This is a genomic window from Gilliamella sp. B3817 (assembly GCF_026536705.1).
GTDB classification, from domain to species: domain Bacteria; phylum Pseudomonadota; class Gammaproteobacteria; order Enterobacterales; family Orbaceae; genus Gilliamella; species Gilliamella apicola_I.
This window is the reverse complement of record NZ_JAFNNV010000003.1, coordinates 57,672-115,342: the sequence shown is the minus strand read 5'-3', so window position 1 is coordinate 115,342 and position 57,671 is coordinate 57,672. Positions and strand designations below refer to the sequence as shown.

Annotated in this window: 52 protein-coding genes and 1 tRNA gene (2 of these 53 cut by a window edge); 35 read left to right on the top strand and 18 right to left on the bottom strand. The window is 36.6% G+C overall.

What is annotated here, in order from left to right:
• Both xseA and xthA read right to left on the bottom strand, forming a co-directional pair.
• Positions 1 to 1,134 carry the 5' portion of an exodeoxyribonuclease VII large subunit gene (xseA, locus tag J3U36_RS05450; RefSeq protein ID WP_267379607.1) on the bottom strand. The gene continues 198 nt to the left of window position 1, outside the view, so the window shows 1,134 of its 1,332 coding nt (coding positions 1-1,134); it begins with the start codon at positions 1,132 to 1,134; its stop codon lies off the left edge, out of view.
• A gap of 30 nt (positions 1,135 to 1,164) precedes the next feature.
• The gene (gene xthA / locus J3U36_RS05445) at positions 1,165 to 1,971 is read right to left on the bottom strand and encodes an exodeoxyribonuclease III (protein WP_267379604.1); all 807 of its coding nucleotides are present in this window, start codon (positions 1,969 to 1,971) and stop codon (positions 1,165 to 1,167) included.
• Positions 1,972 to 2,086: 115 nt separating this feature from the next.
• Here xthA and tyrA point away from each other — a divergent pair, with 115 nt between their 5' ends.
• The 21 genes from tyrA to lysS all read left to right on the top strand — a co-directional run bounded on the left by tyrA (position 2,087) and on the right by lysS (position 24,339).
• Positions 2,087 to 3,208, top strand: a complete 1,122-nt coding sequence (gene tyrA / locus J3U36_RS05440) for a bifunctional chorismate mutase/prephenate dehydrogenase (RefSeq protein WP_267379602.1) — start codon at positions 2,087 to 2,089, stop codon at positions 3,206 to 3,208.
• A gap of 118 nt (positions 3,209 to 3,326) precedes the next feature.
• Positions 3,327 to 4,658 carry a phosphoglucosamine mutase gene (glmM, locus tag J3U36_RS05435; protein WP_267358943.1) on the top strand — a complete coding sequence of 444 codons (1,332 nt, stop codon included), beginning with the start codon at positions 3,327 to 3,329 and terminating at the stop codon, positions 4,656 to 4,658.
• A gap of 258 nt (positions 4,659 to 4,916) precedes the next feature.
• Entirely contained in the window at positions 4,917 to 5,699 is a 783-nt protein-coding gene (gene atpB / locus J3U36_RS05430) for a F0F1 ATP synthase subunit A (RefSeq protein ID WP_065558537.1), read from the top strand.
• 34 nt (positions 5,700 to 5,733) lie between these two features.
• Positions 5,734 to 5,961 carry a F0F1 ATP synthase subunit C gene (gene atpE, locus J3U36_RS05425; RefSeq protein WP_370632135.1) on the top strand — a complete coding sequence of 76 codons (228 nt, stop codon included), beginning with the start codon at positions 5,734 to 5,736 and terminating at the stop codon, positions 5,959 to 5,961.
• 24 nt (positions 5,962 to 5,985) lie between these two features.
• Positions 5,986 to 6,456: a F0F1 ATP synthase subunit B gene (atpF, locus tag J3U36_RS05420; protein WP_065558535.1), complete on the top strand. Its 471-nt coding sequence runs from the start codon at positions 5,986 to 5,988 to the stop codon at positions 6,454 to 6,456.
• 13 nt (positions 6,457 to 6,469) lie between these two features.
• Positions 6,470 to 7,003 (top strand): F0F1 ATP synthase subunit delta, encoded by a 534-nt coding sequence (gene atpH / locus J3U36_RS05415; RefSeq protein ID WP_267379598.1) that lies wholly within the window; start codon positions 6,470 to 6,472, stop codon positions 7,001 to 7,003.
• A gap of 11 nt (positions 7,004 to 7,014) precedes the next feature.
• Positions 7,015 to 8,556: a F0F1 ATP synthase subunit alpha gene (atpA, locus tag J3U36_RS05410; protein WP_220216303.1), complete on the top strand. Its 1,542-nt coding sequence runs from the start codon at positions 7,015 to 7,017 to the stop codon at positions 8,554 to 8,556.
• 14 nt (positions 8,557 to 8,570) lie between these two features.
• Positions 8,571 to 9,440: a F0F1 ATP synthase subunit gamma gene (gene atpG, locus J3U36_RS05405; protein ID WP_065558532.1), complete on the top strand. Its 870-nt coding sequence runs from the start codon at positions 8,571 to 8,573 to the stop codon at positions 9,438 to 9,440.
• Positions 9,441 to 9,489: 49 nt separating this feature from the next.
• The gene (gene atpD, locus J3U36_RS05400; protein ID WP_065558531.1) at positions 9,490 to 10,872 is read left to right on the top strand and encodes a F0F1 ATP synthase subunit beta; all 1,383 of its coding nucleotides are present in this window, start codon (positions 9,490 to 9,492) and stop codon (positions 10,870 to 10,872) included.
• Between the two features lie 26 nt (positions 10,873 to 10,898).
• Entirely contained in the window at positions 10,899 to 11,324 is a 426-nt protein-coding gene (locus J3U36_RS05395) for a F0F1 ATP synthase subunit epsilon (protein WP_220216301.1), read from the top strand.
• Positions 11,325 to 11,736: 412 nt separating this feature from the next.
• Entirely contained in the window at positions 11,737 to 14,931 is a 3,195-nt protein-coding gene (gene recC, locus J3U36_RS05390; RefSeq protein WP_267379594.1) for an exodeoxyribonuclease V subunit gamma, read from the top strand.
• Positions 14,932 to 14,939: 8 nt separating this feature from the next.
• Positions 14,940 to 15,725 carry a TatD family hydrolase gene (locus J3U36_RS05385; RefSeq protein ID WP_267379590.1) on the top strand — a complete coding sequence of 262 codons (786 nt, stop codon included), beginning with the start codon at positions 14,940 to 14,942 and terminating at the stop codon, positions 15,723 to 15,725.
• Between the two features lie 371 nt (positions 15,726 to 16,096).
• On the top strand, positions 16,097 to 17,500 hold the full coding sequence (locus J3U36_RS05380; protein WP_065558527.1) for an MFS transporter: 1,404 nt from the start codon (positions 16,097 to 16,099) through the stop codon (positions 17,498 to 17,500).
• Positions 17,501 to 17,504: 4 nt separating this feature from the next.
• Positions 17,505 to 18,137 carry an MBL fold metallo-hydrolase gene (locus tag J3U36_RS05375; protein ID WP_267358950.1) on the top strand — a complete coding sequence of 211 codons (633 nt, stop codon included), beginning with the start codon at positions 17,505 to 17,507 and terminating at the stop codon, positions 18,135 to 18,137.
• Between the two features lie 151 nt (positions 18,138 to 18,288).
• Positions 18,289 to 18,876: a biotin transporter BioY gene (locus J3U36_RS05370; protein ID WP_267358952.1), complete on the top strand. Its 588-nt coding sequence runs from the start codon at positions 18,289 to 18,291 to the stop codon at positions 18,874 to 18,876.
• Positions 18,860 to 19,435: a YiiX/YebB-like N1pC/P60 family cysteine hydrolase gene (locus J3U36_RS05365; protein ID WP_267379586.1), complete on the top strand. Its 576-nt coding sequence runs from the start codon at positions 18,860 to 18,862 to the stop codon at positions 19,433 to 19,435. Before J3U36_RS05370 ends, J3U36_RS05365 begins: the two co-directional genes overlap by 17 nt.
• Before the next feature lie 95 nt (positions 19,436 to 19,530).
• Positions 19,531 to 19,606: transfer RNA gene (locus J3U36_RS05360), tRNA-Asn, on the top strand.
• Between the two features lie 210 nt (positions 19,607 to 19,816).
• Positions 19,817 to 20,545, top strand: a complete 729-nt coding sequence (locus J3U36_RS05355) for a type 1 glutamine amidotransferase (protein ID WP_267379583.1) — start codon at positions 19,817 to 19,819, stop codon at positions 20,543 to 20,545.
• A gap of 355 nt (positions 20,546 to 20,900) precedes the next feature.
• Complete coding sequence (locus J3U36_RS05350) at positions 20,901 to 21,527, top strand: Fe-Mn family superoxide dismutase (RefSeq protein ID WP_220216282.1); 627 nt, start codon at positions 20,901 to 20,903, stop codon at positions 21,525 to 21,527.
• 168 nt (positions 21,528 to 21,695) lie between these two features.
• Positions 21,696 to 22,794, top strand: a protein-coding gene (gene prfB / locus J3U36_RS05345; RefSeq protein WP_324101002.1) for a peptide chain release factor 2 whose coding sequence is annotated in 2 segments (ribosomal slippage) — positions 21,696 to 21,770 and positions 21,772 to 22,794 — 1,098 coding nt in all. Because the reading frame shifts where the segments join, the coding sequence is not laid out codon by codon here.
• Between the two features lie 30 nt (positions 22,795 to 22,824).
• The gene (gene lysS, locus J3U36_RS05340) at positions 22,825 to 24,339 is read left to right on the top strand and encodes a lysine--tRNA ligase (RefSeq protein WP_267379579.1); all 1,515 of its coding nucleotides are present in this window, start codon (positions 22,825 to 22,827) and stop codon (positions 24,337 to 24,339) included.
• Between the two features lie 617 nt (positions 24,340 to 24,956).
• On the opposite strand, the gene J3U36_RS05335 is transcribed toward lysS, so the two are convergent.
• A complete protein-coding gene (locus tag J3U36_RS05335) occupies positions 24,957 to 26,225 on the bottom strand; it encodes a uracil-xanthine permease family protein (protein ID WP_220216281.1) in 1,269 nt (422 codons plus the stop codon).
• A gap of 87 nt (positions 26,226 to 26,312) precedes the next feature.
• Positions 26,313 to 26,939, bottom strand: a complete 627-nt coding sequence (gene upp / locus J3U36_RS05330) for a uracil phosphoribosyltransferase (protein WP_065558519.1) — start codon at positions 26,937 to 26,939, stop codon at positions 26,313 to 26,315.
• A gap of 260 nt (positions 26,940 to 27,199) precedes the next feature.
• Between upp and J3U36_RS05325 the strand changes: the two genes are divergently transcribed.
• Positions 27,200 to 27,547: a DUF805 domain-containing protein gene (locus tag J3U36_RS05325; RefSeq protein ID WP_267379573.1), complete on the top strand. Its 348-nt coding sequence runs from the start codon at positions 27,200 to 27,202 to the stop codon at positions 27,545 to 27,547.
• A 130-nt stretch (positions 27,548 to 27,677) separates the two neighbouring features.
• On the opposite strand, the gene ung is transcribed toward J3U36_RS05325, so the two are convergent.
• Positions 27,678 to 28,355 (bottom strand): uracil-DNA glycosylase, encoded by a 678-nt coding sequence (gene ung / locus J3U36_RS05320; RefSeq protein ID WP_267350237.1) that lies wholly within the window; start codon positions 28,353 to 28,355, stop codon positions 27,678 to 27,680.
• A gap of 202 nt (positions 28,356 to 28,557) precedes the next feature.
• Between ung and grcA the strand changes: the two genes are divergently transcribed.
• Positions 28,558 to 28,941 carry an autonomous glycyl radical cofactor GrcA gene (gene grcA, locus J3U36_RS05315; RefSeq protein WP_267379570.1) on the top strand — a complete coding sequence of 128 codons (384 nt, stop codon included), beginning with the start codon at positions 28,558 to 28,560 and terminating at the stop codon, positions 28,939 to 28,941.
• 529 nt (positions 28,942 to 29,470) lie between these two features.
• Here grcA and dnaJ read toward each other — a convergent pair.
• Together dnaJ and dnaK are read right to left on the bottom strand one after the other, a co-directional pair.
• The gene (gene dnaJ / locus J3U36_RS05310) at positions 29,471 to 30,607 is read right to left on the bottom strand and encodes a molecular chaperone DnaJ (protein ID WP_220216276.1); all 1,137 of its coding nucleotides are present in this window, start codon (positions 30,605 to 30,607) and stop codon (positions 29,471 to 29,473) included.
• 123 nt (positions 30,608 to 30,730) lie between these two features.
• Positions 30,731 to 32,650: a molecular chaperone DnaK gene (gene dnaK / locus J3U36_RS05305; protein WP_267358961.1), complete on the bottom strand. Its 1,920-nt coding sequence runs from the start codon at positions 32,648 to 32,650 to the stop codon at positions 30,731 to 30,733.
• A 233-nt stretch (positions 32,651 to 32,883) separates the two neighbouring features.
• Between dnaK and satP the strand changes: the two genes are divergently transcribed.
• Entirely contained in the window at positions 32,884 to 33,462 is a 579-nt protein-coding gene (gene satP / locus J3U36_RS05300; protein WP_065558513.1) for an acetate uptake transporter, read from the top strand.
• Between the two features lie 91 nt (positions 33,463 to 33,553).
• Here the strand turns inward: satP and asnB are convergent, their stop codons facing one another.
• The 6 genes from asnB to polA all read right to left on the bottom strand — a co-directional run bounded on the left by asnB (position 33,554) and on the right by polA (position 42,261).
• Positions 33,554 to 35,227, bottom strand: coding sequence for an asparagine synthase B (gene asnB / locus J3U36_RS05295; RefSeq protein WP_220216275.1), 1,674 nt, complete (start codon positions 35,225 to 35,227; stop codon positions 33,554 to 33,556).
• Between the two features lie 232 nt (positions 35,228 to 35,459).
• Positions 35,460 to 35,804: a YdbL family protein gene (locus J3U36_RS05290; RefSeq protein WP_220216274.1), complete on the bottom strand. Its 345-nt coding sequence runs from the start codon at positions 35,802 to 35,804 to the stop codon at positions 35,460 to 35,462.
• A 112-nt stretch (positions 35,805 to 35,916) separates the two neighbouring features.
• Positions 35,917 to 36,102 carry a YnbE family lipoprotein gene (locus J3U36_RS05285; protein ID WP_065558684.1) on the bottom strand — a complete coding sequence of 62 codons (186 nt, stop codon included), beginning with the start codon at positions 36,100 to 36,102 and terminating at the stop codon, positions 35,917 to 35,919.
• Between the two features lie 14 nt (positions 36,103 to 36,116).
• Positions 36,117 to 37,727: an intermembrane phospholipid transport protein YdbH family protein gene (locus J3U36_RS05280; RefSeq protein ID WP_267379566.1), complete on the bottom strand. Its 1,611-nt coding sequence runs from the start codon at positions 37,725 to 37,727 to the stop codon at positions 36,117 to 36,119.
• A 59-nt stretch (positions 37,728 to 37,786) separates the two neighbouring features.
• Complete coding sequence (gene gltX / locus J3U36_RS05275) at positions 37,787 to 39,217, bottom strand: glutamate--tRNA ligase (protein WP_267379564.1); 1,431 nt, start codon at positions 39,215 to 39,217, stop codon at positions 37,787 to 37,789.
• 269 nt (positions 39,218 to 39,486) lie between these two features.
• Positions 39,487 to 42,261: a DNA polymerase I gene (polA, locus tag J3U36_RS05270; protein WP_267379562.1), complete on the bottom strand. Its 2,775-nt coding sequence runs from the start codon at positions 42,259 to 42,261 to the stop codon at positions 39,487 to 39,489.
• 203 nt (positions 42,262 to 42,464) lie between these two features.
• Between polA and folE the strand changes: the two genes are divergently transcribed.
• From folE to ispH, 6 genes are all read left to right on the top strand, one after another.
• Complete coding sequence (folE, locus tag J3U36_RS05265) at positions 42,465 to 43,124, top strand: GTP cyclohydrolase I FolE (protein WP_220216270.1); 660 nt, start codon at positions 42,465 to 42,467, stop codon at positions 43,122 to 43,124.
• A 14-nt stretch (positions 43,125 to 43,138) separates the two neighbouring features.
• The gene (locus J3U36_RS05260) at positions 43,139 to 43,651 is read left to right on the top strand and encodes a hypothetical protein (protein WP_267379560.1); all 513 of its coding nucleotides are present in this window, start codon (positions 43,139 to 43,141) and stop codon (positions 43,649 to 43,651) included.
• A 199-nt stretch (positions 43,652 to 43,850) separates the two neighbouring features.
• Positions 43,851 to 44,789, top strand: coding sequence for a bifunctional riboflavin kinase/FAD synthetase (ribF, locus tag J3U36_RS05255; protein ID WP_267350226.1), 939 nt, complete (start codon positions 43,851 to 43,853; stop codon positions 44,787 to 44,789).
• A 38-nt stretch (positions 44,790 to 44,827) separates the two neighbouring features.
• A complete protein-coding gene (ileS, locus tag J3U36_RS05250) occupies positions 44,828 to 47,635 on the top strand; it encodes an isoleucine--tRNA ligase (RefSeq protein WP_267379558.1) in 2,808 nt (935 codons plus the stop codon).
• A gap of 105 nt (positions 47,636 to 47,740) precedes the next feature.
• Positions 47,741 to 48,211, top strand: a complete 471-nt coding sequence (lspA, locus tag J3U36_RS05245; protein WP_267379555.1) for a signal peptidase II — start codon at positions 47,741 to 47,743, stop codon at positions 48,209 to 48,211.
• A 1-nt stretch (position 48,212) separates the two neighbouring features.
• A complete protein-coding gene (ispH, locus tag J3U36_RS05240) occupies positions 48,213 to 49,160 on the top strand; it encodes a 4-hydroxy-3-methylbut-2-enyl diphosphate reductase (protein ID WP_065558502.1) in 948 nt (315 codons plus the stop codon).
• A 4-nt stretch (positions 49,161 to 49,164) separates the two neighbouring features.
• Here the strand turns inward: ispH and J3U36_RS05235 are convergent, their stop codons facing one another.
• A complete protein-coding gene (locus J3U36_RS05235; protein WP_220216264.1) occupies positions 49,165 to 49,419 on the bottom strand; it encodes a YfhL family 4Fe-4S dicluster ferredoxin in 255 nt (84 codons plus the stop codon).
• A 265-nt stretch (positions 49,420 to 49,684) separates the two neighbouring features.
• Between J3U36_RS05235 and J3U36_RS05230 the strand changes: the two genes are divergently transcribed.
• Both J3U36_RS05230 and J3U36_RS05225 read left to right on the top strand, forming a co-directional pair.
• The gene (locus tag J3U36_RS05230; RefSeq protein WP_220216263.1) at positions 49,685 to 50,881 is read left to right on the top strand and encodes an efflux RND transporter periplasmic adaptor subunit; all 1,197 of its coding nucleotides are present in this window, start codon (positions 49,685 to 49,687) and stop codon (positions 50,879 to 50,881) included.
• A gap of 1 nt (position 50,882) precedes the next feature.
• Positions 50,883 to 52,853 carry a MacB family efflux pump subunit gene (locus J3U36_RS05225; RefSeq protein ID WP_267379551.1) on the top strand — a complete coding sequence of 657 codons (1,971 nt, stop codon included), beginning with the start codon at positions 50,883 to 50,885 and terminating at the stop codon, positions 52,851 to 52,853.
• Positions 52,854 to 53,009: 156 nt separating this feature from the next.
• On the opposite strand, the gene J3U36_RS05220 is transcribed toward J3U36_RS05225, so the two are convergent.
• Positions 53,010 to 53,711, bottom strand: a complete 702-nt coding sequence (locus J3U36_RS05220) for a DsbA family protein (protein WP_267379548.1) — start codon at positions 53,709 to 53,711, stop codon at positions 53,010 to 53,012.
• 16 nt (positions 53,712 to 53,727) lie between these two features.
• The gene (locus J3U36_RS05215) at positions 53,728 to 53,994 is read right to left on the bottom strand and encodes a YihD family protein (RefSeq protein ID WP_065558498.1); all 267 of its coding nucleotides are present in this window, start codon (positions 53,992 to 53,994) and stop codon (positions 53,728 to 53,730) included.
• 286 nt (positions 53,995 to 54,280) lie between these two features.
• On the opposite strand from J3U36_RS05215, the gene mobA reads away from it, so the two are divergent.
• The gene (gene mobA, locus J3U36_RS05210) at positions 54,281 to 54,865 is read left to right on the top strand and encodes a molybdenum cofactor guanylyltransferase MobA (protein WP_267379545.1); all 585 of its coding nucleotides are present in this window, start codon (positions 54,281 to 54,283) and stop codon (positions 54,863 to 54,865) included.
• 24 nt (positions 54,866 to 54,889) lie between these two features.
• Here the strand turns inward: mobA and J3U36_RS05205 are convergent, their stop codons facing one another.
• The gene (locus J3U36_RS05205; RefSeq protein WP_220216259.1) at positions 54,890 to 55,918 is read right to left on the bottom strand and encodes a threonine aldolase family protein; all 1,029 of its coding nucleotides are present in this window, start codon (positions 55,916 to 55,918) and stop codon (positions 54,890 to 54,892) included.
• An 85-nt stretch (positions 55,919 to 56,003) separates the two neighbouring features.
• Between J3U36_RS05205 and mobB the strand changes: the two genes are divergently transcribed.
• Positions 56,004 to 56,498 carry a molybdopterin-guanine dinucleotide biosynthesis protein B gene (gene mobB / locus J3U36_RS05200; RefSeq protein WP_267379542.1) on the top strand — a complete coding sequence of 165 codons (495 nt, stop codon included), beginning with the start codon at positions 56,004 to 56,006 and terminating at the stop codon, positions 56,496 to 56,498.
• Positions 56,499 to 56,602: 104 nt separating this feature from the next.
• On the opposite strand, the gene grpE is transcribed toward mobB, so the two are convergent.
• A complete protein-coding gene (grpE, locus tag J3U36_RS05195; RefSeq protein WP_065558494.1) occupies positions 56,603 to 57,187 on the bottom strand; it encodes a nucleotide exchange factor GrpE in 585 nt (194 codons plus the stop codon).
• A gap of 157 nt (positions 57,188 to 57,344) precedes the next feature.
• Here grpE and nadK point away from each other — a divergent pair, with 157 nt between their 5' ends.
• Positions 57,345 to 57,671 carry the start of an NAD(+) kinase gene (nadK, locus tag J3U36_RS05190; protein ID WP_220216258.1) on the top strand. It continues 552 nt past the right edge of the window, so only the first 327 of its 879 coding nucleotides appear in the window; the start codon lies at positions 57,345 to 57,347; its stop codon lies off the right edge, out of view.

The following is a 57,671-nucleotide window of genomic DNA, read 5'->3' as shown; positions in this document are numbered from 1 at the left end:
CATTGCTAGTTTTTGTTTAATCATATTAATCAGTTGCTGTTGCTTTTGATATAATGTCTGACCATAAAACGTGATGTGATATTCTGGCGAAACACTCAATAACTTTCTATCTAATCGATTATATTGATTAGTAAGTTTAAGCAAATATTGTTGAATATTTTCATATAACGCATGTCGATAAGTAATGAGTCGATTTAATTGTTGAGATAGCTTTGCTTGGGGATGTTCCGCTTGAAGTCGATGAAACCATGTATTCAATATTTCGCGTTGTCTTGTTAAGTAATAATCCATCGCCATCGATAAATGTTGTTCTTGTATCAAAATTCGCCGAATCTGTTCTTTATTATCATGACTAACAAGCTCTGCGGCAGCGGAAGGCGTTGCTGCTCTCACATCAGCAACAAAATCAGCTATTGTGAAGTCAATTTCATGTCCAACTGCACTTACAATAGGTAGTTGACTAGCAAATATCGCTCTTGCAACCACTTCTTCATTGAATGACCAAAGATCTTCAAGCGATCCACCACCCCGCCCAACTATCAATACATCACACTCTTGACGTACATTTGCTATTTGGATCATCTTGGCAATTTGACCAGCAGCTTCTGTACCTTGAACTTGGGTCGGATAAATAATTACCTGTAAACTGGGATCTCGGCGTTTTAAAATCTGACAAATATCATGTAATGCTGCCCCAGTTGCTGAGGTGATGATACCGACAGTACGAATATTTTCCGGTAAACTTTTTTTATAGATAGGATCAAAGAGTCCTTCATCAGATAGTTTTTGTTTTAATTGCTCAAATTTTTGTTGCAGTAATCCTGCACCAGCCGGTTGCATTTTATCAATGACTAATTGGTATTCTCCACGAGCTTCGTACAATGTCACCATCGCTCTAACTAAAACTTGTTGCCCATTTTGTGGTGTAAACCCCGTTCGAAAATTACTATTTCGAAACATCGCACAACGCACTTGGGCAGCATCATCTTTAAGCGTAAAATACCAATGCCCTGAAGATGGACGAGAAAAATTCGAAATTTCGCCAACTAACCAAATTTGACCAATCGCATCAGAAAGTAGATCTTTGACCATTTGATTAAGATCTTTTACCGATAAAATCGAATTATTCAACATGTACTCATCCTTCTTAATGACACTAAAAATTTACGTTAAATCGAATTCTGCCCAAATTGGCGCATGATCAGATGGTTTGTCCATGGCTCGAATATCATAATCAATGCCAGTTTGTTGACAATAGGATAACAATTTTTGACTAGCTAAAATTAAATCGATGCGCAGTCCAGTAAAGGTATCAAAACCTTTAGATCGATAATCAAACCATGAATAGTCTTGTTCAGTTGGATGTGCATGACGGTAAGTATCGATAAAGCCTAGTGACATTAAATTATCCATCCATTCCCGCTCTTCGGGTAAAAATGAACATTTACCAGTTCGTAACCAACGTTTACGACTATCATCAGAAATACCAATATCTAAATCGGTTGGGCAAATATTCATATCTCCCATTATCAAGGATAACTGATTTCTCAATTGATGTTGCCGTAAATAATCAATCAAATCATGATAAAACTTACGTTTGGCAGGATATTTAACTTCATGATGCATACTTTCACCCTGCGGAAAATAGCCATTTATCACGGTTAAATTTCCTTGGTTGGTCGGTAACTCTGCCATAATTAAACGGCACTGAGCATCATCACTATCGGTTGGAAAGCCACACTGCACTGATATTGGTTTTTGTTTGGTTAATAACGCAACACCATAATGTCCTTTTTGACCATGATAATGTAAGTGATAACCAAATTGCGCTAACTCTTCGACAGGAAATTGATCATTATGAACTTTGGTTTCTTGTAAACCAATTATGTCGGGCTGATGTTTATCGATAATTGCGGCTAACTGATGAATGCGTGCACGCAGACTATTAATATTAAATGAGATAACTTTCATGATAAATTTATTATATTCGATTTGATGTTTAGATTTAACCATGCTATCAAAAATACGATATACTGTTAAGCTATTACAGTAAAAGCTACCATTTGTGATAAAGGAATCACCGAATATGTCCACGGAATTACTTGAACTACGCAATAAAATTGATGAGGTCGATAAATCAATTTTATCACTCATTACTCAGCGATTAGCCTTAGTCGCCGAAGTTGGCGAAGTAAAAAGCAAATATGGTATTCCAATTTATGATCCTAAGCGTGAAGCTGAGATGTTAGCGAAAAGACGGCAAGAAGCAGAAAATTTAGGTATTTCTCCAGCGCTAATCGAAGATATATTACGACGACTAATGCGAGAGTCTTATATTAGTGAAAACGACAAAGGTTTTAAAAAAGTTTACACAGGTAAAGGATCAATTGTCATTATCGGTGGTAATGGTCAAATGGGGCGGTTGTTTGCACAATTATTCACCCTATCTGGCTATGAAGTTAAAACATTAGGTTCCAAAACTATGCACCAAGCTTCGCAGGTAGTTGCCGATGCCGCTGCAGTCATTGTGACCGTACCAATTAATAAAACCTGTGAAATCATTCGACAATTACCGACTCTACCTAAAAATTGTATATTAACCGATTTCACTTCTATCAAAGTAAAACCGCTTCAAGCCATGTTAGAAAAACATCCTGGCCCTGTCGTTGGCTTACACCCTATGTTTGGTCCTGATGTACCTAATTTAGCAAAACAAATTATAGTGTATTGTGAAGGACGAGAGCCTGAAAAATACCAATGGCTTATTGATCAAATGCGCATTTGGGGTGCAAATTTATGTGCTATCAATGCCAAAGAGCATGACAAATGCATGTCATTTATTCAAGCATTACGCCATTTCACCTCTTTTTCTTATGGTGTTAATTTACAGCAAGAACATGTTGATTTAGAAAAACTAATCGCCCTTTCTTCTCCTATATATCGCCTTGAACTGATGATGGTTGGCAGATTATTTGCTCAAGATCCTGAACTTTATGCCGATATCATTATGGCATCAGATGATAATATCGAATTAATTAAACGCTATTATCAGCGCTTTGGACAGATGGTTGAATTGATTGAGCAACGCGATAAGGCAAAATTTGTTGAGAATTTTAATGAAGTCACCAAATGGTTTGGTAGCTATGCACAACGTTTTATCAAAGAAAGCCAAGTTTTATTAAAATTCGCTAATGATAATAGAGAATAATTTTATTATGCATAAATATAACATCCGACATCATTAATTATAATTAGCACAAAAATCTTATGTAATTATTTATCAATAAAATTATTATTAGAAATAAAATTTAGTATGAGGAAATAAAATGTCTAATCGAAAATATTTTGGTACTGATGGGATACGAGGTAAAGTTGGACAATATCCTATCACTCCCGATTTTGCTCTTAAATTAGGTTGGGCAGCTGGACGCATATTAGCTAAAGATGGTGTGAAAAAAGTCTTAATCGGAAAAGATACGCGTATATCAGGCTATATGCTTGAATCAGCACTTGAAGCTGGTTTTGCGTCTGCCGGTGTTGCTACTGCCTTTACCGGACCAATGCCAACGCCTGCTATCGCTTATTTAACTCGTACTTTTCGAGCTGATGCGGGTATTGTCATTTCTGCTTCACATAATCCTTTTTACGATAATGGTATTAAATTTTTTTCTACCGAAGGAAAAAAACTTGCTGATTCGATTGAATTAGAAATTGAAGCAGAATTAGAAAAAGATATAGATTGTGTCGAATCCAAACAATTAGGACGTGCTAGCCGTATTACTGATGCAGCAGGCCGTTATATCGAATTTTGTAAAAGCACCTTTGATCATGAGCTAAGTCTATCGGGTCTGAAAATTGTAGTCGATTGTGCGAATGGCGCAACCTATCATATTGCGCCAAAAGTATTGCGTGAGCTCGGCGCAAAAGTCATCAAAATTGGCTGTGAACCTGACGGCGTTAATATTAATGAAAATTGTGGTGCTACTGATGTTAGAGCATTGTCAAAACGAGTTATTGATGAACAAGCAGATTTAGGTTTTGCATTAGACGGGGATGGTGATCGCATTATAATGGTTGACCATGAAGGTCGAAAAATTGATGGCGATCAGATTATTTATATCATTGCTCGCGAAGCACTCAGACAAGGTCAACTAAAAGGTGGCGTTGTCGGTACATTAATGAGTAATATGGGACTGGAAATAGCACTTAAAAACCTTGGCATACCTTTTGCTCGTGCTAAAGTTGGTGACCGTTATGTTCTTGAAAAGCTTATTGAGAAGAAATGGCGTTTAGGGGCTGAAAACTCAGGTCATGTTTTGCTATTAGACAAAACAACAACTGGCGATGGCATTATTGCTGGTCTACAAGTTTTAAGTGCTATGGTTCGCAACGATATGTCTTTATCAGATTTATGTAGTGGCATGATAATGTTACCTCAAGTATTAATTAATGTTCACTATACCGAAAAAAGTGATCCATTAAAAAATTCAGCAGTAAAACTAGCAATAGAGCAAGTTGAAAAAGAACTAGATGGTAACGGGCGGGTATTAATTCGCAAATCTGGAACAGAACCTCTCATTAGAGTAATGGTTGAAGGCAGTGAAGAAGCCGAAGTACAAAAATTGGCAGAACGTATTGCACTAGCTGTTAAAGCTTAAAAATAATATTTTTTATATGTAATAATAAGTTTTTAATAAGTCAATACGTTTAATGAGTTTATTAAGCAAGCTCTGTTTATTTACAATTTTTTAGTAAAAAGTGTTGAATTTATTTATTTTGTTAATAATTTGTTGACTTTATATAGGTAATTGGGTTTAAAATACTAGCTTAGGGTTATTACAGCGATTGTCTATACCTTTTAATATAGATAAAACATTGTAATATTTTTTATTTTTAGGAATAAGTAAGAAGGTTATATGGCAGTTTCCTCTCCGGCTTCGCCACAGGCTTATATCAAGCACCATCTTGAAAACTTACAAGTAGGTTCAGGTTTTTGGACCTTTAATCTTGATTCATTGTTTTTTTCAATTTTTCTTGGTGTTATTTTCTTGTGGATTTTTCATCGTGTTGCCAAAAAAGCAACAAGTGGGGTACCAGGTAAATTACAATGTGCTGTCGAGATGATCTTTGAATTTGTTAATAATACTGTCAAAGACATGTTCACTGGTCAAAACAAGCTCATTGCACCGTTAGCATTAACGGTATTTATTTGGGTCTTTTTTATGAATCTCATGGATCTTATCCCGGTTGATTTCCTCCCTTACGCAGGACAATACTTAGGTTTATCTCATTTAAGAGTAGTGCCAACAGCAGATGTCAGCATTACTATGTCAATGGCTTTAGGCGTCTTTATTTTAATTATTTTCTATTCTATCAAGTACAAAGGAATTTCAGGGTTTATCAAAGATTACACCCTTCATCCTTTTAATCACTGGGCTTTTGCACCAATCAATTTAGTACTTGAACTTGTCGGTCTATTAGCTAAACCACTATCTTTAGGTCTACGACTTTTCGGCAATATGTATGCAGGTGAACTTATTTTCATCTTAATTGCGGCATTAATACCTTGGTGGTCACAATGGGTATTATCTTTACCGTGGGCCATTTTCCATATTTTAATTATTACGTTACAAGCTTTTATTTTTATGGTGTTGACGATCGTTTATTTAGCAATGGCATCGACAACGGAAGAACATTAATTTCAATATTTTTTATATTAAACTGGAGTATATAATGGAAATTTTATATGTAGCCGCAGGCATAATGATGGGATTAGCTGCTGTAGGAGGCGCAATTGGTATCGGTATACTAGGTGGTAAATTCTTAGAAGGTGCAGCACGTCAACCGGAATTAATCCCTATGTTACGAACTCAATTTTTCATTGTTATGGGGCTAGTGGATGCGATCCCAATGATTTGTGTGGGTATTGCGCTTTATATCATCTTTGCTGTAGCCGGCTAATAAAAATTTAAGAGGAATCGTCTCATGAATATGAACGCAACTCTCCTCGGCCAAGCAATTACATTTGTATTGTTTGTTTGGTTCTGTATGAAGTTTGTTTGGCCTCCTGTTATCGCTGCGATTGAAAAACGTCAAAAAGAGATAGCTGATGGACTTGCTTCAGCAGAAACAGCAAAAAAAGATTTGGAACTAGCCAAAGCAAATACATCTGACTTAATGCAACAGGCTAAGGTTGAGGCTAATGCAATTATAGAGCAAGCCAATAAACGCAAAGCAATTATTCTTGAAGAAGCACAACAAGAAGCAATTCGAGAAAAAGAACGAATTGTTGCGCAAGGATTTGCTGAAGTAGAGGCTGAACGTAAACGAGCTAAAGAAGAGCTTAAACAACAAGTCGCTACACTTGCTATTGCTGGTGCAGAAAAAATTATTGAACGCTCTGTTAATGAAGCCGCAAATAGCGACATCATTGATAAACTCGTAGCTGAATTATAAGGAGACTAGAGCAATGGCAGACTTAATTACAATTGCTCGCCCTTATGCTAAAGCTGCTTTCGAGTTTGCGATAGAAAAAAACAATATCGAATCATGGCATAAAATGCTAATGGTAACATCTCAAGTTAGTCAAAACGAACAAATACGTAGTATTTTGACATCTGACATGAAAGCCGATTCGGTTGCAAACTTACTCATCAATATCTGTCAAGATGTATTAGATGAGTTTAGTACTAATTTTATTAAGATTATGTCTGAAAACAAACGGTTATCACTTCTTCCCGAAGTGCTTACACTGTTTGAACAATATTGTTTAGAGAGAGAAGCGCAAGCTGATGTCGATGTCATTTCGGCACAAGCACTGTCTAACGAACAACTTGATAAGATTTCTATCGCTGTTGAAAAACGTTTATCACGAAAAGTAAAACTAAAATGTCATATTGATCCATCGCTCATTTCTGGTTTTATTATTCGTACGGGCGATATGGTTATTGATAGTAGTATCAGAGGGCGTTTAACAAGATTAAATGACGCTCTACAGTCTTAAGGGGACTGATAATGCAGCTAAATTCAACTGAAATAAGTGAACTAATTAAAGAGCGTATCGCTCAGTTCAATATTGTGAGTAACGCTCACAATGAAGGAACGATCATATCGGTAAGTGATGGTATCCTTCGAATCCACGGATTAACCGATGTCATGCAAGGTGAAATGATTTCACTACCCGGAAATCGTTACGCAATGGCGTTAAACCTTGAAAGAGATTCTGTCGGTGCAGTCGTTATGGGACCATACGAAGATCTATCCGAAGGGATGAAAGTACAATGTACTGGTCGTATTTTAGAAGTACCTGTCGGCGATGGTCTATTAGGTCGGGTTATTAATACCCTTGGTGAACCAATCGACGGTAAAGGTTCAATTCAAAATGATGGGTTTTCTCCTGTTGAAGTCGTCGCACCTGGTGTTATCGACCGTCAATCGGTTGACCAAGCATTACAAACCGGTTATAAAGCCGTTGACTCAATGATTCCTATCGGACGTGGTCAACGTGAACTTATCATCGGAGACCGACAAACCGGTAAAACCGCATTAGCAATCGACGCAATTATTAACCAACGTAACTCAGGTGTTAAATGTATCTATGTTGCCATTGGTCAAAAACAATCAACCATTGCCAATGTTGTACGTAAACTTGAAGAACATGGTGCACTAAAAAATACCATTGTTGTTGTTGCATCCGCTTCTGAATCAGCGGCATTACAATACTTAGCGCCGTACGCAGGTTGTGCAATGGGCGAGTACTTCCGTGATCGTGGTCAAGATGCATTAATTGTTTATGATGATTTATCTAAACAAGCGGTTGCTTACCGTCAAATTTCATTGTTACTTCGTCGTCCACCTGGACGTGAAGCTTATCCAGGTGATGTATTCTATTTACATTCTCGCCTACTTGAACGTGCAGCACGTGTTAACGAAGCGTATGTTGAAGAGTTCACCAAAGGTGAAGTGAAAGGTAAAACAGGTTCATTAACGGCTCTACCGATTATTGAAACCCAAGCTGGTGACGTTTCAGCGTTCGTACCAACTAACGTAATTTCAATTACTGATGGTCAGATATTCTTAGAAACCAGCTTGTTTAACTCTGGTATCCGTCCTGCGGTTAACCCGGGTATTTCGGTTTCTCGTGTAGGTGGTGCTGCACAAACTAAGATAATGAAAAAATTATCTGGTGGTATTCGTACAGCCCTTGCACAATATCGTGAATTAGCGGCGTTTTCTCAGTTTGCATCTGATTTAGATGAAGCAACAAGAAACCAATTAAGTCATGGTGAAAAAGTAACTGAATTATTGAAACAAAAGCAATACTCACCAATGACAGTTGCTGAACAATCAATTGTTCTTTATGCAGCAGAGCGTGGTTATCTTGAAGATGTTGAACTCGCTAAGGTTTTACCATTTGAAGCAGCACTACTTGCTTATGCGCATAGTCAATATGCTGATTTTGTTAAACAGATTGACGAGACAGGCAATTACAATGATGAGATTGAAAGTAAGTTAAAAGCAATGCTTGATAGCTTTAAATCAACTCAAACTTGGTAAGGGTGAGGTAACAAATGGCTAATGCAAAAGAGATCAGAACGAAAATTGCCAGTATCCAAAGTACGCAAAAGATCACAAAAGCAATGGAAATGGTTGCCAATTCCAAAATGCGTAAAACGCAAGATAGAATGGCATCTTCTCGTCCATATGCCGAAATGATTCGTGAAGTAATTGGACATTTAGCGTTAGCTCAAATAGGTGCCAAACATCCTTATTTAGAAGAAAGGGATGTAAAACGAGTTGGTTATCTTATTATTTCAACCGATCGTGGTTTATGTGGTGGTTTAAATATCAATCTTTTTAAAACTGTTGTTGCTGATATGTCAGCATGGCAGGAAAAAGGTGTAGAAGCAGATGTCGCATTAATTGGTTCACGAGGGGTTTCGTTTTTCTCATCAGTAAAAACAAATATTTTAACCCAAGTGACTAATTTAGGTGATGAACCAGAATTATCTGATCTGATAGGTCCAGTAAAAACGATGCTTGAGTCGTATGACAATGGGAAAATTGATAGATTATATATCGCAACGAATAGATTTATTAACACCATGTCGCAAAAACCGACTATTCAGCAATTATTACCATTACCGCATTCAGAAGATAAAAAACTCACTGCTTCAACATGGGATTATATTTATGAGCCTGATGCTAAATCGCTTTTAGATGTGATTTTACGTCGTTATATTGAATCACAGGTTTATCAAGCTGTGGTAGAAAATCTAGCGAGTGAACAAGCAGCAAGAATGGTGGCCATGAAAGCAGCAACCGATAATGGTGCAAATTTAATCAATGAATTACAGATTGTGTATAACAAAGCACGTCAAGGTGCGATTACCAATGAATTGATTGATATTGTATCGGGCGCAGCTGCTGTTTCAGGTTAATGCTAAATATATTGGCTTATAGTTAAGAAAAAGACGTAGAGGAATAAAAATGGCTACTGGAAAGATTGTCCAGATCATCGGTGCGGTGGTTGATGTCGAATTCCCAGAAGATGCAGTACCAAAGGTATATGATGCATTAGAAGTGGAAACTGGCGCCGAAAAATTAGTTCTGGAAGTTCAGCAACAATTAGGTGGTGGCGTTGTTTGTTGTATCGCAATGGGATCATCTGATGGTTTAAGACGTGGACTTAAAGTCGTCAACACAGGGCACGGCATTGAAGTACCGGTAGGTACTAAAACACTAGGTCGTATTATGAACGTACTTGGTGATCCTGTTGATAAAGCAGGTCCAATTGGCGAAGAAGAGCGCTGGGCTATTCACCGTGCAGCGCCAACCTATGAAGAACTGGCTAACTCAACTGAGTTACTTGAAACCGGTATTAAAGTTATCGACTTAATTTGTCCATTTGCAAAAGGGGGCAAAGTCGGTCTTTTCGGTGGTGCAGGTGTAGGTAAAACCGTTAACATGATGGAGTTAATCCGTAACATCGCTATCGAACATTCTGGATACTCTGTATTTACAGGTGTTGGTGAGCGTACTCGTGAGGGTAATGACTTTTATCATGAAATGAAAGAATCAAACGTACTTGATAAAGTATCGCTTGTTTATGGTCAGATGAATGAGCCACCTGGAAACCGTTTACGCGTAGCGTTGACAGGATTAACGATGGCTGAAAAATTCCGTGATGAAGGTAAAGACGTACTCTTATTTATCGATAATATTTATCGTTATACCTTAGCCGGAACAGAAGTATCGGCGCTATTGGGTCGTATGCCATCAGCAGTAGGTTATCAACCAACATTAGCCGAAGAAATGGGTATCCTTCAAGAACGTATTACATCGACTAAAACTGGTTCAATTACATCAATTCAAGCCGTATACGTACCAGCCGATGACTTGACAGACCCATCACCAGCGACAACCTTTGCTCACTTAGATGCAACAATCGTATTAAGTCGTCAAATCGCTTCATTAGGTATCTATCCTGCGGTTGATCCACTTGATTCAACCAGTCGTCAATTAGATCCATTGGTTGTTGGTCAAGAACACTATGATTGTGCACGAGGCGTGCAATCAATTTTACAACGCTATCAAGAATTAAAAGATATTATCGCTATTCTTGGTATGGATGAGTTATCAGAAGACGATAAATTGACCGTGGCTCGTGCACGTAAAATTCAACGTTTCTTATCTCAACCATTCTTCGTTGCCGAAGTGTTCACTGGTTCACCAGGTAAATATGTGCCATTAAAAGATACAATCAGTGCTTTTAAAGGTATCATGAACGGTGATTATGATCACATTCCTGAACAAGCATTCTATATGGTTGGTTCAATCGATGAAGCGATTGAAAAAGCGAAATCTCTGTAAGAGATTCATTGAACGGAGATAGTATTATGGCACTAACTTCCTATCAATTAGAAGTTGTTAGTGCTGAATCTCACCTATTTTCGGGTGATGTTCAGCGAATCAGAGTCACAGGTATTGAAGGTGAACTCGGTATTTACCCGGGTCATACGCCACTGCTTACTACCATTAAACCAGGTATGGTGGGTATTGTGAAACCCAATGGTGAAGAAGAATTTATCTACCTATCGGGTGGTATATTAGAAGTTCAACCCAATATAGTAACAATCTTAGCTGATACGGCTATTCGAGGCGAAGATTTAGATGAAGCCAGAGCACAAGAAGCTGTCAGACGTGCCCAAGAACATATTAATCACCCAAGTGATGATATGTCATTTGCACAAGCCTCTGCTGAATTGTCAAAAGCTTTAGCTAAAATGCGTGTTATCGAATTAACACGCCGTATTGGACAATAGTTTCGTTATTAAAATCAAAAAGATTACAAAAATTAATTTTGTAATCTTTTCTGCTTTTCCAATAGTCCTGTTCAGTACCCCAATAACGACAAGTCTTCATATTCACACTGTGAAGTAAAACCGTTTATTACTTTTATAATTGAATTAAATAATTAATTCATCTTTTTTTATATTGTTAAATTTTTATGTCGTAAATAAAAAAAATTAAAAATGAGAATACTGCTAAGCAAACTGCAAAATTTACTTTGAGTAAGATAAATTATGAACGTTTTGTGTGTGTTTTTCTTTGATGATCCCCATTACGTTTAAAATTATACAGCCCCAAAATCTGTTTTCTATGAAGATAGGCTACTAGATTTATTACTCACTATCAGCGATAATTTTGAATAATCTTTTCGAATTTAAAGCGACTATGTTTACCATTTATCATTCAAATCAAGTCGATCTGCTCAAATCATTGGTGAGTGAATTGATGCAAAGACAACCATTAGAAAATGTGTTCATGCCCGATATGGTGATCGTGCAAAGCCAAGGCATGGCGCAATGGTTGCAGATCGAGCTTGCAGATGCACTCGGTATTGTGGCAAACATTGCTTTTCCTTATCCAACTCAGTTTATCTGGCAAGTTTATCAAGCTTTATTACCCGATTCGCCTATTGAAAACAGTTTTAATCCTGAAGCCATGACTTGGCGTCTATTTTATTTGCTGCCTCAACTCATTGATAAGCAGGAATTTAGCGCACTCAAACATTATCTCAATATAGATAAAACAGAAAGAAAGTTATATCAACTGGCAACACGTATTGCTCGTTTATACGATCAGTACTTAGTTTATCGCCCCGACTGGCTAGCAAAATGGGAATCGAATAAAACCGTGGTCGAATTAAATCATCATCCCGATGAAATTTGGCAAGCGGAGCTGTGGAGACAATTAATAGCCATTAGTCAGCCGTATCACCGTGCAAATATCTACCAGCAAATGCTTGATATCCTACTGGATGACCATTTTGATAAAAAACGGTTAAATACGTTACCCGACCGTATTTTTATTTTTGGTATTACTTCCCTTCCACCCATTTATCTTTCGCTACTCTCAGCACTTGGAAAACATATCGATGTACATTTAATGTTTAACAATCCTTGCAAATGGTATTGGGGAGATATTGTCGAAAAACAGCTAACTGATATACAAAATACACCCGATAAAATTCCAAATCCACTCTTAACGTCATGGGGAAAACTAGGACGGGATTGTCTGTTTTTATTACAAGAATTCCAAAACAAACAAGATATTGATGCGTTTGCTGATTACGATCGCACTTGTTTATTACATGCTATTCAGCAAGATATACTGGAGCTATATCCGTCAGATAAAACTGCACTTCACATTAACTCAACCGATAAATCAATTTCGTTTCATGCATGCCATAGCGAACAGCGTGAGGTCGAAGTACTCTATGACTATTTACTATCTGTCTTTGATGCTGATCCAACCATAGAGTTACGTGATTGCATTGTGATGGTTTCAGATATTGATAAATACATCCCTTATATTCGTGCCGTTTTTGGTAATGCTGAAGGTCAACGTTATCTACCTTTCACTATTTCCGATCAGAAAGCTCGAAATATTGATCCCATTGTGCAAGCATTTTTTGCGATTTTAAATTTTCCTCAAAGTCGATTTACGGCAGAAGAGTTGTTTAATTTACTGGAGATACCAGCAATTTCGGAAAAATTTTCGATCAATGAATCACAATTAACGCTTTTAAGGACATGGATCATTGAATCGGGTATTCGTTTTGGTCTTGAAAATGCCCATAGTTGGTTATTTGGACTTGAACGTTTGTTGCTTGGTTATACGATGAGCAGTGAGCAAGGAAGCTGGCAGCAAATACTCCCGTATGATGGTGCGACTGGTTTGGATGCTGAACTTATTGGTCAATTAGCTGAATTTATTAGTATAGTCCGTAAATGGTCAACATTGTTAAGTCAAGCCAAACCTTTAGTTGAATGGCAAAGTTGTTGCCTTGAATTACTCAATGATTTTTTTATTAGTAATGAACAACGTGAATCTATTTTATTGATGATTCAAGACGAGTGGCAAAAACTGATTGATAGTGGATTGTTAGCAAATTTTGCGGATAACATATCGATGACTATTTTACATGATGCGATGCAATCACGTTTAGAACAAAATCATTTAGCTCATCGCTTTTTAGTGGGCAAAATCAATTTTTGTACTATGATGCCAATGCGTTCGATTCCCTTTAAAGTGGTATGTTTATTAGGCATGAACGATGGTGATTATCCTAGAACATCGCTACCGCTTGATTTTGATTTGATTGCTCAGTACCCAAGACGAGGGGATCGAAGTCGTCGCACAGATGATCGGTATCTCTTTTTAGAAGCAATTTTATCGGCTCAAAAACAACTCTACATGAGTTATATTGGACGAGAAATTAAAGATAATACTGAACGTTATCCGTCAGTATTAATTGATGAGTTATGGGATTATATCGTTCAATACTATGATAATACCAAAGATAGTACAAACGGTTTCGATAATTTACGTGTCTTCCATACGCGCACACCATTTAATCCTCAAAATTATTTAAATCCGCCTAAAAGCTATGCCAATGAATGGCTACCGGCAGCACAACAGCAAGGTGAAAGTCAATCCTTCATTAGTAATATTTCGGCGATGACGATTGATAACATTAGTCTTGATGAATTAAAACGATTCTATCAACACTCTATACGATTTTTTTTACAAAAACGATTCAATTTCTATATTAATTATCTTGATGATACTTTACCGGATGCTGAAAATTTTAATCTGGATAATTTTGAACGATACCAGCTTAATTTAAAAATTTTAAATCAATTGATTGATCACACTATCCAAGAATCAGATTTGTATCATCGATTAGCATTAACCGGCGAGTTACCAGACGGCGCCTTTGGTCAGATTATTTATGATGAACAAAATGAATCCATGCAATCGTTAGCGAATAAAATTTGCCAAGAACGCCTGATACAAACCGCCGAAGAGGTCAATTTAACCCTTTTTGCTAATGGACAACATTACATACTGCAAGGTTGGTTAACCCATGTTCAAGAGGATGGGATTTTAACATGGCGACCATCGAAACTTTCGATCCGTGATGGCATGACATTATGGATCGATCATCTTATTTATTGCATCTCCAATCCTGAAAACACGAATAGCTATAGTCGCATCTATGGTCGGGAAGAGAGTGAATGGCGTTTTGAATATTTAAACCCTGAGCAAGCACAAATTATTTTAACAACTTTAATCGAAGGCTATTTGCAAGGCATTAATCAACCTTTACTCTTCCCAATTCAAAGTGCGTGGAATTGGTTAGTATCCGCGTATAATTCTAAAACAAATGAGATTGAAATCAGTCAAAAAGCTATCAATCAACTTAAAAACACTTGGCAAGGAGGGGGATTCAATTCAGCAGAATGTGATAATTATTATGCCCGATTATATCCTGAATTAACCAATCCACTTATTGAGCAGATTATTTATTCGGCTCGACAATTTTTATTACCCATTTTATTACATCAAGAAAAGGTAAAATAGGAGGCATTATGTTTATTGATACACATTGTCATTTTGATTTTCCCATTTTTACCACAGATATCGCTGATTCTATCGACAAAATACAGCAAGCAAAAATTGATGCGCTCATTGTGCCAGCTGTCTCTGCGAATCATTTTCATACAATATTACACCTTGCCGAACAATATAATGAAGTTTATGCAGCGCTTGGTTTACATCCCATTTATCAACACACAGAATCAGATCTAGAAAAATTATCCGATATTATTAATAAAAACCCCCAAAAATTAGTAGCAATGGGCGAAATTGGTCTGGATAAATACAATCTTACCGTTGATTGGCAACAACAACTATTTTATTTTCGTTCCCAGCTTACCTTGGCTAAAAAATATGATTTACCCGTTTTGATTCATTCTCGTAAAACGCATGACATTATGTACCACGAACTTCATCAAGCAAATTTACCATGTCGAGGGGTCATACATGGATTTTCAGGCAGTTATCAACAAGCGATGCAATTTGTGAAACTCGGTTATTATATTGGTGTCGGAGGAGTAATAAGTTACGCACGCGCTAATAAAACTCGCCAAACCATTGCCCAACTGCCTTTAGAAAGTCTTGTACTTGAAACCGACGCCCCCGATATGCCATTAAGTGGTCGACAAGGTCAAATCAATCGCCCAGAATATCTAATTGAAATATTTCATGTTTTAAGTCAGTTACGCAAAGAACCCCAACCAGAAATACTTCGTACAATCTTATCTAATACCTTAACGCTATTTAGTCGAATCAATCAAAAAGCATTGAAGCATTGATTATAAATAGCTTTATAATTATATGTGGATTATCACCGTCAAACATTAGCGATACAAGGCAGTTTTTTTGACTGGTTAAAATCGATTTTTAGACTTTGCAATTGTGTCTCTTACCCGCTTAATTTCATTATGAATATTACACAATGCGTAATCGCTATCTATTACTTGCCAAGTATTGATAAGATAGACCAATCAAATCCAAACCGACAAGCATCACCAACTCACTGTAAAGAAAACTTAAATAAATTATGCTTTCTGGTTTATTTCATCGACGACAAAGTCGTTTCGAGGTAATATGAGATAAATTGTCTTCTATCATCTTATTGATAGCCTTAAAACTATCATCGCAACAATAATAGGTAATCACTATAATGAGCAATGATATTCAATTATCCCCTATGGTATATCGAATGTTGCCGTGGATTGCGGCAGTCGCATTTTTAATGCAATCACTCGATACATCAATTTTAAATACGGCACTCCCCTCGATTGCTAAAGATCTCCATGAATCCCCCTTAAATATGCAATCAGCGGTAATCTGTTATGCATTAACTTTAGCATTGTTTATTCCGATTAGTGGTTTATTATCCGATCGCTTTGGAACAAAAAATGTTTTTGTGACTGCCGTGTTTCTTTTTACAGCTGGATCGCTGTCTTGTGCCCTATCAAATACTCTTATTTTTATGGATATTTCAAGGGTTATACAAGGTATTGGCGGTTCAATGATGGTACCTGTTTCCAGATTAGTCTTAATTAAATCTTATCGACGTAATGAATTTTTATCAGCGCTAAATACCTCATCCATTTTAGGATTGGTAGGCCCTGTAATCGGCCCTGTTCTTGGCGGATATTTAGCTGAAATGATCAGTTGGCATTGGGTATTTTTAATCAATATCCCTGTTGGTATTGCCGGGATCATTATTGCTTGGAAATATATGCCAAACCTTAAAGGTGAACGCATCTATTTCGATTTTTGGGGCTTTGTTATTATTGCCATAACATTTATTAGTGCCACGTTAAGTTTGGAGCTGCTAAGTGAGGGACAAAGTAGTTATATTTCACTATTTTTGGCAATAATAAGTTTAATCTTTCTGTTTGGTTACCGATTCTACGCTCAAAAAGCAACTACCCCTCTATTCCCATTATCTTTATTTAGTATTCGCACTTTTAAAATCGGTATTATTGGTAATTTGATTAGTCGATTAGGTATTTCAGGCGTTCCTTTTTTAATTCCATTACTATTACAAGTTGGCTTTGGTTATTCAGCAATTGAAGCAGGAATGATATTAATTCCTATGGCGTTAGCTTCAATGGCAATTAAATCGTTTATTCCTACAATTTTAGCTAAATTAGGGTATCGAAACGTCTTGATTGGCAATACTATATTGGCTGGAACGTTCATTTTATTAATGTCACAATTAAGTTTATCCACCCCGATCATCCTGATGTGTCTATTACTTTTTTGCATTGGTTGTACCAATTCATTACAATTTACGGCAATGAACAGTATCACTTTAGCTGATTTACAAGGTGAAACAACCAGTAGTGGGAATAGTTTAATGGCGGTAAACCAACAACTTGCTATTAGCTTCGGTATCGCCTTAGGTGCTGTGCTTGTTAGGTTAGTCGGTGAGGAAACCGCTACCATTAAGTCTTTCCAAATTACTTTTATGATATTAGGAATTATCACAATACTTTCTAGCATTGTGTTTGCAGCTTTAAAAAAACAAGATGGGCAAAACTTAACCGCTCATCATCAAGAAACAAGGAGATAACAATATGTTTCAATACCAAATCATTCCGGTTACTGCTTTTCAGGAAAATTGTAGCATTATTTGGTGTGATGAAACAAAGGAAGCAGCCTTTATCGATCCAGGTGGTGAACCCGAATTACTCAAAAAAGCCGTGGAAAAACTGGGCGTGAATATTAAACAAATCCTATTAACGCATGGACATTTGGATCACGTTGGCGCGGCTGTAGAATTAGCAAAACATTATGATGTAAAAATCATCGGCTCAAATCAAGAAGATGAATTTTTATTTAGTGGATTACCTCAGCAATGTATTCAATTTGGTTTTCCTTATATTGAACCTTTTTTACCGGATCATTGGTTAAAAGAAGGAGATAAAATCAAAGTCGGCAATATTTCACTCGATGTACTTTATTGCCCAGGTCATACACCCGGTCATATCGTTTTTATTAATCATTCTGATAAAATCGCTTTTGTTGGTGATGTGTTATTTAACGGTAGTATAGGAAGAACAGATTTTCCGAGAGGCAATCATGCCGATTTGATTTCTTCAATTAAACATAAATTATTACCACTTGGTGATGATTTCGTTTTTGTTCCCGGACATGGCCCTATGTCTAGCTTTGGCCATGAGCGCATGAATAATCCTTTCTTAGTTTAATCAAAATATTGCGGTTGTTATCACATTCATTTTTCATAGAGTGTGATAACCCTCTCAAAAGTAAACCTTTCTATAAAAAATAAGTTTACATAATAAAACTTTGCTATATTATTAGCAAAATATTTACACATAAAAGCAAGGTATAATTATTATGAAACATCAAGTTACCCCATATTATCCAACCTTTATTACAACGCTATTTAAGCTATCCTCTTGGCAACGAAAACTCTTTGTAACAACAAGTGCGGCATTATTATTAGGACTAGCCGCTAACATTAGCATTCCAACTTATCCTGTTCCTTTTACTTTACAGTCTTTAGCAATACTCCTTATTGGTGCGTTTTTAGGACGTAAATTAGGTGCATTAGCGATAATTCAATATCTTTTTTTAGGTGCAATAGGATTACCATTGTTTGCCAACGGAAGTAGTGGCATGATAGCTTTACATTCCCCTTCTGCCGGTTATTTATATGGGGCGGTATTTAGTGCTTATTTAGCCGGCTTTGCCGCTGAAAAAGGTTATGATCGCCATTTTATTTTAGGATTAATCGCATTCGCTTGTGCACATTTATTAATCTTTGTATTTGGCGTTCTTTATCTTGCTGGTTATTTACATATTAACCTCATTGAAGCAATAAAACTCGGATATCTCCCTTTTGCAGGATTTGATGCACTTAAGTTTATCATAGCAACTTCAGTCATGTTCCTTTTATGGCGTTACCGTGCTAAAAATCACTGATTTAAAAAAAGGCGATATTATTTTCCAGTGTCTGAACGAGGTTAATGACTTTAATGATGCTGTCACCTGTTCTGGTGCAACACGTAACGTGGATGAGTTAACCAATAATATCAATCATGTAGGATTATATATTGGAAATAATATCGTTATTGAAGCAACGCCAAAATACGGGGTCATTAACCAAACACTGACGCATTTTATCAATGCAGCACAATTTAATATCATTGGTCGAATTGATAATTTAGGGTTGATTAAAAATGCTATTAAACGAGCTAAATCATGTATTGGTCTACCTTATAACCCTAGCTTTCGTCCAAATACAGCTGGACTTTATTGCAGTGAACTCATTACCTACGCTTTTCGAAATGAACACAATGAAAGTTATTTTGCTTTATATCCGATGAATTTTAGAGATTTAACGACCCATCAAGTTTTACCTTATTGGATCGATTATTATCATTCGCTAAAAGAGAAGATCCCAGAACAACAGCTTGGATCTCATCCTCAACAACTCTTAAGGCAAACGGAATTATTCAAGACAATCCTAACACTTGAATAAAATAAAGGGAGGTTATTAAAACGAAAAAGCATTTAATACAATTTAACTATTGACATAGCGCCATTTAATCTATAATATGCGCGCTACATTTCGGTTCCTCCATAGTTCAGTCGGTAGAACGGCGGACTGTTAATCCGTATGTCACTGGTTCAAGTCCAGTTGGAGGAGCCAACTTACCGAATTATTAAAACCTGCTTATAGCAGGTTTTTTTATTTCCGACAAATTACACTCCTTTTCAAATTTTAATATTGTGTTTAAAGTAAAATGGTTAATAATATTTTAAAAAAATTGTGACCCATAATACTTTTGATAACACTTTAAATGTTTAAAATTTATCTATAATGTTATTGTTAAATTAATAAGAAAGGAAATTTTTATCCATGCATATCCATTTTATTCTTCATGAAGAGTTTGAAGCACCAGGTGCTTATGAACAATGGGCTAAGTTACATCTTCATACGGTTACCTATTCAAGAGTTTATCTGGGCGAGCCACTTTCTGAAAGGATAGATAATATTGATTTTCTTATTATTATGGGCGGTCCACAATCCCCTGCTACAACGAAACAAGAGTGTGCCCATTTTGATTCATTAGCAGAGCAAACCTTCATTTTATCAGCAATTAAAGCGAATAAAATCGTGATTGGCGTTTGTCTTGGATCCCAATTAATTGGCGAAGCACTTGGTGCACATTTCGAGCATAGTCCTGAAAAAGAGATCGGTAAATTCCCCATTACCTTAACGGAAGCAGGCAAAAAAAATCCGCTTTTTTCTCATTTCGGCGATACGCTAGCAGTAGGTCACTGGCACAATGATATGCCAGGTTTAACGCAAAATGCGCAAATTATTGCTTATAGTGAAGGCTGTCCTCGGCAAATTATTGCTTATATCAAATTGGTTTATGGTTTCCAATGTCATATGGAGTTAACCCATGAGGTAGTTGAAAAGTTGATTGCCCATTCGCAAAATGACCTTAGTCAAGCGGCTAAATATCGTTTTGTTGATACAGAGGAAAAATTACGCCTACATGATTATAGTAAAATGAATTATAAACTCTTTGTTTTTTTGGATAAGCTAAGTCAATACTATCTGTCTGCTTCTACAAATTAAATTCTATTATCGTTCATGGTTGGTTGTTCGAAATTATGCAAAATATTAAAAGTAGACAACCCCGAAAAATGAAGTAAATTGAGGTTAAAATTAGATAAAGAGTATTTTATCTTAAAACGTAAAATTAACTGATGGAAAATCGTAAGTTTTTTAGAAGGTCTTTCTTTGCATAATGGTAAGATTGAGAAAGATATTGGTGGAGGGTTTTGTCAATTAGGCAATTTGATTTATTGATTATCCAATCATTAAATAGTTCTGAACTATTCAAATAATAGATTGTGAGATAAGCAATTTGACCGTATACTCTGTAAAATATAGCAATAACGAATATCTAATTTTTGAAAGGAGTATCTTCATGGCTTACACTCTTGCACCTCTACCTTATGCTTATGACGCATTAGAACCGTATATTGACTCGGAAACGATGCATCTTCATCATGACAAACATCACCAAACTTATGTCAATAATGCAAATGCGCTTTTAGAGACTTTACCGGCAGAACTTAAAGAATTATGTCCTGAAACTTTACTTAAAAATTTAGATAAAGTGCCAGCTGATAAACTAACAGGTATCAAAAACAATGTGGGTGGTCACGTTAATCACACCCTATTTTGGGAATTACTTAAAGTTGGTACCGAGCTTAAAGGTGAACTTAAAGCAGCTATTGAAAAAGATTTCGGTTCTGTAGACGCATTCAAAGAAAAATTTTCAAACGCAGCAGCTACTCGTTTTGGTTCTGGTTGGGCTTGGTTAGTGTTACAAAATGGTAAACTTGAAGTAGTTTCAACCGCAAACCAAGATTCTCCTGTCATGGGCGAAAAATTCTCAGGTGTTTCAGGTACGCCTATTTTAACATTAGATGTCTGGGAACACGCATATTACTTAAAATACCAAAATCGTCGTGTTGATTATATTGGTGCATTTTGGAATGTAATTAACTGGGATAAAGTTGCTGAGTTATACGCTCAAGCAAAAAAATAGCTGTTTTTAGTATAGTTACTCAATTATCAATGACGCTTAATGCGTCATTTTTATTTATTGGTATTAATTACCAATCATCGTATCTGCAAATTGGCAATTGCTAAATTATACTTAAATCCGCTACAATGGGCGATTAATTGAAAATCGCAAAACCGAACTAAATAATACATGTTTGAAATTAATCCGATAAAATCCAAAATAGCCGAACTTACCGAGCGCACTGATGTGATTCGGGGGTATCTTTGACTATGACTTAAAAAAAGAGCGACTTGAAGAAGTTAATGCCGAATTAGAACAATCTGAAGTCTGGGCAGATCCCGAAAAAGCACAAGCGTTAGGCAAAGAGCGGGTAACGCTTGATGAAATCATCAATACAATTGATTCTTTAACTCAAGGTCTTGACGATGTTGAAGGTTTGCTTGAACTTGCCATTGAAGCCGACGATCAAGATACGTTTGATGAAGCAAATCTAGAGCTTGAACAGTTAGAAAAAAAACTGGCTGGGCTAGAGTTTCGTCGAATGTTTTCAGGCGATTACGATAGCGCAGATTGTTATTTAGATATTCAGTCAGGTTCTGGGGGGACTGAAGCACAAGATTGGGCTGAAATGTTACTGCGAATGTATTTACGCTGGGCAGAATCTAAAGGCTTTACAACAGAAGTCATGGAAGTATCTGATGGTGATGTTGCAGGAATTAAATCGGCGACCATTAAAGTATCAGGCGACTATGCTTACGGTTGGTTACGTACCGAAACAGGCGTCCACCGTTTAGTACGAAAAAGTCCTTTTGATTCGGGTAATCGCCGTCATACATCATTTGCTTCTGTTTTTGTCTATCCAGAAATTGATGATAATATTGATATCGATATCAATCCTGCCGATCTTCGTATTGATGTATATCGGGCATCAGGTGCTGGTGGACAGCATGTCAATAAAACCGAATCTGCTGTTCGAATTACGCATATACCAACGGGAATTGTTACCCAGTGTCAAAATAATCGTTCTCAGCATAGTAATAAAGATCAAGCAATGAAACAGTTAAAAGCGAAACTGTATGAGCTTGAAATGCAGAAGAAAAATGCTGAAAAGCAACAGATGGAAGAGAACAAATCGGATATCGGTTGGGGTAGTCAAATCCGTTCTTATGTGCTTGATGATTCAAGAATCAAAGATTTGCGTACCGGCGTTGAAACACGCAACACTCAGGCCGTTTTAGACGGTGATTTAGATCAATTTATTGAAGAAAGCTTAAAAGCAGGTTTATAAACTGCTTGGTGATAAATAAAAGGTAAAATTATGTCAACACAGCAAGAGCAACAAAACCATATTGAAGAGTTAAATAGCGAGCTAACTATACGTCGTGAAAAACTAGCAAATATTCGCGAGCAAGGCATTGCTTTCCCAAATGACTTTCGTCGTGATGCTATTTCAAGTGATCTTCATAAATTGTATGACGATAAAACCAACGAAGAATTAATTGAGAATAAAATTACTGTCACTGTTGCCGGTCGAATGATGATGCGCCGTATAATGGGTAAAGCTTCTTTTGTCTCTTTACAAGACGTTGCTGGGCAAATTCAACTTTATGTAACGCGTGATGATCTTCCCGAAAATTACTACAACGAGCAATTTAAAAAATGGGATTTAGGGGATATTGTCGGTGCTAAAGGTTATTTATTTAAAACTAAAACTGGCGAACTTTCTATTCACTGTGAAGAAATTCGCTTATTAACTAAAGCACTTCGTCCATTACCGGATAAATTCCATGGTCTTGCAGATCAAGAAATGCGTTATCGTCAACGCTACTTGGATCTCATCACAAATGAAGAGTCGAGAAATACGTTTATCGCTCGTTCAAAAGTGGTAACTGAAATTCGCAATTTCATGCTTGAAAATCACTTTATGGAAGTTGAAACACCGATGATGCAAGTTATTCCTGGTGGGGCGTCAGCGAAACCTTTTATTACGCATCATAATGCCCTTGATTTAGATATGTACTTACGTATCGCACCAGAACTTTACTTAAAACGTCTGGTTGTCGGTGGTTTTGAACGTGTCTTTGAAATTAATCGTAACTTCCGTAATGAGGGGGTATCGCCAAGACATAATCCAGAATTTACCATGATGGAAATGTATATGGCGTATGCCGATTATAAAGATTTGATTGTGCTAACTGAAGCATTATTCCGCCGTCTGGCAATCGCTGTAACGGGTAATACCGTTGTTCAATATGGTGAACATACCTTCGATTTTGGTAAACCATTTATTAAAATGACTATGCGTGAAGCCATTTGTCATTATCGTCCAGAAACCAATAATGCTGATTTGGATGATTTTGATAAAGCATGTACTATTGCTAATGCAGTAGGTATTAAAGTTGAAAAAGGTTGGGGACTTGGTCGAGTTGTGACTGAAATTTTTGAAGAGGTTGCTGAAGCCAATCTGATTCAACCGACATTTATTACCGAATATCCTGCTGAAGTATCACCACTGGCTCGTCGAAACGATGAAAATCCATTTGTTACAGACCGATTCGAGTTCTTTATTGGTGGGCGTGAAATTGGCAATGGCTTCTCAGAACTTAACGATGCGGAAGACCAAGCTCAACGTTTTGCTGATCAAGTGTCACAAAAAGATGCCGGTGATGATGAAGCAATGTTCTATGATGAAGATTATATTACGGCTTTAGAACATGGCTTACCGCCGACAGCTGGATTAGGCATTGGTATTGACCGAACGGTGATGTTATTTACGAATAGTCATACTATTCGTGATGTCATTTTATTCCCAACCATGCGTCCAATAAAATAAGATACTCTACTATTGAAAACTCACTTATCTCAACAAATAAGTGAGTTTTTTATTGTAATGCAAATATCTTTTATACAACTAAAAATAATTCTAGTTTAGCTTTCCACCATACCAAAAATTCGTAAAATATTACATGTTTATCAATTGGTTAATAATTAAGTAAGCCATTACTGACTTTTCTATACAAACTGAATAATGTTTTTCATGCAGCTAAAAATGTAAGTTCATCTTAATCAAGCGTATTTCAACAATTCACCGTTTTTTAAATTGAATCAGTATAAAATAAAATACAGAAAAATAATGATATTTTCTTAAATTCTACAAAATTAAATAAGTTATTACTTACCAACCACAGAAATGGGACTCAACATAGTCATTCATCGTGATAAAATCAGGACTAAAAATTAAACTTTATTTAATGTAAAATTAGGATAAGTTTCTTATCCATTAAGAAAAACGACGAATAACATGTCATTAACTAGAGACTAAAAAAGTGAGTGTCTACTCACTTTTTATCGATAAATAAATGACATATTTTATGAAAATATCGCGCCCTTTCTTTAGTTTAATTTATCACCGTTAACGATTAATTCGTTAACCGTGATATCTATTATATCTTAATCAGTTTTTACTGTTTTGCTCGGATAAGGTAAGATTAAATTTAATAAAATAGCTAAAATGCCACATAAACTTATCCCTTGCAATGCGTAAGAACCAAAATCAAAAATCATCCCACCAATACCAAACACCAACACTAATGAAACAATACACATATTGCGCGAAACGGAAAGATCAACTTTATGTTTGATTAATATATTAATGCCAACGGATGCAATCGAACCAAATAAAAGCACCATAATTCCGCCCATAACAACAGTTGGGATAGTACTCAAAAATGCGCCAATTTTACCAATAAATGACATTAAAATCGCCCAAATTGCTGCCCATGTCATTACACGAGTTTTGAAGTTTCGTGTTAAGGTGACGGCCCCAATCACTTCTGCATAGGTGATACAAGGCGGGCCACCAAAAAAGCCTGCGGTCGAAGTTGCTAATCCATCCCCCAAAAGTGTGCGTTGTAATCCCGGTTCACGAGTATAATCTTTGCCAGTAACAGAACTAATCGCCATGATATCGCCAACGTGCTCAATCGTTGGTGCAATAACAATAGGTATCATATATAAAATAGCTTGCCAATGAAATTCAGGAAAAGTGAAATCCGGTATCTTAAACCATGGCGCATCAATAACCGGTTGAAAGTTGACAATACCCATTATCCAAGACATCACATAACCAACGACAATACCTGCAATAATTGGAACAAGTTTGAAAAATCCTTTTGCCCAAATTGCCACAATCAGCGTAGTCAATAATGAGGCCATTGAAATCATAATTAATTGATAATCCTTAACCTGAAGACCACTATCTTTACCCATTGCCATACCCACTGCGACAGGCGCAAGAGATAAACCAATGACCATAATAATAGGGCCAGTTACCACTGGCGGTAAAATACGATCAATAACATGTTTGCCATTTAGTTTGACTAATAAAGCAAAAAACATAAACACAAATCCTGCTGCAACCAATCCGCCCAGAGTTGCAGGAATCCCCCATTGAGCTACACCAAATGAGATCGGTGCAATAAAGGCAAATGAGGAAGCTAAAAATACCGGTACTTTACCTTTCGTAGTGAGTTGAAACAATAACGTTCCTATGCCCGCTGTAAACAATGCGACATTAGGATTTAAACCCGTTAATAGTGGCACTAACACTAACGCACCAAAAGCAACAAAGAGCATTTGTGCACCAGTAAAAATATCTTGCCAAGCAACTTTCTCCTGTGACGCTTTATATTTTTGTTTATCATTTATTTTATTTGACATGTTGATCATCTCCACTTCAACTTAATCTTTTAACCTCATTTTTTATGCATAAAAAAACCGGCTAAGCCGGTTTAAAAAAATGAAATTTTATTTAGTGCCGAATATCTTATCTCCAGCATCGCCAAGTCCTGGTAAAATGTAACCTTGTTCATTTAACCGTTCATCAATGGATGCTGTATAGAGTTCAACATCTGGATGGGCTTTTTCTAATGTTTTGATACCTTCAGGTGCAGCCACTAAAACTAATACTTTAATATTTTTACACCCTGCTTGTTTTAATAAATCAATCGTCGCCACCATTGAACCACCCGTTGCTAGCATAGGGTCAACAACCAAAGCCATTCGTTCCGCAATGTCCGACGTTAATTTTTGGAAATAAGGCACTGGCTCAAGGGTCTCTTCATTACGATAAAACCCAACGACGCTAATACGAGCACTAGGCACATGCTCAAGCACACCATCCATCATACCTAAACCGGCACGAAGGATTGGTACTACAGTTATTTTTTTACCTTTGATTTGCTCAATTTGAACGGGTCCACACCAACCTTCAATGGTCACTTTTTCAGTAGGTAAGTCAGCCGTGGCTTCATAAGTTAATAAACTACCAACTTCGCTGGCAAGCGCACGAAAGTCTTTAGTACTAATATCATGTTCGCGCATTAAACCGATTTTATGACGTACAAGAGGGTGTTTAACTTCAACTATTTTCATGGAGGGCCTCAGTGTTATTTTGCTGAAAGATTTTGGTCACTTTAAATAACCACTGAGGGGTGATTTTAACATAGATAGAAGCGAGAGAAAACTCAAATTAAATTGCTAAGTTTTATAAAACTAAAAAAGATAATAATATGTAAAAAGTATAAAATTGATGAAAAATTTGTTTTATGTAATTTTTTTGATTAGAATAACCAGCCGCCTTAGTAAGGTGGTTTTTAAATGTTAATTATAAAATTTTAAAGGAAATTAATAGGATGAACTGGTTTATTAATTGTTTAACAAAAGAAAATTATTTTAATTTTAATGGTCGAGCAAGGCGTCAAGAATATTGGATGTTTGCTTTAATATACTGCATCATAGTAGTAGCTGTTTCAATAGTTTCTGCATTGCTAAGTTTTATCTTTGCTCCATTAGGCTATATTGCATACATTGTTCAGTTAGCGTTATTACTACCATGTATATCAGTTGGTGTTCGCCGTTTACACGATACAGACAAACCAGGTTGGTGGCTTTTGGTTCCTGTCATGAATATAGTTTACTTAGCTACAGATTCAACACCTGGTAGCAACCAATATGGCGAAAATCCTAAAGGGATTCAGTAAGTTTTTTTATTCTCATCAGCTAACCTGATGAGAATATTAACAACACATTATCGTATTGACTATTTTTAGTTTAACTTCACTTCTAAATCGCTTTTAAAAAACCCAATAATTTATATAATTATGTCTAATTTCAAGGTAATTTAGGTTGCCAGTCAATAGCTGCTTTACCTTGTTGCACAATAAGATCATTAGCTTTGGAAAAATGTTTACAACCTAAAAATCCACGATGGGCTGATAAAGGTGAAGGATGCACAGAAGTTAATACATGATGCTTTTGCCGATTAATAAATTGCCCTTTTTTTTGCGCAGGTGATCCCCATAATAAAAACACCACTCCCTCAAGATGTTTGTCTATAGCCGCTATAACATTATCGGTAAAAGTCTCCCAACCTATTTTGGCATGTGAATGAGCTTGACCAGCTTCCACCGTTAATACTGTATTAAGCAAAAGTACCCCTTGAGTCGCCCAAGATGCTAAATAACCATGAGAAGGGATCTGAAAACTAGGAATATCGGTAGATAACTCTTTATAAATATTTAATAATGAAGGAGGAGGTTTAACTCCCGGTAACACGGAAAAGGAAAGTCCATGTGCTTGATTCGGTCCATGATAAGGATCTTGACCTAAAATGACAACTTTGATGTCATTAAAAGCAGTAAAACGAAATGCATTAAATACATCGTGTTGAGGAGGATAAATGATTTTACCGCTATTACGCTCAGCAGTAACAAATTGCATGATTTTTTGAAAATAGGGTTTGTCTTTTTCAGTACCAATAACATCATGCCATGTTAATTGTGTTGTCATAGTTTGTCCACGCCGTAAAATTACTTAATATATCTTGCTAAAAATTTCTCATTTTTACTCATCATAACCTATAGTGCTCTAAAAGTTAAATAAAAGGTACAGCTTATCGTATTAATAGCTTTTTTTGACTTTAATCAAATTATATAAGTGTTATATTAACCCTAATATTTTAGGGGCAATAACGCTCATAGGAGGTTTTAAAATGATTACAGGTATCCAAATTACTAAAGCTGACAACGCAGCACTTCTTAATTCTTTTTGGTTATTAGATGACTCGACTAATGAAGCGCGTTGTGTCGCAGCTAAATCAGTATATAAAGAAGATCAAGTTATTCCAACAGCTGAACTTGGTCAGTTTGAATATCGTGAAATTCCTTTAGATATTGCACCGACTATCAAAGTTGAAGGTGGACAACATTTAAATGTTAACGTACTTCGTCGTGAAACACTTGAAGATGCCGTACAACATCCAGAAAAATATCCACAATTAACTATTCGTGTTTCTGGTTATGCGGTACGTTTTAACTCATTAACAGCAGAACAACAACGCGACGTTATCGCTCGTACATTTACAACTAAAATGTAATTTTTGATAACACATTATACAAACCCAGTACTTACTGGGTTTATTTTTATCTGTTATTCATCAGCTCAATCAACCCAGCCTCAATCGTGTGATCAAGCTGGAACGAAACCACATTAAATATCTAGAAAGCATCTTATTTTGTCTTGCGATATACTGAGCAAGATAAATGGCTAATTCCTCATCTTTAACAAGCCACAACCTACTTCTAACAACTATTAACTATATTCTGGCAATGAATTCCGTTTTTATTAGTTTCTAAAGTTGCATTAATTGCATCTTCTAATTAATCAAATAGATCGATATATCAATAGATTTAATTCCTTTTTGAAGCATAGCTATTAATAGCATTTATACAGCTATACTAATAAATTTGAGAAGATATATCGCTTAAAAGAGCGAAAAGTGAGTAGATAATAAAGAGTATGTTTAAATATGATGGTAATAGCATCCAATAAAATCAAACCTAAGATAAAAGTATAAAAAAACGAGATTAGCAAAACTAATCTCGTTTATAGATAAATCCGTCTTTTTAACCAAAAAACTTCTTCACTTTATCAAAAAAGCTTTTTTCTTTTGGACTGTGCTTAGAGCTTTTATCGGCTTTAAAACTTTCACCTAACTCTTTAAGTAATTCCTTCTGTTTACTGGTTAAATTAACTGGTGTTTCAACAACCACATGGCAATAAAGATCACCAATTGAACTTCCACGTAACGATTTAACGCCTTTACCTCGTAAGCGGAACACTTTACCTGTTTGCGTTTCAGCAGGGATAGTTAAGCTTACTTTACCATTAAGTGTTGGTACTTCTACTTCTCCACCTAGCGATGCTAAAGCAATGTTAATTGGAATTTCACAATGTAAGTTAGTACCATCACGTTCAAAAATAGCATGTGGTTTAATTTGCATTTGAACATATAAATCACCAGCTGGTGCGCCATTTAAACCTGCTTCACCTTCACCGGAAAGTCGAATACGACTACCTGTATCAACGCCGGCAGGAATCGTTACAGAAAGGGTCTTAGTTTTCTGAACGCGTCCTTCACCATGACATTTTTTACATGGATTTTTTACTACTTTACCCCGACCATGACAGGTTGGACACTCTTGCTGCACAGCAAAGAAACCTTGTCGCATTTGTACAACACCTGCACCATGACAGGTTTCACACGTCATTACATCTGAGGCTTTTTCAGTTCCTTGTCCATGACAAACGTCACAAGTTACCCAAGTCGGTACTTTTATCTCTTTGCTGACGCCTGCAGCAGCTTCTTCCAGTGTTAACGAGATATTATATTGCAGATCCGCACCGCGTGAGGAAGTTTGACTACGTCCACGACCCCCACCAAAGAAATCACTAAAGATATCATCAAATGCAGAACCTCCGCCAAAACCACCGAAGCCACCAAAACCACCGCCGCCTGCGCCGCCATGCCCTTGTTCAAAGGCTGCATGACCATATTGATCATAAGCCGCTTTCTTCTGCGAATCGGTTAATACTTCATAAGCTTCCTTAACTTCTTTGAATTTCGCTTCTGCTTCAGCTTTATTATCCTGATTTTTATCAGGATGATATTTCATGGCTAGGCGTTTATAGGCTTTTTTTATCTCAGCTTCACTGGCACTTTTACTCACGCCTAATGTTTCATAATAATCTTTCTTCGCCATAATTAACCTTTATTTTTTATTGCATAAACAACTAAACGGGCTTGAGTTACCTCGCGCCCGTTTAATGTGTTACATGTCTAAAACTCGTTGAAATAACTCATTAAAAAACATTTTAGTTAACGATTATTTTTTATCATCATCAACTTCTTTGAAGTCAGCATCAACAACATCATCTTGTGCCGAAGCGCTACCATTATTTGCTTGACCTGCAGATTGATCTGCTTGAGCTTGTTGTTGAGCTAATTCAAGTAATTTTTTTGATGCTTCCATTAACACATTGATTTTAGCTTCAATTTCAGCTTTATCTTCACCACGAGCAGCATTTTCTAATGCAGTTACCGCATCTTCAATCGCTTTTTTATCATCAGCAGATAATTGATCGCCTGCATCAGTCACTTGTTTACGAGTTGAGTGAACAAGGTGATCTGCTTGGTTACGTACTTGTGCTAACTCTTCAAACTTACGGTCAGCTTCAGCATTCGCTTCCGCATCATTGACCATTTTTTGGATTTCTTCTTCACTTAAACCTGAAGAAGCTTTAATGGTAATGTTTTGTTCACGACCAGTATTTTTATCTTTTGCTGATACATGTAAGATACCATCGGCATCAATATCAAAGGTCACTTCAATTTGTGGCATACCACGTGGTGCAGCTTGAATACCATCAAGGTTAAATTGACCTAGTGATTTATTATCACCAGCACGTTTACGCTCACCTTGTAATACATGAATCGTTACCGCAGATTGGTTGTCTTCAGCCGTTGAGAACACTTGACTATGTTTAGTTGGAATAGTCGTATTTTTCTCAATTAAGGTAGTCATTACACCACCCATCGTTTCGATACCTAAAGACAATGGTGTAACGTCAAGTAATAATACATCTTTAACATCACCACCTAATACACCACCTTGTACCGCAGCACCTACTGCTACTGCTTCGTCAGGGTTAACGTCTTTACGTGGTTCTTTACCAAAGAAGTCTGCAACCGCTTTTTGAACCATTGGCATACGGGTTTGACCACCAACTAAAATTACATCTTTAATATCAGAAACAGTAAGACCTGCATCTTTTAATGCTGTTTTCACTGGTTCCATTGAGCGTTTAACTAAATCTTCGACTAAAGATTCAAGTTTAGCGCGTGTCACTTTGATATTTAAATGTTTAGGGCCTGATGCATCAGCTGTGATATAAGGTAAGTTGATATCCGTTTGTTGCGCTGATGACAATTCGATTTTTGCTTTCTCTGCAGCTTCTTTCAAACGTTGCATTGCAAGTGGATCATTTTTAAGATCGAAACCTTGTTCACGTTTAAACTCATCAACTAAATAGTTAATTAAACGAGAGTCAAAATCTTCACCACCTAAGTGAGTATCACCATTAGTTGCTAATACTTCGAATGTTTTTTCGCCATCGACATCATCAATTTCGATAATTGAAATATCAAATGTACCACCACCAAGGTCATAGACTGCAATTGTGCGGTTACCCACATCTTTATCTAAACCATAAGCAAGTGCAGCAGCTGTTGGTTCGTTAATAATACGTTTAACATCTAGACCAGCAATACGACCCGCATCTTTAGTTGCTTGACGTTGAGCATCATTAAAATAAGCTGGAACGGTAATAACCGCTTCTGTTACTGGCTCACCAAGATAATCTTCTGCAGTTTTCTTCATTTTCTTTAGTACTTCAGCAGAAATTTGTGGTGGCGCAATTTTTTGACCTTTTACATCTACCCACGCATCGCCGTTATCAGCTTTAACAATTTTATATGGCATAATACCCACATCACGTTGTACTTCAGCATCTTCATAACGACGACCAATTAAACGTTTAATGGCAAATAATGTATTTTGTGGATTTGTTACTGCCTGACGTTTTGCTGGTTGACCAACTAAAATTTCACCATCTTGTGTGTAAGCAATAATCGACGGGGTTGTACGGTCACCTTCAGCATTTTCTAAAACTTTAGCTTGACCATTATCCATTACTGCAACACATGAATTTGTTGTACCTAAATCGATACCAATAATTTTACCCATAATCTTTTCTCCTCAAAACCTGTATTTTATTTCTTATATATAAGACTGAAATTGTGATTTTCAAGTCTTTAATTTAGTCAAAGAAATGTTAGTGTTTCCACATAGATGGGAACATTATTATTAATATCAAGGGGGGGAATGAAAAATTATTTTTGCATAAATCTTGATTATAAAGTTTTCTACACTTATTATTGCCGCTCTTTTTTTATTAAGACACATTTTATAGGATCCTTATGGAACAAACTAAACTTGCAAATCCAGGTCCACTAGGACTAATGGGATTTGGTATGACAACCATTTTATTGAATATTCATAATGCGGGATTTTTCCCTGTGATGACAGCAATCGTATCTATGGGTATTTTTTATGGTGGACTAGCACAAGTGATCGCTGGAATTTTAGAATTTCGCAAAGGTAACACTTTTGGGACAACAGCGTTTACTTCATATGGTTTCTTTTGGATTGCGCTTGTTGGCATTTGGTATTTACCAACCTCACCAGCAACAGCACCAACCGATGCAACCTTTGTTGGTATCTTCCTCGCATTATGGGGGATTTTCACCGCATTCATGTTTATCGGTACGTTAAAAGGTAATCGAGTATTACAATTTGTTTTTGCTAGTTTAACTGTCCTATTTGCTTTATTAGCAATTGGTAATATTTCTGGTAATCACAGCATCATTCATATCGCAGGCTTTGAAGGGATTATTTGTGGTGCAAGTGCGATTTATTTAGCAATGGCTGAAGTACTTAACGAACAATACGGACGCACTATTTTACCAATTGGTGCACCTAAAGGCGCTGCTCACTAATTGTCGCTGTTATTAAAACAAGTGATGAGAGCAATAAAAAACGGGGTAATTTCCCCGTTTTTTTATATCAATGAATAACAACATTTAACGCTTATTTTTTATAAGCATCATTATGTACACCTACTGCCGCACGGCCTGATGGATCATTAAGATTTTTGAATGACTCATCCCATTCAATCGCTTTTGCCGTAGAACAAGCAACAGTTGGACCACCCGGCACACAATGTGCTGCACTTTCAACCGGGAATAGCTCGTCAAAAATTTCTCGGTACATGTAAGCTTCTTTCGACGTTGGCGTATTATAAGGGAAACGGAATTTTGCATTTTCCAATTGTTGATCCGTGATTTTGCTTTCTGCGATCTCTTTTAAAGTATCGATCCAACTATAACCAACACCATCAGAGAATTGCTCTTTTTGACGCCAAACCACAGACGCAGGTAAATAAGATTCAAATGCTTCACGAACAATGTGTTTTTCCATTTTTCCGTTACTACCACACATTTTATCTTTCGGATTAAGGCGCATTGCCACATCTAAGAATTTCTTATCAAGGAATGGAACACGAGCTTCAACGCCCCATGCCGCCATCGCTTTATTAGCACGTGCACAATCATACATGTGTAACGCGGCTAATTTTCGCACCGTTTCTTCATGGAACTCTTTAGCATTTGGCGCTTTATGGAAATAGAGGTAACCACCAAATACTTCGTCAGCACCTTCACCAGATAACACCATTTTAATACCCATTGCTTTAATTTTTCTTGCCATTAAATACATTGGCGTAGAAGCACGGATAGTTGTGACATCATAAGTTTCAATAAAATAAATGACATCACGGATGGCATCAATACCTTCTTGAATAGTAAAGTTAATTTCGTGGTGAACGGTACCAAGATGATCGGCAACCGCTTGTGCTGCTTTAAGATCTGGCGCACCTTTTAAACCCACTGCAAATGAATGCAATTGTGGCCACCAAGCTTCAGATTTTTCATGATCTTCAACACGACGCGCTGAGAATTTTTTAGTGATTGCCGAAATAACGGAAGAATCAAGCCCACCAGATAATAAAACGCCATAAGGCACATCTGACATAAGATGGCTTTTAACAGACTCTTCCAATGCTATACGAAGCGCATTAATGTCTGTTTTATTATCTTTGACATTTTCGTAATCCATCCAATCACGTTTATAGTAGGTTTTAATTTCACCTTCAGTGCTCGATAAATAGCATCCAGGAGGAAAAGCTTCAATCGTTTTACAAACGGGTACTAACGCTTTCATCTCAGAGGCGACATAGAATGTACCATTTTCGTCGTGACCCATATACATTGGGATAATACCAATGTGATCACGACCAATAAAGTAAGTACCTTTATTAATATCATAAAGAATAAAGGCAAACATACCTTGTAGTTCATCAAGACAATCAATTCCTTTTTCTTGATAGAGCGCTAAGATAACTTCACAGTCAGAACCTGTTTGGAATTCATAGCGATCTTTGTACTGATTTCGGAGTTCTTGATGATTATAAATTTCGCCATTCACCGCTAAAACGAGAGTTTTATCTTTATTATAAAGCGGTTGAGATCCTGTATTAACATCTACAATTGATAAACGTTCATGAGCAAGAATTGCTTTATCAGAAGCAAAAATACCAGACCAATCCGGCCCACGATGACGCTGTAGACTTGATAGTTCTAATGCTTTTGTTCGTAGTTGTTCCGGATCTGATTTAATATCAAGAATACCTAAAATCGAACACATTGATTTTCTCCACTTAAAATCGCAAACGCGATACTATTTGTACGTAAAAATAACTATATGAAAATTTGAAAAAATTTTTTTATTTTAAATTACTTTGCCCTTTATTCTTACCCAGCTTAAAGCGCAAATAATAAAGGTAGACAGCATACACACTATTTATAAACAATTAAAGTCCCAAGTCGTGATACTTTTCCTATCGTTGCAAAAAGAACTTAACGACTTTATAACATCATCACTTTCTTTTCCATTGACCTTGTTGTTTTATAAATTGTCCAGCAGGTGTTTTTTCCTGAGCTTTTGTTCCCGCTCTCACTTCAACTTCGTTCAAAGGAACGTTACTTTCAGCAGAAACTTTTTGATATTCTTGTTTACGCGCTTGATTAATGAGTTGCGCTATTTCACTTGCATTGCTTTCGTTTTTAACTACACCTAAATAACCATCCTCTTGTTCGCCCACTAAACCACTCGCTTTTGCTTGACTTAATGCGTTAATCGCTTGATCTAAATTTAATGCAAACACGGGTAAAGATAAAGCTGCTGTTAATAATGCAATCGTTAACTTTTTATAAATAGTCATAATAACCCCTTTAATAAATACTTTATATTTTATTAACGCCAAAGTGATTTACACTTTTAATTCACTTTTGACAACGCCAACCAAAATATAACCGTGAATCTTTAATAAATAATTAATATAAACCAGATTTATTAATTACATTGTCTAACGCTTTATCAACCTTTATGTTGATTTCATGGTCTATTTTAACATTTAGATTTATGTTTATTGGTTCATTGGGAGCCTGAACTCTAACCGTCGGTGAGCATCCCATTAATACGCTACTCACTACCATGACTGCAATCACATTCCGTATCATAAAAATAGCCTCTTTCATTTATCATGATTTTTTTTCAATCGTGCTTCAATTCGTTTACGAATCGGTTCACTAATTTGGTCTGATAAGAGTAAACTGGTCATTAATTTAGCGATATTTTCTTCAAGCGTGATATTTAAATTCACCGCTTTACCATTTTGCACATCTAAATTATTTCCTTGAATAGTCAGACCCAACTTAGCAATATCATTAGCGTAATCAACTTTACTCGATAGCTTAGTATAATGAAAATTTTTAAGAATATCAGTGAGTATTTTCATATTTGGATTATTTTTTACATAATCTTTTAGCGCTGAATTTTCAAACTGTAATTCACCCTGATTAGTTGAAACTAGTTGACCATTTTTAATTACCAACTTATATGATAGCTCATTGTTGTTTTTAACTTCGCTTAATGTAATTGGTAAGATGCCATCTATCGCCCCATTACCGGCAAGCCCTTCAACCGGATATTTGGCTAACACATCTTTTAACTGTATTTGTTTTAGTCTGACATTAATTTGTTGAGGCAATCTGGTTAAATTCAATTTTCCTTTATCAACAAACAGCTGACCAGAAAATAGCCTCGCTTGTAATTTTTTCCACGTAATGATGCCTCTTGTCGGAGCAGTTAAAGTTGATGAATAAGCGCCAGCAACATTAACTTTTTCAAAACCGATGCCAAGATTGATTTCTTGGATATGCAAATCAGATGTGGAAAGCGTAAAATTATTGTTGTTAACCGAAAGATTAATATTACCTGTTGCCGATTTAATCTCACTATTTTTATAAAGACCATTAAACTCACTAATCGTTAATTGACCTGTCGCTGAGGTTTGATTCAATTGAAATGGAAGCGGTGACTGAACTTGAAAGCGGATATTTCCTCTTAGATCATTAACAATGAAATCTTCCGAAACATTCGCTTTTTTTAAGCTAAATGACGCATTATCCAAATTGGTTAGTGTAAGCTGTTTTTGAGTTATCGATCCTTTAAACGGTAAGGATAAATCGCTATTTTGTATGCCAAATTGAGCTAATGAGGTCGTTAACATGCCATGTTGAATCTCAATACGGGAATCGGCTTCATTAAATTGTAAAACAGTCGATAACTTTGCAGCATATTGGGTATTGGTGGATAACTCAAGCTGTATAGCTTGTGGCTGTTTATTCATATCTAGCTTGATATCAAACAAAGGCACTTTGTTTTGATAAAATCGCAACGAATGAATATGAATAGCTTTAGGTAACCAATACAACATTGATGAAAAAGATGAGGTATCAAATTCAGATCGATCAAGATGATCAGCCTCACCATCAACTCCATGATCGCTAATATTCTCTACTTTAGCGTTAACGGGCTGCCAATAGATATCTACATTTTCTGCTGATAGATTTGACCACGAAACATGCAAATTTTTTGCCGTTAAGGATAATTGTGATTGCTGAGAAACGGTAAAAGTATCAAATGATAGCCCATCAAAACTAATATTGAAACCATGCCAATCTAAGGTTAACTGATTTTTTTGCTTAAAATACAACCAATATTGCCATCCAAACAGACCTAGCAATGAAATAATCAGCATAAAAATAAATGAAAACCAATAGCGTTTTTTCAAGCGAGCCATAAATAAACTCTCTACTTAGCAAGGTTTATTGCCGAGTGTTGCTCGGCAATGCAATAATATTACGCTGGTGACTGTTCTCGCTGTGCGATATAAGCTAATGCTTTATCAATTCTAGATAATGTTCGTTTTTTGCCAATGGCAAATACCGTTGCATCCACGGATGGCGATTGCCCAATTCCTGTTACTGCAACACGCAATGGCATCCCCACTTTACCCATTCCAACATCAAGTTCAATCGCCGTGGCTTCAATAGCATGATGAATTTTATCAATTTGCCAGTCAAAATCAGCAATTGCACCAATTTTAGCTTTGATGAGTTCTAACGGCTCTTTAGCTACGGGGCGCAAATGTTTTTTAGCGGCATCAGCATCAAAATCATCAAAATCTTGATAACAATAACGGCATGATTCCGCCATTTCTTTAAGTGTTTTACAACGTTCACCAAACAATTTAATAATTGTGATTAAATCTGGGCCTTGTGTTAAATCATAGCCTTGATGATTCATATGCCAAACTAAATGTTGAGCGACATAATCAGCATCTAAATGATTAATATAATGATGATTTAACCACAATAATTTTTCAGTATTAAAAGCACTAGCTGATTTGCTTACTGCATCTAATGTAAAATAACTAATCATTTCAGGCACGGAGAATATCTCTTGATCACCATGTGACCAGCCTAAGCGTACTAAATAATTGAGTAAAGCTTCCGGTAAGTAGCCATCATCACGGTATTGCATAACACTCACCGCACCATGACGTTTAGATAATTTTTGCCCGTCATCTCCTAAAATCATGGATACATGACCATATTCAGGAAGCGGTGCGCCTAATGCTTTGAGAATATTAATCTGACGAGGTGTATTATTGATATGATCTTCACCACGAATCACATGCGTAATTTCCATATCCCAATCATCCACCACAACACAAAAATTGTAAGTTGGTGAACCGTCTGTTCGTCGAATAATTAAATCATCAAGCTCTTTATTGGCAATCTCAATAGGACCACGAATTAAATCGTTAAATACGACAACACCATCAATCGGATTGGCAAAACGGACAACATGCGGTTCACTATGGTTATGTTGTTTTTGGACTTCATCACAACGACAATGACCATCATAACGGGCTTTTTCGCCCTTAGCCATTTGCTCTTCCCGTAATTTTTCAAGGCGTTCTTTTGAGCAATAGCAACGATAAGCTGTTCCTTTAGCGAGCATTTCATCAATCACTTGATTATAGCGATCAAAACGTTTAGTTTGGAAATAAGGACCTTCATCCCATGATAATTCTAACCAATTCATTCCCTCCATGATCGCTTCAATGGCTTCTGGCGTTGAACGCTCTAGATCAGTATCTTCAATACGCAAGACAAATGCACCTTGTGCATGACGGGTATAAAGCCAAGAATAGAGCGCAGTACGTGCTCCTCCAACATGTAAATAACCGGTTGGGCTTGGTGCAAAACGGGTTTTAATTTTCATGAAATAATCCTAATAATAATAAAAAAGAGCACGTAAACGAAAAAAGCGTTAACTGCGCTCTTTTATTCAATTCGGTTAACTAACTAACCAGAATAATAACATTTTGATATAAATTCAGTTTCGTTACTTATTCTAACACGCTAAAAGGTTTGAGCAATAGCCTATTCACGCCTTAAAATCGATCACAAATTTTCAAGATGTTTAAGCTTAAGCTTGCATTTAAATCTAAAACCGTAAACATCTTATAATTTACTAATGCTGATGAAAAATTAGTGTGCTTCATCCCAATTATCACCGACGCCAACATCGACTTTTAATGGCACAGATAATTGATAACAATTTTCCATAATGGATTTGATTTGCGCACTGTACTTATCAACCAATTCTTGTTTGACTTCAAACACTAATTCATCGTGTACTTGCATCACCATTCTAATATTGCCAGACGGTTGGTTGTTAATCCAATCACTCATTTTTATCATCGCAGTTTTAATAATATCCGCCGCTGTACCTTGCATTGGCGCATTAATTGCTGCTCGTTCGGCTCCTCGTTTTTCAATGCCGTTAGTCGAGGTGATTTTAGGCAGATATAAACGTCGACCAGATAAGGTTTCGACATAACCTTGCTGTGCTGCCAATTGACGCGTCTCTTCCATGTAAGTTTGTACCCCCGGATAACGTTCAAAATAGCGATCGATATAAAATTGCGCCTCTTTTCGAGGAATATTGATTTGTTTTGATAAACCAAAAGCACTCATTCCATAAATCAAACCAAAATTGACCGCTTTAGCGCGTCTACGTTCTTCCGACGTCACATCTGATTCAGGTTTACTTAACACTTCACTCGCCGTCACACGGTGGATATCTTTGTCATGGGCAAACGCGTTGAGTAAACTTTTATCTTGCGATAGATGTGCCATGATGCGTAATTCAATTTGTGAATAGTCAGCAGAAATAATCTTATACCCTTCTGGTGCAATAAATGCCTGGCGGATTCGACGCCCTTCTTCATTGCGTACCGGAATATTTTGCAAATTAGGATCATTGGAAGATAAACGTCCTGTTACTGTCCCAATTTGATTGTAATTTGTATGAATACGATGATCGATTGGACTAATCATTAAAGGTAATTTATCTGTATAGGTATTTTTAAGCTTGGCCAGTCCTCGATAAAATAGAATCATACGCGGTAATTCGTACTCATTAGCCAATTCACTCAACACATCTTCACTGGTTGACGGATCACCTTTTGGCGTCTTTTTCAATACGGGCAATTGATGCTTATCAAATAAAATTGCTTGAATCTGCTTTGGCGAAGCAGGATTAAATTTTTCACCAGCCAATGATTGAAGTTCGGCTTCCGTCGCCATTAACTGTTTGGCAAGTTCATGGGAATAATCATTTAACTGTTTAGCATCAACCAATACCCCTGTTCTTTCCATTTCAGCCAACACAATGGCTAAAGGCATTTCAATATCAGTAAACAGTTTAGTTAATTTTGAATCTTTTTCTAACTCTGGCCACAGTTTTTCATGTAATTGTAACGTGATATCTGCATCTTCTGCTGCGTATTGTGTCGTTTTTTCAACATCAATAGCATCAATGGTCACTTGTTTTTTATCCTGCTTGGTTAGCTCATTATAAGTGATGGTTTTATGATTCAAATAACGACTAGCCATGCTATCCATATCGTGTCTTTCTGTACTATTTAGCACATACGATTCAAGCATGGTATCAAAGGCAATACCTTGTACTTTAATACCATAGTTAGCCAGTACGCTGTAATCAAATTTAGCATTTTGCGCGATTTTTTTAATCTTCGGATTTTCTAGCACTGGCTTTAATTTCGCCAGCACGCTTTCAAGCGGTAACTGCTCGGGAACACCAAGATATTGATGAGCAAGTGGAATATAAGCAGCTTCATGCGGCGTGATACTGAGCGAAATCCCGACTAATTTAGCATGCACATGATCGACATTATCCGTTTCAGTATCGAAGGCAAATTGTTGACTTTGGGATAATTTGGTTACCCACTGATCTAATTGTTTATCAGTCAAAATGCATTGATAATCAGTCTGCTTATTTTTGGCGGATGAATGTTCTTGCGCCAATAACGGCATATTCTGGTTCACATTGACCGCTGATGCTTTTTGGTTTTTTAAAAAACTGCCCGATATCAACTCTTTTTGCCAACGATGAAAGCCATAATAGGCAAATAATTCGTTTAATGCATTAACATCCATATCGCTCGACATGAGCTGTTCATTAGTAAAATCTAATTGCACATCGGTTTTAATCGTTGCCAGCAAATAAGACAATTCGGCTTCTTTTTGATTATCAATCAATTTTTGTTTTAACGATTTTGCACCACGGATTGATAATTTTTCAATATCATCTAAGCGCTGATAGATATCTTTAACACTGCTAAATTCAGTTAATAAACTTTGGGCCGTCTTTTCACCTACTCCCGGAACCCCTGGGATATTGTCAGACGAATCGCCTCTTAATGCTAAATAATCAATAATCTTTTCGGGTGGCACACCAAATTTTTCCATCACGCCTTTCGGATCAAGCACCGTATTATTCATGGTATTAATCAGGGTAATTTTATCACTGACAAGCTGTGCCATATCTTTATCACCAGTACTGATTAAAACGTCCAGATTCTCTTTTTCAGCCTGCCTTGCCAGTGTACCAATCACATCATCCGCTTCCACACCTTCAATACAGAGTAAAGGTAGCCCCATAGCTTTTAAAATAGTGTGAATTGGTTCAATTTGCGGACGAAGATTTTCCGGCATTGCCTCACGTGTGGCTTTATACTCACTATAGATTTCGTTACGGAAAGAGCCGCCTTTAGCATCGAAAACAACAGCAATATGTGTCGGATTGTACTGATTAATCAGACTACGGATCATATTGATGACACCAAAAATAGCCCCTGTTGGCTCACCTTTGGCATTGGTTAACGGCGGACATGCAAAAAAAGCACGATAGAGATAAGAAGATCCATCAATCAGGATAATTGGTGTTTTATTTGGCATTAGTATTACCCAAAGGTTATTCGCTATAATGGTTAACAGTATACCCCAATTAACAACAATATTCTTATTATCTACAACAATAAAATGTAAAAATCTTTCATATTTACACAATGTTTTAATAGAAAGTTTTAACTTAAAAAACTGTATATTGCAAAATGAGTATTATATAATACTGTATCTTTTTTAACCTGAGTATACGATTAATGACACAGTTAAGTCTTGCTGCACAAAAAGTTAAAGATGCACTGGCAGCTAAAAATCTTGAAACCCCTTCTTGTCGTTTAGCAATGGATAATAGTGAGCGCAAGGCAAAAATCGAAGAACATTTTCGTGAGATCATGAAATTAATGGAGTTGGATCTTACTGATGACAGTCTTGCCGAAACACCACATCGTGTCTCTAAAATGTATGTTGATGAGATTTTTTCTGGGCTCTATTATGAAAATTTTCCCAAAATCACACTCATTGAAAATAAAATGCAAGTTGACGAGATGATTACCGTTCGTGATATTACCTTAACCAGTGTCTGCGAACACCATTTTGTCACCATTGACGGCAAAGCCACCGTCTCTTATATCCCTAAAGATAAAGTTATTGGCTTATCCAAAATTAATCGAATTGTTGAATTTTTTTCACAGCGACCACAAGTACAAGAAAGATTAACTCAACAAATACTTGTTGCCCTTCAAACCTTACTTGGCACGGTAAATGTGGCGGTCTCAATCGATGCGACTCACTATTGTGTGAAAGCCAGAGGCATTAAAGATTCAAGCAGTATGACAACCACGACCGCACTGGGTGGCGGATTTAAAACCAATCCAAGTACCAGACAAGAATTTTTAAGAGCATTACATCACTATTAATATAAGGATATTCAATGAAATTTTTATCACTCATTTTTATGATATTATTGATAACAGCATGCTCTGAACAGGAGTCTAAAAATTCTAATAATAACGATAAATTTATTGGTTTTTGGGTAGAAGGTGGTCCCGATTTTAAATATACTGCAACGTATGCCAATCTTGTTGAAATAAGTAAACAAGGGGATAATTACTTTATCAATGAAAACTATGTTTATGGTAATGATCAAACTATTGCGATGCGAAAAGTCACAAAACCCCAAGACAATTTCGATGGACTCGCTTATCCATCAGAAAGAAATTTTGGTTTAGAAAACAGAGTGACTTTCCATGGTGATAACTATTCAAAAATCGGTATATTTAATACAGTTTTCTTTCGAATTTCAAAAGAAGAAGCAGAACAAATTAAACGTGATGTAAAAGAGTGCGAAGAGATAGAAAAAAACCGTTTTTTTATTCCTAAAGCGCAACAAGCTGAATATAAAAAACGGGCAAATGAGCTGGCTTATTGTCGGATTTTTTGGTAACAATCAAAATTGACGTAAACCTAAATTCAGCGGATTTTTGTAACAATCTTATGGGAATTGAATATTTAACAATAATCAAAACCTAAAACTCAAATACAAAACAACCGAAAATCAGCTTTATATTACGTGCATCTTCAAGAAAGATTGGTATAATTCTCGGCTACTTGAGTTAAATTACACAGTTAAATAACACATTTTCATGAAGATCATTCGCGGTATTGCTAATTTAAAAAATCAATTTTCCCAGTGCGTACTGACATTGGGCAATTTTGATGGCGTACATTTAGGACATCAGCAATTAATTAACCATTTAATCACCCAAGGTAAAAAATTAAATCTACCAACCGTGGTTATGCTATTTGAACCGCAACCGTTAGAGTTTTTTTGTTCGGAAAATGCCCCTTCCCGATTAACCTCATTTCAAGAAAAAGTGATTTTTATTGAAAAACTCGGTATCGACTATATTATTGCTGTTCCGTTTACTCAAACCTTTGCCAAAATGTCTGCTGATGACTTTATTCAAGCGTGGTTGATAAATCAGTTACGGGCCAAATATATTATTATTGGTGATGATTTTCGGTTTGGGTTTGAACGTAAAGGGGATATTCATCTTCTTGAACATTATGCACAAAAAAATGATTTTACTGTCGAAAGCATGCCAACCTACGTTTGGAATCAGTTACGAATTAGTAGTACCGCGGTGCGTAAAGCTTTACTCAACAATGATTTTGAATTAGCTCGTTGCCTATTAGGTCGACCATATAGCATTCAAGGGCGTGTTATTCATGGCAATGCATTAGCAAGGCAATTAGGTTTTCCTACGGCAAATATTCAGCTACACCGCAAAAAACCAGCCTTACACGGTGTCTATTTAGTTAACGTCAAAAATTGTTGTAGCCAACAATCTTATTATGGCATTGCTAATATTGGTATAAGACCAACTATTCAAGGAAAAAAAGCCATTTTAGAAGTGAATCTATTTGACTTTTCGGGTGATATTTATGGACAATATTTAGACGTAACCTTCCTCGAAAAATTACGAGACGAGAAAAAATTTGACTCTATAACAGCGTTAAAAGAACAAATTACACAAGATGTTTGCACTGCGAAAAAGATCAGTGCACAATTAACCAATTAAGAAAGTAGTATCAACAAAATTAACTGGAATAAATCAGCATGACAGATTATAAAAATACATTGAATTTACCGGAAACTGGTTTCCCAATGCGAGGCGATCTTGCCAAACGTGAACCGGCGATGTTGCAAAACTGGTACGATAAAGAACTTTATCGCAAAATCCGCCAAGTAAAAAAAGGGAAAAAAGCCTTTATTTTGCATGATGGGCCTCCTTATGCAAACGGCAAACTTCATATTGGTCATGCAGTTAATAAAATTATCAAAGATATTATCATTAAATCAAAAGGTTTAAGCGGTTATGATTCCCCATATATTCCAGGGTGGGACTGTCATGGTCTGCCAATCGAACAAAAAGTTGAAGAACAAGTTGGCAAACCAGGCGTAAAAGTGACACCGGCTGAGTTTCGTCAAATTTGTCGTGACTATGCTGCTTCTCAAGTTGAACTACAAAAAGCTGATTTTATACGTATGGGTGTATTGGGTGATTGGCAAAATCCCTACCGCACAATGAATTACGATACGGAAGCGAATATTATTCGAGCGTTAGGCAAAGTCATCAAAAACGAGCATTTAGTCAAAGGGGCAAAACCTGTTTACTGGTGTACAGATTGTATGTCTTCGTTAGCAGAAGCAGAAGTAGAATATTATGATAAATCTTCACCCGCTATAGATGTAAAATTTAAAGCGGTGGATAACCAAGCTGTTGCGAGTAAATTTGGCGTTCATACCGATTTAACTATTTATGCCGTGATTTGGACGACAACACCTTGGACATTACCCGCTAGCCGAGGTATTGCCTTAAATGCTGAGTTTGAATATCAACTGGTACAAATAAACGATAAAGAATGCTTAATTTTAGCCACTGATCTGGTCGAATCCGTCATGAAACGTGCCGAAATTTCAGAATGGAAAATTCTTGGCAGCTGTAAAGGTGATGCGCTTGAGCTATTACGCTTTAAGCACCCTTTCCTTGATTTTGATGAACCCATTGTACTTGGTGAACACGTTACGGTTGATGCGGGTACCGGTGCGGTGCACACTGCGCCCGGTCATGGTGCGGAAGACTTTTTAGTTGGTCAAAAATATGGGCTTGAAGTTGCTAACCCTGTTGGTGGCAATGGGTGCTATTTACCGGGCACAGGTGCAGGTTTAGATGGCTTATTCGTATTTAAAGCGAATAAAGTTGTGATCGACATATTAAAAGACCACAATGCGCTACTTCATTTTGAAAATATTGAACATAGCTATCCATGTTGTTGGCGTCACAAAACACCCGTTATTTATCGTGCAACACCGCAATGGTTTATTAGCATGGATAAACAAGGTTTACGTGCCCAATCATTACAAGAAATTAAACAAGTTCGCTGGATTCCGGATTGGGGACAAGCACGAATTGAGACAATGGTTGCTAATCGCCCTGACTGGTGTATCTCTCGTCAACGCACATGGGGCGTACCGATGACGTTATTTGTCCATAAAGAGACCGAAGAGTTACACCCCGATACCCTAGCACTGGTTGAAAAAGTCGCTAAATTAGTTGAACAACACGGTATCCAAGCGTGGTGGGATGCAGATATCAAAGATTTGCTTGGCCCCGATGCAGACGATTATCGCAAAGTGCCAGATACCCTTGATGTCTGGTTTGATTCAGGATCAACTTTCTTTTCGGTAGTCGGTGTACGCCCTGAGTTTGAAGGGCACGAAGCTGACATGTATTTAGAAGGTTCAGATCAACATCGTGGTTGGTTTATGTCATCATTAATGCTATCAACAGCGATTGATAACAAAGCCCCTTATAAGCAAGTGTTAACGCATGGTTTTGTGGTTGACGGTCAAGGTCGAAAAATGTCTAAATCGTTAGGCAATATCGTTACCCCACAAGAAGTTATGGGTAAACTCGGAGCAGATATTCTACGTCTATGGATTGCTTCGACTGATTATTCGGGTGAAATGAGCTATTCTGACGAAATCATCAAACGTGCAGCGGATAGTTACCGTCGTATTCGTAATACAGCTCGCTTTTTACTGGCTAACTTAAACGGCTTTGATCCAGCTAAAGACATGATCAAACCTGAAGATATGGTGGTACTGGATCGCTGGGCGGTCAGCATGGCAAAAGAGGCACAAGATCAAATTATCCAAGCTTACGAAAGCTATGATTTCCATAAAGTCGTACAACGTATTATGCAATTCTGTTCAATTGAAATGGGATCATTCTATTTAGATATTATTAAAGATCGTCAGTACACTGCAAAAAGTGATAGCGTTGCTCGTCATAGTTGCCAAACTGCCTTATATCATATTGCTCAAGCAATGGTACGTTGGATAGCGCCGGTACTATCTTTTACCGCTGATGAAATTTGGCAATATTTACCTTCAGCCGAAAAATCAGAATTTGTATTTGAAGATGAATGGTATAACGAACTATTTAGTTTATCCGATAATGAAACATTAAATAGTGAGTATTGGGCGCAAATTCTAGCAATTCGTAGCGAAGTAAACAAAGTGCTAGAACAAGGTCGTAACGATAAAGTGATTGGTGGTTCTCTTGAAGCCGCTGTTACCCTTTATGCAGACGATCAGATTGCCACAGCACTCGCTAAATTAGAGAACGAATTACGCTTTGTACTACTCACGTCACAAGCCAGCGTGAAACCACTAGACAGTGCGCCACAACAGGCAGTACAAAGTGATATAGCCGGTCTTAAAATCGAGCTCACGAAAGCGCAAGGTGATAAGTGTCCTCGCTGTTGGCATTACACCATTGATAATGAACCAACAACACACTTATGTAAACGCTGTGAAGAAAACATTCATGGTAAGGGTGAAGTTAGACATTTCGCCTAGCAATAGAATGACAGATAAACACGGCTATAAGACAATAGCTTATAGCCACTTATTACATTAAGCGCCGACAACAGTCGGCGAAATATCATCATGAGCATGAACTTTATGAAAAAAGAGAATGGACTTTACTGGTTAATTATTAGCACAATTGTGTTCTTTGTTGATATTGCTAGTAAATTTTGGATCCTAAATAAATTCAACCTTTATGAATCAATCAACGTGTTACCTTTCTTCTCGATTACTTATGTACAAAATATTGGCGCTGCATTTAGTATTTTTGAAGGTCAACGTTGGATGCTTGCAGCCGTTGCTTTACTCATTAGTGGTGCCATTGTGTATATGCTTTATCGTAACAAACGACAGCAAAAATTAGAAAATTTTTCACTATCACTTATATTAGGTGGTGCATTAGGCAACCTATTTGACCGCCTTTATCATGGTTTTGTGGTTGATTTTCTAGATGTAAATTTCGGTAGCTGGCACTACCCAACCTTTAATATTGCTGATTGTGCGATTTGTATCGGTATTGGATTATTTATTCTAAGTAGTTATAAAAAACCCCAAAAGACCGAATAACATGCAAATTATTTTAGCTAACCCTCGAGGTTTTTGTGCTGGTGTTGATCGAGCTATCACGATCGTTGAACGCGCACTTGAACTCTTTGGTGCACCCGTTTATGTTCGCCATGAAGTGGTGCATAACCGCTATGTGGTTAACAACTTGAAAGAGCTAGGCGCAATTTTTATTGAACAAATTGACGAAGTCCCTGACGATAGTATTCTTATCTTTTCTGCGCATGGTGTATCTAAAGCGGTGCGTGAAGAAGCAAAAAAACGAAAACTTCGTATCTTTGATGCAACTTGCCCATTAGTGACTAAAGTTCATATGGAAGTGGCGAGATCCAGTTATCGTGGTGAAGAGGTGGTCTTAATCGGTCATGCCGGGCATATTGAAGTGGATGGTACATTAGGTCAATACAATAATCCTAATGGTGGTATTTATTTGATTGAATCGATAAATGATGTTCAAACATTACAAGTCAAAAACGAAGATCACCTATGCTTTACCACTCAAACAACATTATCAGTGGAAGATACGGCGGAAATCATTGCTGCCTTAAAAGTACGATTTCCTAAAATCCGTAGCCCGCGTAAAAATGATATTTGTTATGCCACAACCAATCGACAACAAGCCGTAAAACAACTTTCATCCCAAGCAGATGTGATACTTGTCGTCGGTTCAAAAAATTCATCCAATTCCAACCGATTAGCTGAACTTGCCAGACGCAACAGTAAAAATGCTTATTTGATCGATTATGCCACCGATATTGAACAAGAATGGTTAACTAATGCTCGCACGGTGGGCGTAACGGCAGGCGCATCTGCGCCCGATATTTTAGTGCAACAGGTTATTGAACATTTGAAAAGTTTGGGTTGCACATCACTGATCGAAACAGACGGAATTTTAGAAAATATTACCTTTGAAATTCCTAAAGAATTGCGTATTGAAGTAAAAGCAAACTAACGGGTTAATTTGTGTGTTTTAGTTGCTCAAATTTTGCCAATAGCTGATCATGGGTCTCGATATGCTCAGGATCAGCAATAATAGCATTTTGAATGGGGCAAACACGCTGACAAGTTGAATGATCATAATAACCGACACATTCAGTACATTTGTTGGGATCGATTTCATAAGTATCAAACCCCATAGAGATAGCCTCGTTAGGACATTCAGGCTCACACATATCACAATTAATACATTTACTGGTTATTTTTAATGCCATTGCTCAATTAACTTTATCATCTCCAAAAAATTTGCGCCATTATAGCGCAATCCTTCCTAATTTATAAAAAAGAATACAGCTATCATGTTCGTGATAGACCAAATAAGTTTGAATTTATTGAAATATTTCAATATAAATTAGATAATTTAGCCTGTATTATTTTCATAATAATTACAATTTATTAAGAATAGTTATCAATAACATTTATATTATTACGCTACAATGCTAAAACGATTAAAGAATAGAATAAAAGGATGAAAAGATATTGTTAAAGTTAATTAAATTCAAAAATATAGTGATTGCTATTTTTCTGTTTGTGCTTCTCTATATTATCAAGCTGATCGTTTTTCCGTCACAATCGCCAGTGAATTATATTACCTCACCCGTGACTAAAGTTAATATTGAAAAAACGGTACTGGCTGATGGAACAATTAGCGCCTTCAAGCAAGTCAGCGTGGGTGCGCAGGTTTCGGGTCAGATCAAAAAGTTATATGTTGAATTAGGTGATCAAGTTAAACAAGGAGACATGATTGCTGAAATTGATGACTTAAAACAAAGCAATGATTTGAAACAAGCCGAAGCTTCGCTTAGTAGCCTTGAAGCACAACGTAAATCAAAACAAGCCAACTTAATTAATTACCAACTGACTTATAATCGCCAATTAAAACTCGTCAATAAAGGTGTCGGCGTTCAATCCGATTTAGATTCAGCCAAAGCCGATCTCGATGCAATCAAAGCCGATATCGCTGCCTTAGATGCAAATATCATCAGTGCACAAGTCGCTGTTGATACAGCCAAAGTGAATCTTGGTTATACCAAAATACGATCACCTATTGATGGCGTAATTGTCGCTATACCCGTTGATCAAGGTCAAACCGTTAACTCTGTGCAAAGTGCACCAACCATTGTGAAAGTTGCACAATTGGATAAGATGACCGTTGAAGCACAAATTTCGGAAGCGGATGTCATTAATGTAAAAAAAGGAATGCCCGTCTATTTCACCATATTAGGCGAACCTAATAGACGTTTTGACGGTTTAACATTACGCGCCATTGAACCTGCGCCAGATTCGATTAATACGGAAAGTTCATCAAGTTTAAGTTCTTCGTCATCCACCACCAAAACAGCAATTTACTATAATGGATTATTCGATGTTGATAATCCTGATCATATTTTACGAATTTCGATGACAGCCCAAGTTTATATTGTTTTATCTGAAGCAAAAGATGTATTGGCAATCCCATCTCAAGCAATCCAAAAAAATTTGGCAGATAATAAAGCAATTGTCTATGTACTTAACCAACAAAATAATGCTGAAGAACGAGAAGTCAGTTTAGGTATCAATAATAATATTAATGTGGAAATCAAATCCGGACTTAAAGAAGGGGAAGTCGTCATTATTGGTAGTGACAATGGCGCATTATTCAATCCTAATGGACGCACGCCGAGGATAAGATTCTGATATGACAAACACTAATAATCCGCTGATCAAACTTGAAAACATTGTTCGTGAATTTCCAGCTGGCGATTCAACCATACAAGTGCTTAAAAGCATCAATCTAACGATTAATGCTGGCGAAATGGTTGCCATTATTGGTGCGTCTGGTTCGGGCAAATCAACATTAATGAATATTTTAGGTTGTTTAGATAAACCAAGCTCTGGTGTCTATACCATTGGAGGACGAACCACCAATCAATTATCACCTGATGAATTAGCTGAATTACGTCGTGAACACTTTGGTTTTATCTTTCAACGTTATCATTTGCTAAACGCCTTAACGGCACAAGGTAATGTTGAAATCCCAGCTATTTATGCCGGAATCACCAATGAACAACGGAAAAAACGAGCTATTGAAATATTAACCCGTTTAGGGCTTGAAGATAAGATTAATAATAAACCCAGTCAATTATCTGGCGGTCAACAACAGCGTGTCAGTATTGCTCGAGCCTTAATAAACGGCGGACAAGTTATTTTAGCAGATGAACCGACCGGCGCACTTGACCGTAAAAGAGGATTAGAAGTCATGGCTATCTTGCGAGAACTTCATAAACAAGGGCATACCGTCATTATTGTGACACATGATAGCAATATTGCCCAAAGTGCAGAACGGATTATTGAAATCAGTGACGGAAATATTATCTCTGACTCAATCAATCCTAACTATCACGCAGAAGAAGAGGATCATCGCCAAGTCAAACAGATCGAAACGACTAAAACCCAAGACAACTTTCAAGCTAAGTATAATCGTTTTCGAGATGCCTTTAATATGGCAATATTGTCGATGCTTTCTCAACGATTACGAACTTTTCTTACCATGCTTGGTATTATCATTGGTATTGCCTCGGTGGTTTCAATGGTTGCCTTAGGCGAAGGCACAAAACAAAAAATATTATCGAATATAAATTCGTTAGGGACAAGCACACTCGAAATCTATCCCGGAAGCGGATTTGGGGATCGCAACGCAGATAAAATTACCACCTTACGCTCATCCGACGCCGACTTTTTAGCAAAACAAAGTTTTGTACATAGCACGACCCCAAATCTGGCAACATCAGTCTATTTTCGGGTTAAAAATTTGGCTGTAACGGGGACAGTAAATGGTGTAGGAGAGCAATTTTTTGCCGTTCGTGGCTATAACATTACCCAAGGTATTGCGTTTGATCAGGCCAGTGTTGCTTCGTCAGCACAAGATGCCGTTATCGATGAAAATACCGTTAAACAGCTATTTAAGAATGAAAATCCAATCGGCAAAATTCTGATGGTGGGTCAATTACCGGTACGAATAATTGGTGTTGCCACAAAACAACAACAAGGTTTTGGTAATAATGAAAGCCTTAACATCTGGCTTCCTTACACCACAGTCATTAATCGCATGGTAGGACAAACCTCGTTAAGAAGTATTACGGTTAGGGTCAATGATAATGTTGATTTATCGATTGCTGAACAAGCGATTAATAAAATCATGATACAACGTCATGGTGTTAAAGACTTTTTTATTTTTAATTCAGATAGCATTCGTGAAACCGTTAACTCCTCAGCTTGGGTATTAACATTATTAATTTCAACCATTGCATTTATCTCACTGTTAGTGGGGGGGATTGGTGTTATGAATATCATGCTAGTATCCGTCACAGAAAGAACCCGAGAGATTGGCGTACGCATGGCAGTTGGTGCACGTTCAAGTGATATACTGCAACAGTTTTTAATCGAAGCGGTATTAGTATGTCTTATCGGTGGTACATTAGGCATCTTATTATCATTTGTGGTTGGTGGGATTTTCAATTATGTTGTCACATCCTTTGCGATGCGTTTTTCTATCATTTCAATTATCGCTGCCTTTAGTTGTTCAAGTGTCATTGGCATAATTTTTGGTTATTTTCCAGCTAAACGAGCCGCCAAACTTGATCCGATTTATGCTTTAGAACGAGAATAACGTTTTTAAAACCTCACCTAAAATTAAAATCCCTCTGCAATCATGATATTGCAAAGGGATTTAAAATAACAACCTTAAAAATTGTCATCATGTTACATTCAAATAATATGACAATTTATCGCACTCAAAACAGATGTTTTAATCAATGACACTCGCTTAATTTTCGGTTTTCGGATCTAAGTCAACTAAGAACGAAGTCACTCTTAAATAATCATTAATAAATGCTTGTTCATCAGATATATTAAGTCCTTTGGAATTGACATAAAACTTGCGATTAACGATAACAGAAGGTATTGAGTTTGGTTTCAATTCTTTAATGGCATCGGTTTGTTGTGCCATAAAAGCTTTAACTAAAAAATTGTCTTTCGTTTCATCAAACGTTTTACTATCCACACCTAACGTTAAAAATACCGCTTTGATGTCTTCAGCAGTTTTTATGCTACGCTCTTCTTGTATTGCTTGATAAAAAGCGTCTGAAGCTTTATCTTGAATACCAAGTACATTAGCTATCGCCCATGCTTGAGCAAGTTCCTTGGCAAGTGGCCCAAAATCCTCTAAATGATAACGTTTAAATTTTACCCCTTCTGGTAAATCCTTGCTGATAAGTTGTGCACCATGATATTTTGTTTCAAATCGGTAGCAACTAGGACAATTAAATGAAAAAAACTCAATCACTTCTTTGTCTGGTGATGGATTAGTCGGTAGTACAACATACTGAACACCTTTTTCAATCGGTGCTAATGGTGCCGTAATAGTCGGTGTTTGATCTTCCTTAGAGTCAATACTTGCGGGGGCTTGCTCTGCAAAACTATTTACCGAAAAAAGTAATACTCCCAAAGCAATAAACGTCTTTTTCATTAGTCAATTCTCCTTATTATTTAATAATGCCACGCGCTTTTAACAAGGCACTTTTAAAATCATCTTCATAATCTTTTTTCAGACCGGGGATAGCTTCATTTTTATCAGCGTCACGCATTTTTAAATGATAAATCAGAACCTCATCACTTAACTCTTTTAAGTCGCCTTCAAAACCTGCTTCTTGCCCTAATTGTGCAAGAAATTGTAACAGATTCAGATCTGAGTCTTTTTCCCAGGCTGCCTGTAATAACTCCATTAATTCATCAATACGATGACATTTCATAATTCATACCTTTTTGTATACTTCAAATTAATTGAAGATGATGAGATAAAATTAATGTTAAATATTTAACGCTATAAATTCTGTCACAGAAACATAAACAATAGTAGCGATTCTTTTTACTAAATACAAACGACACGTTAAAAGTCATGGGTATCGACTTATCTTTCAATACAATTTAATGTCTATGAAATAATTGTGATAAGTCTATTTTCCCTTATAACTTAAATTAATTTTGCTATATAGTAATGCTATTTAGATTTTTCGCAATGTGAAACAGAGACATTTTATGGGCAAACTACCTATTACAACAATTATCTTAGCTGGCGGAAAAAGTACCCGAATGAATGGTAACGATAAAGGATTATTACAGCTAAATGGTAAACCACTTTATCAACATGTCATTGATCGTATTGAATCACAAACAGATTTCATCATGATTAACTGTAATCGCAATCTGAATCAATATCAAAAGGCAGGCTATCCTACCTTCATTGATGATTTAGCGGGTTATCATGGCCCCCTTTCCGGCATTTACAGTGGGTTATTACGTAGCACTACCGACTGGAACTTATTTGTCAGTTGTGATACGCCTTTTTTGCCTGACGATTTAATCTTTCGTTTAACCCAACACACCACGACACATTACGCTATTTATCCCTTTGACGGGCGGTATCATCATCCAACCATTTTATTGATTCATAAAACCATAATTACCCCACTTAAAGCTTATTTGGCACAAGGTGAGCGTAAATTGATGTTATTTTTACAACAAATCAATGCTTATGCTGTCGATTTTAGTGATAAACCATCATGTTTTATCAATATTAATACCCCTGAGATACTTGAGCAACTCACTCAATCAAAAAAATAAATCTCTTATTTCTAGATTAAACTGCTATTTATTCCATTTTGTTAGGTGTTTAGCAAAATCGTCTATTTCAACATCCTGTGTTGCCCAAGAAGTACAAAAACGTAACCCGATATGCGCCTCATCAATTGCCCCAAGATTATCGACCGAATAATGTGCAAGGATTTTCTTGGCTAATCGTTTTGGCACACTAACAAATAATTGATTGCTTTGTGGTTTACTTAAGAATGAAAATCCAGCATTTTCAAACAGTGTTTGCAGTTTATCTGCCATATAATTACTATGCTTACCCAGTTTGATATACAAGTTGTTTTGCATCAACGCATTCATTTGTACTGCAACAATCCAACTTTTAGCTAAAATTGCGCCTTTTTGCTTCATACTAAATCGAAAATCTTGGTTAATCGTCAGGTTATTAAACACCAATGCTTCACCCGCAAATGCCCCTACTTTCGTGCCACCTATATAAAAAACATCGGTATATTTAGCTAAATCCGGAAAGGTTAGATCATTATCTTTTGCGGCTAATGCCATTGCCAGACGTGCACCATCTAAATACAGATAAAGTTGATTATTTTGACAAAATTGATATAGCTTTTTAAGCTCTTGCTTACTATAAATAGTACCAAGTTCGGTGGTGTTTGAAATATACACTAATTTAGGTTGTACCATATGTTCATCATGATGATGTGCCAAAACGGGTTTTAGCAATTCAGGCGTCAATTTTCCATCTTGGCTTTTCACCGTTAATACTTTATGTCCTGTTGCTTCAATCGCCCCTGTTTCATGCACATTAATATGTCCACTTTCGGTCGCAATAACCGCTTGATAAGGTTTTAAAATATGTGAAATAACTGTTAAATTCGTGATAGTTCCACCTGGCATAAAATGTATATCTGCATTCGGCGATTTTAGACGCTTTTTGATATTTTCTTTAGCTTGATGACAGCACTCATCTAAACCATAGCCACTTAACTTTTTATTGGTCGTTTCAACAAAGCTTTTTAACAAGCTTGGATGCACTGTTTGGTTATAATCATTCAAAAAATCATACATATCATTACCTTTATTCCGCCTTCATTTTTTAATATGATGTTATATTAATCGCATCTTCAATATAACACGATAAAGCAGAGAGTCTATGAACAATACAAAAATGATTGGAATTAGTGGCTATAGTGGCAGTGGTAAAACGACCCTACTCAAAAAAATAATTCCTTTATTGGTCGAACAGGGTCTTCGCATTGGCTCGTTAAAACATGCGCATCATAATATTGAACTGGATATTCCCGGTAAAGATAGTTATGAACTGCGAAAAGCCGGTTCTTTACAAACCATTATTGCTTGTGATAACCGCTATGCATTTATTGAAGAGACCCCAAACAATCCTGTCGATTTATCGACACTGATTAACCAATTTAGCCATGTCGATATCGTTTTGATTGAAGGATTTAAAGAAGAAAAAATACCTAAAATTATTTGTCATCGGCATACAAATCAATCTGAATTGTATATTGACGAATATACCCTTGCCATCGCCAGTGATGAGCCATTAGAGAGTCATCTACCTGTATTTGATATCAATCAAGCCGATCCAATTGTTGAATTTATAAAAGGATATTTATCATTGCCATAACAGTTTAAATAAAAGATAAAAAATGTATTAATCTATCTTTTGAACAAACCGAAACAAAAAAGGGAAATACTCGATTTCCCTTTTATCTCAGCATAATCGCTTATTTATTTCGCAACAATCACCATTGCCGGACGAATTAAACGACCATTTAAGGTATAACCTTTTTGAATGGTATTGACGATTTGACCTGATTGATGATCTGGTGATTCAACCATGCTAATCGCTTGGTGAACATCAGGATTTAATTGTGAATCTACTGTGTTAATCACTTCAATCCCAAACTTTTTGACGGTATCTAAAAATGATTTTAAGGTAAGCTCTAATCCTTCAACAGTTGCTTGATGTTCAGGATTATTTTTATCGGTAGATTCTAGAGCTCGCTCTAAATTATCGATAACTGGCAACAGTTCATTCGAAAATTTTTCTAACGCAAATTTTCGTGCTTTATCAACGTCTTGTTCAACACGTTTACGAACATTATCAATCTCAGCACGGGCACGAATCATCGCCTCACTCTCATTTTTTTTCGCAATTTGTAATGCCTGTTCTAATTCAGCAATACGTGCATCTTTCGCTTTTAGTTGCTCCTCGTAATTCGGTTCAGCTGGTGCTTCTGATTCTTTTGGTTCTTCTACCGCTACATCAATGTTAGGTTCATTTTCTGACATGTTCTTGTCTTGCTCTGTCATAAGGTACTCCAAATATAGTCGAAAACTTAGTGAATTAAGGTTATTATGGGGACGATTTTTGTTATTGCAAGGTTATCTCTATAGGTTAATATATATTTTTTTATTTTTAATTAAAAAAATCAATGATACTTAAATAAAAAAATGACAAGGATATTTTATGGGTGCACCATTTAAATGTATTGGTTTAGTTGGCATTCCACGCAAATTAGACGCTATCGAAACCCACAGAGTGCTTTATGATTGGTTAATCAAATTAGGTATTCGTGTTTTAGTTGAAGACCGATTAGCGGAATTTATTAAATTTCCAGCCAATGTCTATGCCAATTTGGATACGATTGGAGAACAAGCTGATCTGGCCATTGTTGTTGGTGGCGATGGCAATATGTTGCGTTCGGCTCGCTATTTATCACACTATAAAATTAGAGTAATCGGTGTGAATCGGGGTAATTTGGGCTTTTTAACCGACATTTCGCATGAGCAAGTC

Bases quoted from the DNA above. Each gene is read 5' to 3' on its own strand.
- xthA (WP_267379604.1), bottom strand. From the start codon at position 1,971: ATGAAAGTTATCTCATTTAATATTAATAGTCTGCGTGCACGCATTCAT.
- tyrA (WP_267379602.1), top strand. From the start codon at position 2,087: ATGTCCACGGAATTACTTGAACTACGCAATAAAATTGATGAGGTCGAT.
- glmM (WP_267358943.1), top strand. From the start codon at position 3,327: ATGTCTAATCGAAAATATTTTGGTACTGATGGGATACGAGGTAAAGTT.
- atpB (WP_065558537.1), top strand. From the start codon at position 4,917: ATGGCAGTTTCCTCTCCGGCTTCGCCACAGGCTTATATCAAGCACCAT.
- atpE (WP_370632135.1), top strand. From the start codon at position 5,734: ATGGAAATTTTATATGTAGCCGCAGGCATAATGATGGGATTAGCTGCT.
- atpF (WP_065558535.1), top strand. From the start codon at position 5,986: ATGAATATGAACGCAACTCTCCTCGGCCAAGCAATTACATTTGTATTG.
- atpH (WP_267379598.1), top strand. From the start codon at position 6,470: ATGGCAGACTTAATTACAATTGCTCGCCCTTATGCTAAAGCTGCTTTC.
- atpA (WP_220216303.1), top strand. From the start codon at position 7,015: ATGCAGCTAAATTCAACTGAAATAAGTGAACTAATTAAAGAGCGTATC.
- atpG (WP_065558532.1), top strand. From the start codon at position 8,571: ATGGCTAATGCAAAAGAGATCAGAACGAAAATTGCCAGTATCCAAAGT.
- atpD (WP_065558531.1), top strand. From the start codon at position 9,490: ATGGCTACTGGAAAGATTGTCCAGATCATCGGTGCGGTGGTTGATGTC.
- J3U36_RS05395 (WP_220216301.1), top strand. From the start codon at position 10,899: ATGGCACTAACTTCCTATCAATTAGAAGTTGTTAGTGCTGAATCTCAC.
- recC (WP_267379594.1), top strand. From the start codon at position 11,737: ATGTTTACCATTTATCATTCAAATCAAGTCGATCTGCTCAAATCATTG.
- J3U36_RS05385 (WP_267379590.1), top strand. From the start codon at position 14,940: ATGTTTATTGATACACATTGTCATTTTGATTTTCCCATTTTTACCACA.
- J3U36_RS05380 (WP_065558527.1), top strand. From the start codon at position 16,097: ATGAGCAATGATATTCAATTATCCCCTATGGTATATCGAATGTTGCCG.
- J3U36_RS05375 (WP_267358950.1), top strand. From the start codon at position 17,505: ATGTTTCAATACCAAATCATTCCGGTTACTGCTTTTCAGGAAAATTGT.
- J3U36_RS05370 (WP_267358952.1), top strand. From the start codon at position 18,289: ATGAAACATCAAGTTACCCCATATTATCCAACCTTTATTACAACGCTA.
- J3U36_RS05355 (WP_267379583.1), top strand. From the start codon at position 19,817: ATGCATATCCATTTTATTCTTCATGAAGAGTTTGAAGCACCAGGTGCT.
- J3U36_RS05350 (WP_220216282.1), top strand. From the start codon at position 20,901: ATGGCTTACACTCTTGCACCTCTACCTTATGCTTATGACGCATTAGAA.
- lysS (WP_267379579.1), top strand. From the start codon at position 22,825: ATGTCAACACAGCAAGAGCAACAAAACCATATTGAAGAGTTAAATAGC.
- J3U36_RS05335 (WP_220216281.1), bottom strand. From the start codon at position 26,225: ATGTCAAATAAAATAAATGATAAACAAAAATATAAAGCGTCACAGGAG.
- upp (WP_065558519.1), bottom strand. From the start codon at position 26,939: ATGAAAATAGTTGAAGTTAAACACCCTCTTGTACGTCATAAAATCGGT.
- J3U36_RS05325 (WP_267379573.1), top strand. From the start codon at position 27,200: ATGAACTGGTTTATTAATTGTTTAACAAAAGAAAATTATTTTAATTTT.
- ung (WP_267350237.1), bottom strand. From the start codon at position 28,355: ATGACAACACAATTAACATGGCATGATGTTATTGGTACTGAAAAAGAC.
- grcA (WP_267379570.1), top strand. From the start codon at position 28,558: ATGATTACAGGTATCCAAATTACTAAAGCTGACAACGCAGCACTTCTT.
- dnaJ (WP_220216276.1), bottom strand. From the start codon at position 30,607: ATGGCGAAGAAAGATTATTATGAAACATTAGGCGTGAGTAAAAGTGCC.
- dnaK (WP_267358961.1), bottom strand. From the start codon at position 32,650: ATGGGTAAAATTATTGGTATCGATTTAGGTACAACAAATTCATGTGTT.
- satP (WP_065558513.1), top strand. From the start codon at position 32,884: ATGGAACAAACTAAACTTGCAAATCCAGGTCCACTAGGACTAATGGGA.
- asnB (WP_220216275.1), bottom strand. From the start codon at position 35,227: ATGTGTTCGATTTTAGGTATTCTTGATATTAAATCAGATCCGGAACAA.
- J3U36_RS05290 (WP_220216274.1), bottom strand. From the start codon at position 35,804: ATGACTATTTATAAAAAGTTAACGATTGCATTATTAACAGCAGCTTTA.
- J3U36_RS05285 (WP_065558684.1), bottom strand. From the start codon at position 36,102: ATGATACGGAATGTGATTGCAGTCATGGTAGTGAGTAGCGTATTAATG.
- J3U36_RS05280 (WP_267379566.1), bottom strand. From the start codon at position 37,727: ATGGCTCGCTTGAAAAAACGCTATTGGTTTTCATTTATTTTTATGCTG.
- gltX (WP_267379564.1), bottom strand. From the start codon at position 39,217: ATGAAAATTAAAACCCGTTTTGCACCAAGCCCAACCGGTTATTTACAT.
- polA (WP_267379562.1), bottom strand. From the start codon at position 42,261: ATGCCAAATAAAACACCAATTATCCTGATTGATGGATCTTCTTATCTC.
- folE (WP_220216270.1), top strand. From the start codon at position 42,465: ATGACACAGTTAAGTCTTGCTGCACAAAAAGTTAAAGATGCACTGGCA.
- J3U36_RS05260 (WP_267379560.1), top strand. From the start codon at position 43,139: ATGAAATTTTTATCACTCATTTTTATGATATTATTGATAACAGCATGC.
- ribF (WP_267350226.1), top strand. From the start codon at position 43,851: ATGAAGATCATTCGCGGTATTGCTAATTTAAAAAATCAATTTTCCCAG.
- ileS (WP_267379558.1), top strand. From the start codon at position 44,828: ATGACAGATTATAAAAATACATTGAATTTACCGGAAACTGGTTTCCCA.
- lspA (WP_267379555.1), top strand. From the start codon at position 47,741: ATGAAAAAAGAGAATGGACTTTACTGGTTAATTATTAGCACAATTGTG.
- ispH (WP_065558502.1), top strand. From the start codon at position 48,213: ATGCAAATTATTTTAGCTAACCCTCGAGGTTTTTGTGCTGGTGTTGAT.
- J3U36_RS05235 (WP_220216264.1), bottom strand. From the start codon at position 49,419: ATGGCATTAAAAATAACCAGTAAATGTATTAATTGTGATATGTGTGAG.
- J3U36_RS05225 (WP_267379551.1), top strand. From the start codon at position 50,883: ATGACAAACACTAATAATCCGCTGATCAAACTTGAAAACATTGTTCGT.
- J3U36_RS05220 (WP_267379548.1), bottom strand. From the start codon at position 53,711: ATGAAAAAGACGTTTATTGCTTTGGGAGTATTACTTTTTTCGGTAAAT.
- J3U36_RS05215 (WP_065558498.1), bottom strand. From the start codon at position 53,994: ATGAAATGTCATCGTATTGATGAATTAATGGAGTTATTACAGGCAGCC.
- mobA (WP_267379545.1), top strand. From the start codon at position 54,281: ATGGGCAAACTACCTATTACAACAATTATCTTAGCTGGCGGAAAAAGT.
- J3U36_RS05205 (WP_220216259.1), bottom strand. From the start codon at position 55,918: ATGTATGATTTTTTGAATGATTATAACCAAACAGTGCATCCAAGCTTG.
- mobB (WP_267379542.1), top strand. From the start codon at position 56,004: ATGAACAATACAAAAATGATTGGAATTAGTGGCTATAGTGGCAGTGGT.
- grpE (WP_065558494.1), bottom strand. From the start codon at position 57,187: ATGACAGAGCAAGACAAGAACATGTCAGAAAATGAACCTAACATTGAT.